Below are 57,671 nucleotides of genomic sequence, written 5' to 3'. Positions count from 1 at the left end.
TGTTCATCGTGCTGAGCATGCAGCAGATGAAGCTCAACTTCTCCGTAATTCCCATTACGCTGCAGACCTTCGCCGTTATATTGTCCGGCTTGTTTCTCAGGCCCCGGCTTGCGTTCGCCAGCATATTTGTCGTTATCATTCTCTCTGCTTTCGGGTTGCCGTTGTTCGGCGGCAAGGGTGGAATCCCGCATCTGATCGGGCCGACCGGCGGATTCATCATTGCCTTCCCATTTTGCGCCATGTTCGCCAGCATAGCGGTACATAAGCTGCTGACTTCGAAGCGCATGATTTCGAATAAGGTATACGCGCTCATCGGATTTTTTCTTATCTTTTTCATCCTTTGCTCCATGCTGTCTTACGTACCGGGACTTCTGTGGATGAAATATACAGCTCCCTATAGCTGGGCCAAGACATTCATCGTAGGCAGCTCCTTCCTGCCAGGCGACGCGATCAAAGCGTTTATTGGCTCTCTGGTAGCCGTATCGCTCGCTTCCTTTGTCTACCGATTCCGCAGCGCAGACGCAGTAGAAACGACTTCGGCCGCTCCTCGTGAAGCACAAGGCTAAGCTAAATGAAAAACCAAGAAAATAAGCCGCTCGCCTCTACGGCAATCAGCCGTAGCCGGCAAGCGGCTTTTGTTCATTTATTCATTAATCGCTGCAATCCTCGGGATCTGGCTCGCTCGCGTCCTCCACATTAATGCGGTCTGACACAGTGTCGCGGATAACCGTTACAACTAACTGAAGCAGATAGTTGATATCGGATTGGCTTTGCTGGAACTGCGATACGAGAGGAATGCCGTCCAGCTCGTCCTGAAGCGACTCCATCTCCGTCTCGATTTTTTTCACCATATCCGGATTTTTGAACGTTTTCTCGAACGCGACGACTTCCTTCTGCTTCTTCTTGATCTGGTTGATCAACACCTGTACGCGTTCATTGCTGTTGATCTGCTGCTCAGCGCGGCGGTATTGCTGAACTTCGTCGGAGTGGAATATGACCTCCGCAAGCTCCTTCGCTTTTGCCATAATGTCTTCCTTCACGATTAGATCGCGCGTATGGAACGACGGGATATCCGTCGTGCCGCCATGATGGCTGCAAGCTACGCCATGCTCATGTTGATGTTCTGCCATTCGTCATCTCTCCTATTATGGGCCGTCAGCTAACGGCTTCGTCTATAGCCGACAGGATCGGCTCAGCTTTGATATACCAGGTCTGTGTCTCCGTAACCTTCGCATGCACGAACGATCCGATCCACTCCTTGGGTCCTTCCATATGGACAAGCTTATTCGCCCGGGTGCGTCCCGAAAGAACATTGGCATTGTTTTTGCTTTCGCCTTCAATCAGCACTTCAATTACTTCGCCCAGCATATCATCGTTCTTCTCACGGCTAAGTGCGGCAAGAAGCTCGTTCAACCGCTGCAAACGGCGCTTCTTCGTCTCCATCGGCACATTGTCCTCCATGCCGGCTGCAGGCGTGCCCTCGCGCGGCGAGTAGATGAACGAGTAGGCAAAGTGGAATCCGACTTCCTGCACAAGGGACATCGTCTCCTCGAATTGCTCGTCCGTCTCCCCCGGGAAACCTACGATAATATCGGTGGTTAGCACGACTTCCGGTATAGCAGTCTTAATCCGTGACACCAGGTCCAGGAACATCTCGCGCGAATATTTGCGGCTCATCCGCTTCAACACTTCCGTGCTGCCCGACTGGACGGGAAGGTGGATATGCTCCACCAAATTGCCGCGGCTAGCCAGCACCTCGATCAGATGATCGTCAAAGTCTCGCGGATGGCTGGTCGTAAAGCGGATTCGCGGAATATCGATCTTGGACATATCGTGCATCAAGTCGCCGAACCGGTATTCAATATCCTCGAAGTCCTTTCCGTACGCATTGACGTTCTGCCCCAGCAGCGTCACTTCCTTATACCCTTGGCGAGCCAGCTCGCGCACCTCGGCAATAACGTCCTCCGGACGGCGGCTGCGTTCCTTGCCTCGGGTGTATGGCACAATGCAATAGGTACAGAACTTGTCGCAGCCGTACATGATGTTCACCCATGCACGCATGCCTTCGCGTTTCTTCGGCATGTTCTCGATAATGTCGCCTTCCTTCGACCACACCTCGACGACCAATTCCTTGCTGTAATACGCATTCTGAAGCAAATGCGGCAAGCGGTGAATATTGTGCGTACCAAATATCATATCGACAAAGGAGTGCTTCTGCAAGATACGTCCCACAACGGATTCCTCCTGGGACATGCAGCCGCATACGCCTAGCAGCAAATCAGGCTTCTCGGTCTTCAATACCTTCAGATGGCCCAGCTCGCCGAACACCTTGTCCTCCGCATTTTCCCGGATCGCGCATGTGTTGAGCAGGATGACATCCGCTTCGCTCCGGTCCTCTGTAGCGGTATAGCCCATCTCCTCGAACATGCCCTTCATCACTTCGGTATCATGCTCATTCATCTGGCAGCCGTAGGTTTGAATCAAATAATGCTTGCCTCTCCCCATCGTCCGCAATTCCTCCGGAATGGTGAAATCATAGTGTACCTGAATCTCTTCTTTGCCCCGTTTTTTCTCGTCTTTATAGGAAGGAGCGGAAGATAGCTGGATGTTGCGCCCTTTAATGCGTAGAGTCGTGACGCCATCTTCCTCGCTCAGGATTTTGGCATCGCTGAAGTCGAAATATTTGGAATAGTCCTTTTCGCCCTTGCCGCCTGCAGCGGCAGGCGCTTTCGGAGCCTCTTTCGTCATGTCCATTTTCACTTCCTTTATGCTAGATCCGTCATGCTACTGCGAATTCATTCCAACACAACAATACAAAATTATACCACATCGACCTTGTCTAATCCATTGGTGCGTCAGCTTTTGGAAGCGATTGCGATCTAAATTCTGGTAGATACCTCAAGACTTGAACAAGGGATCGATGTACAAGCTGCAAAACTGCTCGTAAATCCGCTCGTGGCTATATCCTTTCACACATACAAGGTGCCTGTATGTATGAGGAGACAATATTGCGATATACGAATGGGCGATAAAAGGCGCGTCAATCTCCATCGCACTGTCTTCATCCGGAAGCTCGGATATAAGTCCTGTCAGCATGTCGTGCATGAATAGGTAGGGCGGTGACTGATAGAAATCATCCTTATTGCTTTCGGTCATAAACTGTGCATGAATCACGCCGAGCATCTTAGACTTCTCGCCCAGAAAATCGAGCAGAATCCCAATGACCCCCCTAAGCCGCTCTTGAACTGGCCGCTCAGTTGTCTCACGGATATAGCCGTTGATGGTACACTGCATCTGATCGAAGGTATCCTGCATGAGGCCGATGCATAAATCGGCTTTATTCGCATACCTTCGGTACAGTGTGCCTTGCCCTACGCCGGCCGACTTGGCAATCTGATGCATACTGACTGATTCTACGCCATGTTCGCTGAATAATTGCGCAGCGGTATCCATAATGCATTTGCTCAGCTCTTCCTTGGACCGGGTGTTCTCAGTCGCCGACATCTCATTTCTCCCTCCTTCAATTTATCTATTCAATGCTCTATGAATATCATCCGTTTTCTCTTCCAAGAGAACCGTTATAACCAAAAAAATCGTTTGACTTTTAATGGAATCCTCTATATGATTCATAAGTGCGGACAATTGTCCGCACTCTGTCGTCCACCTTTATTTTAGCCTTGGTGCTGCGGCAGGTCAATGAAAGAAAGAGAACACCCTTTATGGGATAGGAGGAATACGCAATGGCTTCACCTTCAATACCAGCACCGCGTAACGGCGAACCGTCCATTCGCAGCATCATGCTTCCGCTGCTAGCGATCATCGTCGGCATGTTTATGGTCATTTTGGACGGAACGGCTATGAATGTCGCCTTGAACCAATTCATGGTGGAGTTCGAAAGCACGTTCACTCTTGTCCAGTGGACGGTAACCGGCTATGCGCTTGCACAAGCGGCCGTCATTCCACTGGCTGGATGGCTGTCAGACAAGTTCGGAGCCAAGAAGATCTTCTTGTTATCCGTCGTCATGTTCACGATCGGCTCGATCCTTTGCGGTCTTGCCGGAACCGTCGAGCAGTTAATTGTATTCCGCGTCATCCAAGGCCTGGGCGGCGGCATGGTTGCCCCTATCGCAATGGCTTTTACGTATCGGCTTAGCCCTCCGGGCAAGCAAGGCGCCGTTATGGGCATGATCGGCATTCCGATGCTGCTCGCTCCCGCTTCCGGCCCTGTCGTTGCCGGCTGGCTGGTTGAATACGCAACCTGGCATTGGATCTTCCTGATCAATGTGCCAATCGGTATCATTGCCGTTATTATCGGCCTTCGTACCCTGCCGAATCTGGAGCGTCAGACGGTGCCTTCGCTTGACTTGCTGGGCATGATCTTCGCTCCGCTAGCCTTCGCGGCGCTTGCATACGGCATTAGCTCGGCAGGCAGCGAGCATGGCGGCGGCAGCGGCTGGACCGCGCCAGAGACACTGATCGGCCTAATTGTCGGCGGTGTTGCACTTATCATCTTTATTGTCGCAGAACTGAGCCGCAAGAATCCTCTATTGGAGCTTCGCGTATTCAAGTCCGCCGACTTCACACGCGGTGTGGTACTGCAATGGATCGTGCAGATTGCTCTGTTCGGTACGCTCTTCCTCATTCCGCTGTTCCTGATTCAAGCGAAGGGCTATTCCGCCTTCGAGACCGGCTTGATCCTGCTTCCTCAGGCGCTTTCGGCTGGATTGTTCATGCCGATCGGCGGCAAGCTGTTCGATAAGCTGGGCGCACGGCCAGTCGTGATCTTCGGTCTGCTGCTTGTATCGGTCGGCGCTTACTTATTGTCCAACATTACGGTCGACACGACGATCCCGCAAATTATGGTGCCGCTGGTGCTTCTGGGCTCGGGGATGGGCTTCTCCATGATGCCGCTCAACACGCATATCATCCAATCCGCGCCTAGACATCTCGTCGGCCGGGTAACGTCTCTGACTGGCGCGGCTCAGCAGGTTATGAGCTCCTTCGCCATTGCGGGTCTGTCTACGCTTCTGGCAGATCGGGTCAAGCATTATTCGGCTCAGAATCCGGGACCGGACATTCCATATCTGTCGTTCGGCGATGCCTTCTTCGTCCTGTCTTGCATTGGGGTCTTCGGCATTCTCGTTGCCCTGCTGCTTCGCAAGCCGAAGCAACAGGATGACGGCGTAGCCGCAGCCGACAAACCGGATGTGTCCATGATGATGGGACACTGACTACCAACGAAAAAAGAGCAGCTTGCACCGGGTGCAAGCTGCTCTTTTTATAAGATGATCCTGTTATCCTGCCATATCCTTGCGAGTGAAAATGAACAGCGATAATCGAAATGAACCGTACAGAAGCAGCAAGCTGACAACGGGTATGCCTAACCCTGCAGCGAAGATGTCATCGGAGAACTTATCGGTTATATTGCTGATAAATCCAATCAATATCACCATTGCAAATATAGCGAGAAAAGCAATAAAGTTGGAGTTTTTAACACCCAGCCAAAACATGACGGGAAAATAAATCGCTGCGTAAACCATTGTTAATCCAAATGCCAGCAATACGTTAATTCCCGATACCATGAAAGACTGGCTCATCATGTATTCGTTCGCGTATTGGTTCGCGGCATGGACAACGGCCATCAATACTAGTCCCAATAAATAATAGAAAAAGACCGATACGTATTTAGCCGACACAATCTGCTTGCGGCTTACCGGCAATGTCCCGATAAACATCATACTCTTGTTGCGAGTTTCCATGCTGGCAGTGAACATGATCATCATTATGGCTGGCAGCATACTGATCATGAGAGGTGAGAATGAGGTTTGCAAGAACACCCCGAAAACAAGCGCATAAGCCGTAATAAAAAGAAAATACCACCTTAACACAATGATATCCTTCCGGATCAGATAATACAGGTTAGACATGCGCCGCAGCTCCTTTCGCGGTCAAAAACATGATGTCCTCCAAGGTCGGACGCTCAATTTGAGCATGGTCAGCCAGAAACGGCTCCACCGATTTTCTGTTATCCGTGAGCGCTTCAAACCCAACAGCCGTCTCTCGTATTCCGACGAATAGCTTGCGGATATCAGCGTCAAGAAGCTCTTTGTCCCCTTTCACCAGCCCGTATCGATCGAAGATTTGCTCCTTCGACTCGTTGAAGACCAGGTTTCCTTTATGAAGAAATGCGATGTAATCGGCTACGCGGTCCAGATCCGTTGTAATATGGGTTGAAAACAGGATCGACTTGCGCTCATCGAGCATGAGCTCGGCAAGCAGCTCCAGCAGCTCTCTGCGGAATACCGGGTCCAGACCTGCTGTCGGCTCATCCATAATGAGCAAATCGGCTTGATGGGATAATGCAAGCGCTAGAGAGAGCTTCATCTTCATCCCTTTGGACAGGCTTTGAATTTTGGCCTTTGGGGATAGCTCGAATCGGTCAAGGTAGCGCTTGAAAAGTCTGTCGTCCCACTTCTTATAAAAAGGAGCATAAATATTCTTCATCATGCCGATTGTCAATTGCTCATAGAAGTGACTGTCATCGGCTACGAAGCCAATTCTCTCCTTGAGCTCAGCCTCCTGCTGACGAATGCTGTGCCCGAAGACGCGAACCTCTCCTGCCGTCGGTACCGCCATGCCCATCGCTAAGCGGATCAATGTGCTCTTGCCTGCTCCATTGACTCCGATCAACCCGGTTATATATCCCTGCCGGATATCCAAGTTGATATCTTCTAGGGCAAACCTCTTGAAGCGTTTTGTTAAGTTACGCACTTCAATCACATGCTGTTCCATTCTCTACTCCTCCATCCCTTGATCGATAAGACGAATATGGTCGAAGAGCTCCTCCAGGGTCAGCTGCAGGGAACGGCTTTCTTCTACAATGTCTGTCAGCTTGCTCTCCAGCTGCTTCAGGCGCTGCTCTCTAATAAATTGCGGATTGGCTCCAGAGACGAAGGAGCCTTTGCCCACTACAGAATCGATAAGCCCTTCCTTCTCGAGCTCCTCGTACGCACGCTTCGTCGTAATGACGCTAATTCCCAATTCCTTCGCAAGCTGCCGGATGGAGGGCAAGCTTTGTCCCGCAGACAGCTCGCTATTCAAGATCAGATTGCGAATTTGTCGAACGATCTGTCCATAGATGGGCTCATCTGATGCATTCGATAAAATGATATTCATACCTACCACCGTCTATCATGTATTTAATGTATATATATAATATATACACTATGAACAATTTCGTCAATTCTGAAATGAGAAGCATCAAAAAAAAGGCTCCGTCGGGTTTATACCCGAAGAGCCTTCCTCACCGATCCTATTCAACTACTCGATAATGTCCGCCATATCTCCGTTTTTCACGCCTGCCGCATTTGCTTCGTCCGTATCGATATGCATATCAAGCGCAAAGTCAGCCGAGACGCGTGCGACAACATGCTCGAACACCACGCCGCGGTCACCGCCTACACGAACACGCAGTTTTTGCTTATCCGCAATGCCTAAGCGCTCCGCATCACTTGTATGGAGGTGAATATGGCGCGCTGCCACGATTACACCTTCCTCGATCACGACTTCGCCAGCTGGACCTTGAATTGTAATGCCTGCAGATCCTGCTATATCGCCGGATTCGCGGACGGGAGGGTTGACGCCCAGCGCGAACGCATCGGTGCGTGATACTTCAAGCTGCGTACGCTTGCGCACCGGACCCAGAATGCGCACTTTGCCGAAAGAACCCTTCGGTCCGGTGACGGCTACCGTCTCGTTCGCCGCATATTGTCCCGGCTGTGACAATGGCTTCATCTCCGTTAATTGATAACCCTTGCCGAACAATATATGTACATGTTCCTCCGATAGATGGATATGTCGTGCCGATACGCCTACTGGTACTTGTTTGCTCATGTTGTTGCACTCCTGTTCAATTGATGTAATGCTTAAAACCTATAAAAAAGCATACGGCTTGCAGAGCCGTATGCTTATCATAGCATTTATTTAAATTCGGCGACAAGCTGATCGAATTGCTCCTCGGAGATAGCAAGCTCTTGCTTCGCCAATCCCTCAGGCTTAAAGCCCGAGATCATGTCTTCATACGACTTGCGTGTTGTATTCTGATAGATCAGACCCGTCAGCATGCCGTTCGTCTCCATGATTTTGTTCATGGCCGCTACGCGATCGCCCGGATCATAGTCCGGAAATTGCTCAAGGCTGACGATATTTTCTTTGAACCAATCATAGGTATTGATTTTATTGAATGTTACGCACGGGCTGAATACGTTGATCAAGGAGAAGCCTTCATGCTTGATGCCTTGTTCAATCAGACTCGTCAGCCCTTTCAGATCACTGGAGAATGACTGGGCAACAAAGGTTGCGCCTGCAGACATCGCGATCTCAAGTGGAGAAAGCGTAGTTTCAATAGAGCCTTCCGGAGTCGACTTCGTCTTGAAGCCCTCTGCGCTGCGAGGCGACGTCTGTCCTTTCGTCAAGCCGTAGATCTGGTTATCCATGACGATATACGTAATATTCAGGTTACGGCGAATCGCATGTACCGTATGGCCCATGCCGATTGCAAAGCCGTCTCCGTCTCCGCCCGAAGCAATTACCGTCAACTCGCGGTTGGCGAGCTTGACGCCTTGTGCGATTGGGAGCGCTCGTCCGTGGATGCCATGGAGGCCGTATGCGTTAATGTAACCGGATATTCGGCCCGAACAGCCGATTCCGGAAATTACCGCCAGCTCCTCCGGTTCCAAACCTACATTCGCAGCGGCGCGCTGAATCGCGGCCTGAATCGAGAAGTCCCCGCAACCTGGACACCAGTTCGGCTTCACATTGTTACGAAATTCTTTGAACGTTGCCATCTTTAGCTCAGCTCCTTACTTGCTTTATAGACTTCAAGCGGAAGGAATGGATTGCCGTCGTACTTCAGCAGGCTCTCAATCTTATCGGAGAAGCCTGTGTACATTTTGATCTGGCCAGCCAGCTGAGCCGTAGCGTTGTTCTCGATCACGACGACTTTTTTGGCTTTCTCCAAGTAAAGCTTAAGCGCGTCTGTCGGGAATGGATGAATTTGCCGAACCGTAATATGGCCCGTTTTCACACCATCTTGCTCTAACAGAGCTCTAGCCGCATCGATCGTTCCGCCTGTCGATCCCATGCCGATCATCAATAAATCAGGCGTTTCATTCGGCGCATCGACGCGAATCGCATCGCGGATCGATAGATCATTCAGCTTCTTGAGACGCTTATCCATCATACGCTGACGGTTCACTGCATTCTCAGACGGACGGCCCACTTCGTCATGTTCTACGCCCGTCACGTGATGCAATCCGCCTTTCTCGCCCGGCAGAACACGCGGGGAGATGCCGTCATCTGTAAGCTCATAACGCTTGAACAGCTCCGGTCCTTCCAGTGCAGGAGCGTCCGTTACCAGTTTTCCGCGTGAAATCTGTACTTTACTATAATCAAGCGGCTCACAGGACTGCTTGCCTAGCGATAGCTGCAAGTCTGTCATAACAATGACGGGAACCTGGTATTGCTCCGACACGTTGAACGCTTCGATCATATCGTAGAAGCAATCCTCAATCGATGCTGGCGCAATGACCACTTTCGGTATCTCGCCATGCGTGCCGTATACCATCGCATTTAAGTCGGACTGCTCCTGCTTCGTTGGCAAGCCGGTCGATGGGCCGCCGCGCTGAGTATTGACTATAACTAGCGGAGTCTCTGTCATGCCTGCTAGACCGATAGCTTCCATCATAAGAGACAAGCCAGGGCCTGCGGATGCCGTCATCGTCCGAACGCCGGCATAGTTCGCCCCGATCGCCATCGTGACTGCCGCAATCTCGTCCTCCGTCTGAACAACGGTACCGCCGAATTTCGGCAGCTTCTTAATGAGATATTCCATAATTTCCGATGCTGGTGTAATCGGATACGCAGACATCAGCCTGCAGCCTGCCGCGATGCTGCCCAGTCCGATCGCTTCATTGCCGATCATGAACAGCTTCTGCTTGCCGTCCGCCTCATGCAGCTTGAATTCATCCAGCGGACCGCCCGCTTGCTCCAGCACAAATTCGGCGCCGCGTTTCACCGCTTCAATATTTTTCTCCACAATTGCCGGCCCTTTGCGGCCAAACTCCTCTTCCACCGCTTTGCCCAACACTTCGAGCGGCAAACCGAGCAAAGCCCAAGATGCGCCGGAGGCTACCATGTTCTTCATTAGCGATGTGCCAAGTTCCTCGGCCATCTTCGTAATCGGCACAGCAAATAAACGGGCGTCGATGCCTTCCGGTACGGTCGGATCGAATTTGGCGTCCGCTACGATAACTCCGCCTTGGCGCAATTCGCGAGCATTCAGATCAATACTCTCCTGATCGAAAGCTACCAAAATATCGAGATCATCCGAGATCGCCCGAATCGGCTTCGTGCTGATACGGATTTTATTATTTGTATGACCGCCTTTTATACGTGATGAAAAATGACGGTACCCATATAAGTAATAACCTAGCCGGTTAAGTGCTGTGGAAAAAATACGGTCGGTACTTTCTACGCCTTCACCTTGCTGTCCGCCAATCTTCCAAGATAATTGACTTATCAAAACGCCCATCTCCTCTGCTTCATGAAGGTGCATGAAAATTAGACAACATTAAGCATTATATAATAGAAACGATTATAGTCACAACAATTTTATGTTTGCATTCACGGTTTTGCAAGATGTAAACGCTTAGATAAAAGATAGTTTGTTTCGATCATTCCCATATCGCCGCGAGATCAAATCCGATTATTCCACGGGGAGTTGTCCCCTGAGGAACGAAAGAGCATTGCCGGACAAGATGCCTTGGACTTGCTCTGGGCTAAATCTCTTCAGCAGCGCCTCTTGCAGCGCGACAACTTGTCCAGGATGGGACAAGCCTTGCACATGGCGGTCGATCCCGTCAAAGTCCGATCCAAGCGCAAGATGCTTTTCCCCGCCGAGCGCGCATATATGCTCTACATGCCGCAGCACATCATCTATCGTCACGTCGCCTGCGGCACGGACAAATTGCGGCACATACGTGATGCCGATCAATCCGCCGCTATCTATGATAGCCCCGATCTGCAAGTCCGTCAGGTTGCGGGGATGATCGCATAGCTCGCGCACATTGGAGTGCGATGCGACAATCGGCTTGTACGACAGCGCAGCGACATCCCAAAAGGCCCTTTCTGACAAATGAGATACATCGACGATGATGTCCTGTTTATTACACTCCTGTACAAAAGCGGCACCCTGCTCCGTCAATCCGCCGGCTCTGGCTTCCATAACACCATCCGCCGCCCAATTCGCATCGTTCCATGTAAGTCCCGCTGCCCGCACGCCAAGCCGCTTCAGGAGCCGCAGCATCGATAGCCTGCCTCTCAGCCCCCCCACTCCTTCAAGCGACAGCAGAGCGCCAATCCTGCCCTCCTGGATGCATGCATCGAGATCTGACACGGTCCGTATGATCCGCATCTCCGGAAATCGCAATATTTTCTCATAAAATAAATCTATACTTTCCAAGATCGGGTCGATCTCATGATAATCGGAACGGCTTGGCGATATAAATACGGCAAACGTCTGCAAGATGACATGGCCAGCCTTGAGCCGGTCCAGCGTCACATCCAGCACGCCAGGCTTGTTCCCTTGAAAGGTCAATTCCCGATCCCTCAGCAGCTTGGACAATACGTCACAATGAAAATCCACAATAGCCATACTATTCATCCTCCCGGCTCATCTCAAAGCAAAAAACCTGTCTACGGGGTAAACAGGCTGATGTCGTGTCGTATGCATGCCGATCCGTTAGCGCGGCTCCACAATAAGCTTTATCGCAGTCCGATCTTCTCCGTCAATAACAATATCCGTAAACGCAGGGATGCAAATGAGATCCACACCGCTAGGGGCGACAAACCCGCGCGCAATGGCTACCGCCTTAATCGCTTGATTCAATGCACCAGCCCCAATAGCCTGAAGCTCGGCGCCGCCGCGTTCACGCAATACGCCAGCCAGCGCACCTGCAACGGAATTCGGATTGGACTTCGCTGATACTTTTAATACGTCCATGAAAAGTACCTCCCCTGGAATGTTGGATGGATTCCACTTCTAAAATACTATTCGAGAGAAGGCGAAAGATTCCTGCTTTTATCACGCTAACTTTACTAACAGTTCTGAATTGTCTGATTTTTGTAGACAAAAAAAAGACTGCTCACTCCGAGCAGCCTCCTCGCTACATAAGCAGCCATTCGTCTTCCGTCAGCCGAATCTTGTTTATCTTCGTCGCTTTGCCGGTCGCATCATCGATCTGTACCGACAACCCGTGCAGATGCCACTTGCCTTCGTCCACGACGAACCGGGATGGAAGCTGGGTCAGAAAACGGTGAAGCACTGCGCCCTTCTCCATGCCAAGCACGCCTTCCTTGGAGCCGACCATCCCGACATCCGTTATATAAGCCGTTCCTTCCGGCAATATCGTATCGTCGTTCGTCTGAACATGCGTGTGCGTACCAAGCACGATCGAAGCTCTTCCATCCAGATACCAGCCCATAGCAATTTTCTCCGATGTCGCCTCTGCATGAAAATCGACCAATATGGCCTTTGTCGTGTTCTGGGCTTCCTCAATCAGCATGTCAGCCGTCTGGAACGGACAATCGATCGGCGGCAGGAACGCCCGGCCTTGCAGATTAATAATAGCCAATTGCTTGCCGTTCGCCTTTATAATCGCCATGCCCTGTCCAGGCGCCTGCGGCGAGAAGTTGGCGGGACGCACAATTCTCGGTTCATCATCGATCCATTCGAAAATGTCCTTGTTGTCCCAAGTGTGATTCCCCATCGTAATTCCGTGAACGCCCCACTCAAAAAACTCGCGCGCGATGTTTTTGGTGATGCCCCGGCCTGCGGCGGCATTTTCGCCATTCACAATAATAATGTGCGGATTATATTTGTCGCGCAATGCAGGCAGCACCTGCTTGAGAGCGCTGCGTCCCACATTTCCTACAATGTCTCCAATAAATAATACGTTCATCCTGCTATCCATCCTTTATAAGCCTTCAATGCAGAAAAGTGGCTGACAAGCAGCCACTTCTCCGAATACATATGCCTATTACTTCGCGTATTCCACTGCTCTTGTCTCACGAATAACCGTAACTTTAATATGTCCCGGATAATCGAGTTCACTCTCGATCTTCTTCGTAATATCGCGAGCAAGACGGAACGCTTCCGTATCGTCAATCTTCTCAGGCTGTACCATTACGCGAACCTCGCGGCCCGCTTGAATCGCATACGACTTCTCAACGCCGTCGAACGATTCTGTAATAGCCTCCAGCTTCTCCAGACGTTTGATGTACGTCTCCAGCGTCTCACGGCGTGCTCCCGGACGTGCTGCGGACAAGGCGTCCGCCGCTCCGACCAGCATCGCGATGACGGAAGTAGCTTCCGTATCGCCATGGTGAGAAGCGATACTGTTAATAACGACCGGATGCTCCTTGTATTTCTTGGCCAGTTCAACGCCAATCTCGACATGGGAGCCTTCCACCTCATGATCAAGCGCTTTGCCGATATCATGCAGCAATCCTGCGCGCTTTGCCAGCGTAATATCCTCGCCAAGCTCCGCTGCCATCAGTCCTGTCAGATATGCGACCTCCATCGAATGCTTCAACACGTTCTGACCATAGCTAGTCCGATATTTAAGCCGTCCCAGTATTTTGATCAGATCAGGATGCAATCCGTGAACGCCAACCTCGAATGTCGCCTGTTCACCATATTCACGGACACGTTCGTCAATTTCCTTGCGGGATTTCTCAACCATCTCTTCAATTCTCGCAGGGTGAATACGACCGTCCGCCACCAGTTTCTCAAGGGAAGTTCGAGCAATTTCGCGGCGAATTGGGTCAAAGCCTGACAAAATGACCGCTTCCGGTGTATCGTCGATAATGAGATCGATACCGGTCAATGTTTCCAAAGCGCGGATATTACGGCCTTCACGACCAATGATACGGCCCTTCATCTCTTCATTAGGCAAAGTGACAACGGATACCGTTGTCTCCGCCACATGATCGGCCGCACAACGCTGAATCGCCAGCGATATAATGTCACGTGCTTTTTTGTCTGCTTCTTCCTTCGCTTGCTGTTCAATTTCCTTGATCATTTGCGCGGTCTCGTGACGTACTTCCTGCTCGACATTGGTCAAAATAATTGACTTAGCGTCCTCCATTGTCAAGCTGGAAATACGTTCAAGTTCGCTAAGCTGCTGCTTGTAAATGGAGTCAATCTGTTCTTGTGTTTCTTCGATTCTTTTCTCCTTGTTGGCTACAGATTCTTCTTTGCGTTCTAGCGCTTCTAATTTTCTATCCAGCGACTCTTCTTTCTGGAGCAGGCGTCGTTCCTGACGTTGCGCCTCATTGCGCCGCTCGCGGATGTCTTTCTCAGCTTCTGCACGTAGTTTGTGGACTTCGTCTTTCGCCTCGAGTACCGTTTCTTTCTTCTGTGCCTCTGCGTCTTTCTTCGCAGTTTCTACGATTTGGACCGCAGCTTGCTCAGCGCTTGAAATTTTCGCCTCGGCAATCGACTTTCGAGTAAAATAACCAATCCCAAAGAAAATTGCGCCAACAAGGATAAAGATCGGAATCAAGATCCAGATGCTTACATCTCCCATCTTGTTCACCTCCTTGCTGCATACACCAAGGCATTGCTTGGGATGTTATTAGGTTTTCAACCGGTTTCCATACCGTTTCATCATGTTCCATTTTGACGAAATAAATCGTTTCGAATCAACTTTTGGAAGAAAAATCGATTCAAAATTGTGAAGGAATACAACCTCATTTTATCTTTACATAAAATCAGTTGTCAAGCAAAACGCCATCATCTTCCTGCTCCTTGCTATCCTTGTCCTTCCACTCTATGCCGCGAATCGCTTCGCGTACGATATCTCCAGGAAATCCCCTGCGCAGCAGAAATGCCATTAGCTTGGCTTTGCGCTGCTTGGGGTCGCCTTTTACTGTCCGGCTTTTCTTCTCTGCTAATGTTTTGGCCGCATCCAGCTCGCTCTCGCGATCCAGCTCCGTCACCGCTTCTGCGGCGACTTGCTTCGGGACGCCACGCTGCTGCAGCTCCTGCCTGATCATCAGCCTGCCCTTTTGTCCGCTGCGCATCCGGCTTGTCGCAAATTGGCGCGCATATTGTTCATCATCCACAAGTTGTTCGGATTCTAAACGGTTCAGCGCATATTCAATATTGTCTTCCTGCAGCTCCCTGCGCGCCAAATATTGGGCAATCGCTTTTCTCGTTCGCGGCTTCGCGCCCAAATAGGCAATGGCGAGCGCGTATGCCTTGTACCTCTCGTCTTCATTGCGAATTTCCTCCAGCTGAGCTTTCGGAAGAAACTGCCCTTTGAGCAGCCTGAAGCGAATCATAATATCTTCATGTACAGATAGCAGCGGCTTCTCCGTCTCGGGATCGGAGAAAATCAGGTATTGCTTCTTCTCTGTGCGGTCCCGCTTGACCGTCCCGATGATCCAACCGTCTTCATTCTCTATTTGGTCCGTGTCCATGGTTACCAAACCCCCTATACAAAAACGTCGCCGCTCCCCATGGAGAGCGGCGAACGCGATATGCTTATTCTTCGTCGAAATCCAGATCGTCCTCGTCTTCGTCAGCGGAGAAGTTAGCTGGCGAAGCAGTTGCGGACAGATTGCTGGCTTCCCGAATTTGCTTTTCAATTTCGGCCGACAGTTCTTTATTGTCCTTCAAGAACTGCTTGGCATTCTCACGTCCTTGACCCAGACGCTCACCGTTATACGAGAACCAGGCGCCGCTCTTCTGAACAATATCCTGCTCTACGCCGATATCAATCAAGCTGCCTTCTCTGGAGATGCCTTCACCGTACATGATGTCAATCTCCGCTTGCTTGAACGGAGGAGCAACCTTATTCTTCACGACCTTGATGCGCGTACGGTTGCCGACCATGTCATTGCCTTGCTTCAGCGTCTCAATCCGGCGCACGTCCAGCCGCACGCTGGAGTAGAACTTAAGTGCGCGTCCGCCCGGTGTCGTCTCCGGATTGCCGAACATCACGCCGACCTTCTCACGCAACTGGTTGATAAAGATGGCGATGGTCTTCGACTTCGAGATAGCGCCGGACAGCTTCCGGAGCGCCTGCGACATCAGACGGGCTTGCAAGCCGACGTGAGAGTCGCCCATGTCGCCTTCGATCTCCGCCTTTGGCACAAGAGCCGCAACGGAGTCAACTACGACAATATCTACAGCGCCGCTTCGCACAAGCGCTTCCGCAATCTCAAGCGCCTGCTCGCCCGTATCTGGCTGCGAAAGCAGCAATTCGTCAATGTTGACGCCCAGCTTGCTGGCATAAAGGGGATCCAGCGCATGCTCCGCGTCGATGAACGCGGCTTGTCCGCCGATGCGTTGTACTTCCGCAATCGCATGAAGCGCAACGGTCGTCTTACCTGACGATTCCGGTCCGTATACTTCAATGACCCTGCCTCTCGGCAATCCGCCGATGCCGAGCGCGATATCTAGAGCAAGCGAGCCGCTAGGCACGGTCTCAACCTGCATGTGTGTTGATTCACCCAATTTCATAATGGAGCCTTTGCCAAATTGCTTCTCAATTTGACGTAGAGCGTTATCCAAAGCTGCGCGACGATCCGCCAACCCACTCACATCCTTCACTATTTATACTAGTATGATACCTTATTTCGGACTGGTTGCCAATAGTTTTTTCGAACACACATTCGTAATTTTTGTTCCCGCACCCTCCTCTCCACTCTCATTCAGCAGCGAAGAAGACATAAAAAAACCGCAGCAAAGTAATCTTCGCCACGGTTCTTCCGGTAACTAGTCCTAATTATATCGCCTGCTTCGACATTTGACAACAAAAATCTGACATTTTCTTAGGCTTGCAGAGCAAGCCAGAGCCGGTACATTGCTGCCTTCACGGCGCGCAGCCGGATCATGGAGCGTCCTCCGCTCAGCCTCGCAGTATAGACCACCGGATCCTTGCCCCGCTCCGCCACTGCAAAGTAGACCAGACCGACAGGCTTGCCTTCCGATTCCGCCGGTCCCGCTACGCCGGTGAGCGAGACGCCGAAGTCGGCATCGGACATTAACCGGACGTTCTCGGCCATCATGGCTGCCGTGGACTCGCTGATTGCTCCCGGCGCGTCCGGCCCTTCCAGTTGGGCCATCGGAATGCCGAGCAGCTTGTTCTTCATGACGTTGGTATAGGTGACAACGCCTCCTACGAACTCCCCGCTGCTGCCAGGCACGTTCGTGACGAGCTCGGCGAACAATCCTCCACTGCAGCTCTCGGCACTTGCCAGGCGGCGTCTGGAGCTTCTGAGAAGCCCTACTATCTCTTCTTCGATTGGAATATCCGATTGAGCGTAGAGATGCTCACCGATACGTTCCTTGATCGCTGCGACGGTCGCATCAATTTTTTCATCGGCTTCCGCGACGGTCCGCGCCTTCGTCGATACGCGCACCGACACCTCGCCTTCCTTTGCATACGGAGCGATGGTCGGGTCCTCCTGACCTTCGATCAAGTCCAGCAGCTTCGCTTCCAGGTTGGATTCGCCGATACCGGCGAACTTCAGCAGACGCGAGAACAACGGAATTTCCTCGCCCAGCATGGAACGGATCCAATCTTGAGCCGGTCCTTCCAGCATCGGCTTCATCTCTCTTGGCGGACCGGGCAGCAGGATGTACATGGTGCCGTCCTCCTCCAGTGCGTTACCAACTGCAAGCCCGGTCGAATTATGGAGCGGCACGCTTCCTTCGATCATATGCGCCTGCCTGCGGTTGCTCTCCACCATCGCCATCCCTCTGGACGAAAACATCTCTTCGATGACGGCCATCGAAGGCTCGTGAATAATCAGCTTGCGTCCCAGATATTGCGCCAATACGTCTTTTGTCAAATCGTCCTGGGTCGGTCCAAGCCCTCCCGTGAACAGAAGCAGATCGGCGCGTCCACGCCCGATCTCAATCGCTTGTCTTAACCGGCCAGCGTTATCGCCGACCACCGTCTGGAAATAAACATCAATGCCAAGCTCGGCGAGTTTCTGGGATATCGCTTGTGCATTCGTATTTACGATCTGTCCAAGGAGCAGCTCTGTTCCCACCGCAATAATCTCCGCCTTCATCGTTGCCTCCTTCTCCAGCCCGTATGGCTGATATGGATCATGATAGGAAGAGCACTCTCCCGGCTCATGGGAAAGTGCTCTTCTCGCATTCGATTGAACCCCGTCCGACAGCGGAACAGGTCTTGTTATTCAACCGGTATAAGATGCTTGTTCTTCACAAAATAATCAATACCGGAGTAGACCGTAATGATGGCAGCCGCCCAGCTTGCAATTAAATCGAACGGAAAGTCGATCAGCGCAAACGGGAAGTTATTAATCAGCAATGCAATAATCATCGTGATCTGAATGGCCGTCTTCCATTTGCCCCAGGTGCTCGCCGCCATGACGGAGCCTTCCAGCAATGCGATTTGGCGCAAGCCGGTCACAGCAAACTCACGGCTAATAATAATGATGGCAATCAGCGCGTTAAGCTTGTCCATCTCCACAAGCGAGATGAGCACAGCAGCAACCAGCAGCTTGTCGGCCAGCGGGTCAAGCAGCTTGCCCAGATTCGTAACGATCTTGTTCTTGCGGGCAATATAACCGTCCAGGCCGTCCGTACTCGCTGCAATAATAAAGATGAGCGCCGCAACGATCTGATTATATGTAATCTCAAAATCCGAGAAGCTGAGCGTGCCCAAGTCCAACTTCATAAGCAGGAAAAACATGATGACTGGGACAAGGAAAATTCTTGCCAGCGTTATCTTATTCGCTAAATTCACGCGATACCCTCCCCGGAAAGGTCAAACTCATACGCGTGCGTAACACGTACTTTTTGTATGGTTCCTATCTCTGCGCGGCAGTTCGAGATGAACACTTCGCCGTCAATCTCCGGCGCGTCATACATCGATCTCCCAATATAGATGTCGCTGCGGCCGTCGTAACGCTCCACCAGCACGTCAATTTCCTTGCCGATAAACTTGCTGCCGTTGTCGCGGGAGACGATGCGCTGAATTTCCATCAGCGTATTCACACGCCATTCCTTTACGTCATCCGGCACATGATTCGGCAGTCTGACCGCAGGCGTATCTTCTTCACTGGAATAAGCGAAGACGCCCAGCCGGTCGAACTTTATTTCTTTCACAAACTCGCATAACCTCTCGAAGTCCTCTTCCGTCTCGCCTGGAAAGCCGACGATCAGGCTGGTGCGAAGCGCAACGTCAGGAATAGCCGTGCGGATCTTCGCAACAAGCTCGCGCGTATCACGCTGTCTGCCAGGTCTGCGCATTCTCTTCAGAATAGTATCTTCGCTATGCTGAAGAGGCATATCGATATATTTGCATATTTTCGGATTCGACGCAATCGTCTCAATCAATTCGTCGGTGAAGAAGCCCGGATAAGCATAATGCAGCCTAACCCATTCTATCCCCTCCACCTGACTGACCTGGTTCAGCAGCTCAGGCAGCATGAAGCGGTCATAGAGATCTGTACCATAATTCGTAGAATCCTGCGCGATGAGGCTTACTTCCTTTACGCCTTGCGATGCGAGCCCTTTCACTTCAGCCAGAATGGATTCGATGGAACGGCTGCGGAAGCTGCCTCTCATCATCGGAATACTGCAGAATGTACAGGCATTATCACAACCCTCGGCAATCTTCACATAAGCCGTATAACGTGGCGTGGTGACCATGCGCGGAAGCTGCTGCTCATAATTAAAGACGGGATTGCCTACGCGGATCGGCTTTTTCCCTCTAAGCGCTTCGTCTACGATGTCGTTAATATTATGGAAATCGCCTGTTCCGACAATGCCGTCGATCTCCGGCATTTCTTCCATCAGCTGCTGCTTGTAGCGCTGAGTAAGACAGCCAGAGACGATTAGCGCCTTAAGGCGCCCTGTTTCCTTCAGATCGGCCATCTCCAGAATCGTATTGACCGACTCCTCCTTGGCCGCATCGATAAAACCGCAAGTATTGACAATAATAACGGTAGCTTCATCCAGTTCTTCTACAAGACGGAAGCCGCGTTCGTGGATTAAGCCTGACATGATTTCGGAGTCGACTAAGTTTTTCTCGCAACCAAGCGTGACAACTTTTACTCGTTCAGTCATTTGTCTATCGTCAAATCCCTTCTAAACGCATTAGCGGTAATTCGTAAATTGAAGCTCCACAGGCAAATCAGCACCTCTAAGCATGGCCATAACAGCTTGCAAATCGTCACGGCTTTTTCCCGTTACCCGAATTTGGTCGCCTTGAATCTGGCTCTTGACCTTCAGCTTGGAATCACGAATCAGAATATTGATTTTTTTGGAAATATCTTGTTCGATCCCTTGTCTCAGCTTAATCCGCTGCTTGACGGTTCCGCCGGATGCGCCTTCGATTTTGCCGTAATCCATATTTTTAATCGGCACGCCGCGCTTGATCATTTTGGATTGCAAGATGTCGATGACGCTTTTCAGCTTATATTCATCATCCGAGCCTACAACAAGCTCTTCTTTCTCCAGTGCAATGCTGCTCTTGCTGCCCTTGAAGTCGAAGCGCGTCTCGATCTCCCGCTCCGCTTGCGTAATGGCATTGGCCAGCTCCTGCATATCCACCTTTGAAACAATATCGAACGAGCTTTCTGAACTCATCATATTCTCCCCTTTTGCTATGTAATACGGTCCGGCCTATTCGCCGGTGATCGAATCCGGCACTTCACCGCCGCCTTCGGTATCTCCTCCGCTTGCTCCATCTTCGCCTTGGGCTCCCTCTTCCACAAGCGGATTGATAAGGAGCTGCTTGGAGCTTGAGCGGTCGCCGTCTGGTACAAGCACGCCATCGATCCAGATTTCCGTAAAGTCGGCACGCCCTACATTAATATATAGCCGTGTCGTCAAATCAAATGTCAAGACTTCTCCGTCCTCAACATTCGTAAAGTACAGCTTTTTACCTGACTTGCTGCCTTCCTGTACACCTACCCAGTTGCGTCCACCCTTAACTTTCAACTCAACCTTATGATTGACGCCCGCAGGACCGATATCATACATATCGACATTCCCTACTTTGCTGTTGAAGGTTACGGATGTCGGAGCTTTCGTAGGCGGCGGAGGTGTCGGCGATACAGGCGGCTCGCTTGTATTCGTTGTTGGCTCAGGCGGATTCGAGTTTTCTGTAATCGGTGTATCGTCTACTTTGCCCGGCGATTCATTATCCTTATTAAAAGCAAAGTACCAAATCACAACAACAATGAGAATAAGAAAACACCACATCACGACATTAAAGCCGATCTTCCCGAGACGCTCGGACGCGCCCGACTTCACCTTTCTTGGCTTGCGCACCGGAATCGGCTCTGTTGAAGGCTCGACAGCAGGGGCCGGCACTTCATGCTGATAAAGCCTGAGCACTTCATCCGGATCAAGACCAACAGCCTCCGAATAATTTTTAACGAAAGCGCGCACGTAAAAAGTGCCTGGCAATACACTGTGATCGCCGGATTCGATCGCTTCCAAATATCGCTTTCTAATTTTTGTAAGTTCTTGAATATCATCAAGCGACAAGCCTTTTTCATCTCTAGCCTTGCGCAGCAAAGCGCCTAATTCAGACATGGAAATGCCTCCTTCCGATTAGATTAGAAATCGTCCGAATAGTTGGCAGTGAATGATTCGTATGAAATCTCCTCATCCGGTGTATTGCGCAGTTCGATAATAATATCGAAATGGCTGTAATCGTAATGTGATTCCTTTACGAATATGTCCGGATGCTCGATTACTTTCGTCGACGGCATCGCCATAATCTCCTGCAGAAGAGAATGATGTCTCTCATTTGAGCGTATTGTGCTCACGATTCCGTCAATAATAAAGATATTGTTCGGCTGCATCTCCTCCTCGGACAGTTGGCTGCGGACCGTCTGCCGAAGCAAAGTGGATGATACGAAGGCCCAGCGTTTATTGGAGCAGACACTGCCTGCTATGATCGATTCCGTCTTGCCGACGCGCGGCATGCCGCGAAGACCGATCACTTGGTTGCCCTCTCGCTTGAATACCTCCCCAAGGAAGTCCACGAGCAAGCCAAGCTCATCCCTTACGAAACGAAAGGTCTTCCGGTCGTCGGAATCCCTTTCGATATAACGGCCATGGCGAACAGCTAAAATATCTACAATTGTAGGCGTTCTCAGCTTGTTCACCGTAATATTGTCAACCTTCTGCAGCATTTTGCCCAGAAGATCGATTTTCACATCGTCATTGGTTTGAAGAAGCATGCCGCGAGTACGGTCCTCTACGCCGTTAATCGTCATAATGTTAACTTCCAGCATACCGAGCAAAGAAGCGATATCTCCAAGCAAGCCAGGGCGGTTCTTATGTATCTTGTATTCCATGTACCATTGTTTCGTCTCCAACGATGTCACCGTCCTAAACCTGAATAATAAAGAGTATAAGGCCAAAAATCAAGTTTCTTCGCCATTCACATACCTTTAATCAATTATTCTACAATTTTCGTCATTATCCTGCAACGAAACAAAACATTGCAGAAAAGCCTCCGCTTCTGGAGGCTTTTCTGCTGACCGGTATAAGTGCTACGATTTCTCGACGAGCTTGACCATCAGCCTTGCGACTGTCTTGCGCTCTGTTTCGTCGCCTATATCCCAAAGCTGCTTCAAAATGCGTTCCTCGTCATTTTTCGGATCAACCTTCTCGTCAAGGAAGGAGCCAATCTCGAACGCCAGATTGGCGATCGTATCTTCCGTCAGCCCCATCTTTTTCGCTTGAGATACGCGATCGGCCAAAAAGTGCTTCCATGTCTCGAAGTTCGTCAGGACAGTTGACATGCCTCTTCGCCTCCTAAGGTTGGTGTGGAATAGAAAAGAATCATCAACAGTCTTTATTCTGCGCACTTCCGCAGCGACTTATTCAATTGAATGCCGAATATAGCGCAAATCAGGTATGCCATCCGCCATTCGGGCTTATAATCTGTCCAGTTATATAGGATGATTCCGGTAAGGATAGGAAATAAACAAGCGATGCGATTTCTTCGGCGGAGCCGAAGCGGCCTGCAGGAATCTCCTGCTGCAAAGCCGCTTTCTCCTCCTGATTAAAGCTGTTCATCATCAGCGTATCTACGACACCCGGAGCAACAGCGTTCACAGTAACCCCGGATGGAGCAAGCTCCTTGGCGAGCGCTTTGGTGAATGCATTCATACCGCCCTTTGTCGTGGAATAAAGCACTTCGCAGGAAGCGCCGGACATGCCCCATACAGAAGAAACATTGATAATGCGGCCGTATCGCTGAGCGATCATGGAAGGCATGAACAGCTGAGTGCAAAGGAACATGCCTTTCAGGTTAACTGCCATCACATCATCCCATTCCTGCTCTGTTACGTCAGCCAGCATGCCATAATGCGAGATGCCGCCGTTATTCACCAGAACATCCGGACGAATATCATGAGTCTCCAGCTTATCGCGCATTCTAGACAGTTGATCACGCGAACGAAGATCGGCAGAAATCGTCATGACATTGGCTCCAAGCGCCATACACATTCTCGCCGTCTCATTCGCGCTTTCATGCGACTCCAGATAATGGAGAACAATATTGACCCCTTCCGCGGCAAAGCGCTTTGCAATCGCAGCGCCAATGCCACGGCTCCCCCCGGTAATCAATACCGTTGTCTCCTGCAAATTTTTCATCATTTCGCTGCTGGTTTCTCTACGATGGAGACAGCCAACTGCTCGAAATCAAAATGCTCGCGAAGACGCTCATTCACTTCTTCTAGCGTGCAAGCCTCGTAGAAGCCAAGCACATCGAACATATCGGCATCACGGAACCGGTAACGGGTAAATTCGCCCGCAATGGATTCGGGGGAGTTCAGCATACGAAGATAACTTCCGATTTTCTTGCGCTTGGAACGCTCGAATGCGGATTTCTCGATGCCCTGACCAATCGCGGCAGTAATACCTGTACGCAAGGCCTCAATTAGTGCATCGGGATCAGGCGTATCTCCGCCAATAACCGAAAACGCATAATCGCTGCTGGAATTGTATTCATGACCGAATGAATCGGAAATTAAGTTTTGCTCATAAAGCGATTGGTACAGCTTCGAGCTCGGGCCAATTAAGGCTTCTAGCATCAGCTTCGTCGTCACTTCATTGCGAAGCAGCGCCTCGCCAGTCAAGCCGACCTTTTTCTCCTTGAATCCCAGCATGCACTTAGGCAGCGAAACCGACAATTGCGCCACTTTACGCGGAATCTTGACAGGTACGGGTTCTTGATCAAAGTAACGCTTGATTTGCCCTTGCGGCTCGAAGTTTTTTGCTTGCTGGTTCGCCTTCACCAGATCGAAGATTTCCTTCACGTCCACTCCTCCAACAACAAACAACAGCATATTGGACGGATGGTAGAACGTCTCGTAACAACGGTACAAGGTTTCCTTGTCAATCTGATAGATGGACTCTACGGTACCCGCGATATCGATATGTACCGGGTGGTTATGGTACAAAGCGTCAATAAGCCCGAAGTATACGCGCCAATCCGCATTGTCTTTATACATATTGATTTCTTGCTCGATGATGCCCTTTTCCTTATCCACATTGGTATCCGTGAAATAAGGCTTCTGCACAAAATTGATCAGCGTCTCCAGATTGGCATGGATTTGCTCCGTTGCCGAAAAGAGATAGACCGTCCGGTCGAACGTTGTGTAAGCATTCGCCGAAGCGCCTTGCGAAGCGAATACAGCAAAGATATCGCCCTCCGGTTCCTCGAACATTTTATGCTCCAGGAAATGCGCGATCCCGTCCGGCACCCGGACAGGCTCCTGATTGCCGACCGAGAAGCGGTTATCGACGGAACCGTATTTGGTCGAGAAGGTCGCATACGTTTTCTGGAAGCCTTCCTTCGGCAGGACGATGACCTCCAAGCCGTTATCCAGCACTTCGCGATACAGCTTCTCCTGTACGTTCGGATAATTCAGCGTCTCCATCGCTTATGCCTCCTTTCGATCGCGCAGGAAGTAGACCGTGTCGAGCTGAACCCGCTTCGCCACTTCTACAATATCGTCTGCGGTAACGCCCTGAACTTGCTCAAGCAGCTGTGCCGACGTTCTTTCGTTGCCAGTCAGCACACTGTTGAAATCATAAGAGAGCAACTCGTAGGCCGAATCCTGCAGCTCGCGCAGGTGGCCCGAAATCATCGCTTTAGTCTGGTTGATCTCAAGCTCGGACAGCTCGCCGCTTGCCATGCTCTCGAGCTGTTGCTTGATGATCGCAACCGCCTTCTCATAGTTGTTGAATTCAATGCCTGATTGGATCGTACAAATGCCTTTGTGCCCGTCGAGCCGGGATGCCGCATAATACGCCAAGCTTTCCTTTTCCCTCACATTAATGAACAGCTTCGAATGCGGGTACCCGCCCAAAATGCCATTGTACATAAGCGCAGCAGGATACAGCTTATCGTCGTAGCCGATTCCCGTTCGCAAGCCCATGTTGAGCTTGCCTTGGCTTACATCCAACTCATCCACGACATACTTGATGTCATGAACGTCATGCTTGACATCCGGACTGGCATAACGCGCTGGCGTGCCCGCCTTCAGCTTGAATGTCTTTGCGACCAACTGCGTCACTTCCTCCAGCGAGGTGTCGCCTACAACATACAAATCCAGCGCGGCGTTGTCCAGCCATTCCTCGTAATGGCGGAACAGCGTATCTGGCGCTATGCCGTCAATCTCCTCCAGCTTGCCCAGCGGATGAAGACGGTACGGCTCATTGGCACACATCTCCTCCAGACAGCGCTCCGCGGCATAACGGATCTTGTCGTTGACAATAGCCTCCAGCCTCTTCCTCAGAGTCGCTTTCTCTGCTTCCACGTATTTGGCGCGGAATCCGCCGCCTTCCTTGAGCGGATCGGTGAGGGCATCGCCAAGAAATTGCAGAGATGCCGCCAGCAATGACTGCTCTGAGCTTACGAACTGGTCATTGATGACATCCATACGGAATTGTACGATCTGTGAATCTCCTCTTTTATATACATCGAAACCAAAGCCTGCTCCGTACATATCGTCCAGCTTCTCGCGGAACGCGATTGTCTCCGGCGTTCTACCCGTACCCCGACGCAGAACGAAGGGAATAAGGGCAATCGGCGTCACCGTATCCTCACTTAACGGAATACCTGCAAACAAAGATATCGCAAACGTCTTGAATCGTTTCGTCGGCAGCACATGCAGTCTAACTCGCTGCAGCTGCCCCCTTTGAAATAAGGACACGCGGTTTGCTCCCTTCATAGATGCCGTTTTTTCCATTTTAACCTAATGGAAATGGAAGAAGCAACCGCCACTGCGCTCACGCAGAAGCGGCTGCTTCCCTTATCACAGGCCTATCTGACGGCATGTTACATACAGAATATATGTTTGCCAATCGTCTTCACCTGTGTCCTAGTCCATATCCAGGCCGATGTCGCTGTTACAGGATTGAAGTAGTAGAGACAGCCGCCTGAAGGATCCCAGCCGTTAATGGCATCCATAACTGCCTCTTTGGCCTTGGCATTCGGGGTCAGGTAGATCTGGCCATCGGCCACTGCTGTAAAGGCACGCGGCTGAAAGATGACACCGTATACCGTATCTGGGAAGCTTGGTGATTTCACGCGGTTCAATATAACAGCAGCCACTGCTACTTGACCCTCATAAGGCTCGCCTCTTGCTTCGCCATAGACGGCATTGGCCATAATTTGAATGTCATTCTCGGTCAGGCCAAGCTTGTTGGATGGCGCCAGATTGCTTCCGGAGCCAGCCCCTCCGCCGCTGCCTGTACCGCCGCCAGATGGCGTCTGTGCTGAACCGCCGCCTGTCTGGCCAGGCTTCCAAGCCTTCGTAGCGTTCACTAGCTTCTTCTTCGTATCCGCACCGACAATGCCGTCGGATTTCAGACCGAACTTCCATTGAAACCATGTAACCGCGCCTTTGGTCTTGGAGCCGAACACGCCGTCTATCTTCCCGTTGTAGTAGCCGAGAAACGTAAGGCGTCCTTGCAGCTCATACACATCCTGGCCTGTTGACCCAACCCTAAGTGTCGCATTGCTGAACGTTTCTGTCGACTCGCGACTATTCCCTTTGATTAAGGAAAAGGTACCGCATACGAGCAGAACGATGATCAAGGTCACCGCTAACAAACGATTTCTCATGTAGGGATCTGCCTTTCTCTTGCAAGTTAGTTCGCTTTAGGTAGCGTTACCTAACTCTAGTATGAGAAAGTTCCCCAGCTTCTATGCAGGCGATTATCGCATTTGGGCTAAGAGCTGACCCGGCTTGCTTGAATCTGCTCCAGCGACATCAGCACCTCGCGGGGCTTGCTGCCTTCATAAGGTCCGACGACACCTCTCGCCTCCATCTGATCAATCATTCTGGCTGCTCGCGTATATCCGACCCGCATTCTCCGCTGCAGGAGCGAGACGGAGGCTTGCTTCGCTTCCACGACGATTTGGACCGCTTGATCGAACAGCTCATCCAGCATCATATCCGGATTTTCCGTTTCTTCCTCGATCTCCGGCACCAAATCCTCTTTGTAGACCGCTTCGCCTTGATCTCGCGCGAACGCGACGAGCGCCTCGACCTCCTGATCGGAGAGGAACGCCCCTTGCACACGAATCGGCTTCGACATGCCTACCGGCAGGAACAACATATCGCCTCTGCCCAGCAGCTTCTCAGCTCCGGCCATATCCAGAATCGTGCGTGAATCAACCTGCGACGATACGCCAAACGCAATACGAGACGGGATGTTCGCTTTGATTACGCCGGTGATAACGTCGACTGATGGCCGCTGGGTGGCAATAATCAGATGAATCCCGGCTGCACGGGCCATCTGCGCCAGTCTTGCGATGGAATCCTCGACATCTCCCGCCGCTACCATCATTAGATCCGCAAGCTCGTCCACAATAACTACAATATAAGGAAGCACCGCCGACGGATTGTCAGCCATAAGGGTATTGTAGCCTTCAATATTTCGCGTGGACGACTTGGAGAACAGCTCATACCGTTTCTCCATCTCTACCACAATCTTTTTCAGCGCTAGCGATGCTCTGCGCGGATCGGTAACGACTGGCGCCAGCAAATGCGGGATGCCGTTATACACATTAAGCTCGACCATCTTAGGGTCGATCATCAGAAACTTCACTTCGTCAGGATGCGCTTTGTACAGAATGCTTGTAATAATGCCGTTGATACATACCGATTTCCCTGAGCCTGTCGCCCCTGCTACAAGCAGATGGGGCATCTTGGCCAGGTTGCCGACAATCGTCTGACCGGAAATATCTCTGCCAAATGCAATGGACAGCTTGGAGGAAGAGTTATGAAACGCAGGCGTCTCCATCACTTCTCTCATCGTGACAACCGATACTTCCATATTCGGAACCTCGATGCCGATAGCCGATTTCCCCGGAATTGGAGCCTCCATGCGGACATCCTTGGCTGCCAGCGCAAGCGCAATATCATCCGTCAAGCCCACAATGCGGCTAACCTTAACGCCAGTAGCCGGTTGTACCTCATAGCGGGTAACGGCAGGGCCCCGAACAACGTCCAGCACTTTGGCTCGCACACCGAAGCTTTCGAGCGTTGCTTCCAGCTTCCGTCTGGAGTCATACATATCCGTCGCGTCCGAACCTTTGGCCATTCCGCTCGGTTTATGCAGCAGCGTGAACGGAGGCAGCTTATACGGCTTTGCCGCTGGAGATTCCCCATCCATTGGCCTTCTCGGGACAGCACCCTCCGTATCGCCATCAGAGATAAGGGCTTCAGAATCAAGCAGCGGATTGGACTGCTGCTCTCCACTCTCGAAGATCTCCTCATCGTCTGAATCAGACGCTTCATCGCTAGAAGATACAACAGAGGCCAAAGATGCTTCTTGATCATCCGGTACTGCGTCGACGCGCGGCCACACCTGCTCTTCTTCCATAGCCGGTGCAGTTGACCCTCCGTCTGCATGCCATTCATTATGTATAACAGAACCCTGTTCTTGATCAGCCTCTGCCCAAGGGGGCTCACTGTCGTTCGTTACAGCTGCAGCAGTATCGGCATTGACCGGACGCTCTCCGGAAGGTTCCCAATCGCCAGCCAACTCGCTCTCCCATACCGGCTTCATGCCACTCTCGGCATGTTCATGCTGCGACAGCTGCCATTCGTCCTGCTGATCCTGCACCTTCGATTCCTGCTGCCCCTCCTGCTTCCACGCAAAAAACAGTGACTTGCGCTTCCGCGGCGGAGCAGGCTGGTAATCGTCCACATCCTCAATTGTCCCATCATGCTCGTTGTGCTGCCCCTGCGCGGCAACGACGGCAATCTTCGCCGCTTTCCGCTTGCGCATAGCGCTTCGTTTAGCCATTAGCAGCTTGAACATGCTGCCTGCCCGCTTGCGTATGACGCCCAGCAATTCGACGTATGATTTGCCTGTAATCAGCATAATGGAGATAGCGAACATCACGATATTAATGATTAAAGCACCATAGTAACCAAACAGCATAAATAACAAGGAGTATTGGATCGCGCCGATATAACCGCCGCTAATCGTCTTGTCACGTATGGATACATCATTCGCAGGCGACACCGAAATCAACTGATCCCTAAGATCGGTGCCTAGCGTACTCATAATAACTCCGCCCGACAGAGCATCCCGGTCCACTCCCTCAAAACGGAGATTCACCTCAGAGATAGAGCTGCTTAATGTAAAGGCGAGCACGAGAATGAGGAGGCCCGTCCTTCTGCTTGACCAGCTTTTAGGCCACGCCCGCTTCACCATTACGGTAAGTCCAACATATACGCCAATAAGGGCCAGCACAAAATAAAACTTGCCGAGGGCAAGACCGAACAGCTTGGACAATGCGCGGCCCACAGCCGCTTCGCCCGATAGGGCAATAATCGATATCGTAATAAGCAATATGCCGTAAACTTCGTATTTTAATTGAGCGCCAATGGATTTCTTTCGTCTCTTTTTCTTTGCCAATTCCGTCACCTCTGGTCTACCATTATAGCACAGATATTGGTTAACGGGCTACGAAAGAGAACGCCAATGGGAACACTTATTCTTCAATATCGTTGAAGGAGATCACAGCACCCGGCATGAAAGCCGGGTTCAAATAATCGTGAAGGCTGCAATCCAGCAAACGTACGATCCGCCCCATGCCTGGCGCAACAGGGATGACTTGCATTTTGATTCCCCTCACCGTGACCTCATGCATCGGTTTGTCCTGATCATCATGAATGCCTTGCAGCACCAATTCAAGCGGCATTACGGTATGAAGCGTCATTGCGGCACCCCTCCTGGCATCGGCATCGGCATCATAGCTCTGCGCATTTCAATCATGGCATTCAATTCCCGCAGCGCTTCGCCCAGACCGCCTACCGCATCGATCAATCCATGCCGAACAGCGTCCGTACCGATTACGGTTGTTCCGATATCCCGCGTCAGCTCGCCAGTCTTGAACATCAGATCCTTGAACGTATGCTCCATTACTCTGGAGTGGGAAGTAACGAAGCGAACGACCCTCTCCTGCATTTTATCCAAATATTCAAAGGTCTGAGGTACGCCAATGACCAATCCGTTCATCCGGATGGGATGAATAGTCATCGTAGCCGTCTCGGCAATAAACGATTTATTGCCGGCAACAGCAATCGGCACCCCAATAGAATGGCCGCCTCCCAGAACTAGCGTCACCGTAGGCTTGGATAAAGAGGAAATCATCTCCGCGATCGCAAGTCCCGCCTCCACATCGCCGCCTACCGTGTTCAATACAATGAGAACGCCTTCTATTTTATGGTTTTGCTCCGCTGCGACCAGTTGAGGAATAATATGCTCGTATTTGGTTGTCTTATTTTGCGGCGGCAAGATGAGATGCCCTTCCACCTGACCGATAATGGTCATGCAAAAAATATTCGATTCCGTCGGTGCAGGCGTTAATGCTGTGCCGAGCTGCTGAATATTCTCCACAACACTGCCCATCTTTTTCTTGTCATCCGGCATCGCCGGCTCCGGCTGCTCGCTTCTGTAAGCTGTTGGATCAAACGGATTTGTCATTTGGTCATGTCCCCTTTGATGGCAATGAATAGCTCGTCATAGTATGGAATGAAGACGCTATTTTATGCAGGGACCGTCAGAAAGAAGTAAGACTTATTGGCTGCCCTTCTAAAAACGAAAAACGCTCTTTCATCCTCATAGGATAAAAGAGCGTTTCATCGGTGATGGGTTCACGTCGCTTACACTTCCATAATAATCGGCAGTATCATTGGACGACGACGCGTTTGTTCATATAGGAATCTGCCGAGCGCATCCTTCACGTTCGTTTTAAGGGACGCCCACTCGTTCACTTTATCATTCATAAGCTTGTTCAGTGTCGATGTCACGATGCGGTTCGCTTCATCAAGAAGACCTTCCGATTCGCGTACATAGACAAAGCCACGGGAGATAATGTCCGGACCGGACATGATCGTACCGTCCTGCTTGCTGAGGGTAACGACGACAACAAGAATGCCGTCTTGGGATAGAAGCTTGCGGTCACGGAGTACGATGTTGCCTACGTCGCCAACGCCAAGGCCGTCAATCAGGACATTGCCTGCTTGTACCTTGGAGCCTTTGCGTGCGTTGCCGCCTTGGAATTCCACGGTATCGCCGTTATCGATAACGAAGATGTTCTCCCGCTCTATGCCTATGGATTCACCAAGTTTGGCGTGCTGGCGAAGCATACGGTATTCGCCGTGAATTGGGATAAAGTACTTCGGTTTGATCAGGTTGAGCATAAGCTTAAGCTCTTCTTGACTGCCGTGACCGGATACGTGTACGCCGGATACGGAGCCTGGACCGTAGATGACGTTCGCGCCAAGGCGGAACAGCTCGTCTACCGTACGTCCAACATAACGCTCGTTGCCCGGAATTGGCGTCGCGGCAATGATCACCGTATCCCCTGGCAAAATATCGACCTTGCGATGCGTGGAGCGGGCCATGCGTGTAAGCGCCGACATTGGCTCCCCTTGACTGCCTGTGCACAAGATAACTACCCGGTCTGCAGCAAGCTTGTTTACTTCCTCCGGCTCGATAATCATGCCTTCAGGAATGTTCAAATAGCCAAGTTCGGAAGCGATGCTAACTACGTTGACCATGCTGCGACCTACGACGGCAATCTTGCGGCGAGTTGCGATCGAGGCATTAATAATTTGCTGAATCCGGTGTACGTTCGATGCGAATGTCGCAACGACAACGCGCTGTGTCGACTTGCGGAAAATATCTTCCAGCTCTTCGCCGACATTGCTCTCGGACGGCGTGTAGCCTGGACGCTCCGCGTTCGTGCTGTCGGACAAGAGCGCCAGTACGCCGCGGCTGCCGATTTCGGCAATGCGCTGCAAGTCAGCGAATTGATCGTTGACCGGTGTGTGATCGAATTTAAAGTCGCCTGTATGAACGACGATGCCTTCCGGCGTATCCAGGCTGACGCCCACGGAGTCCGGGATACTGTGGTTGGTCTTGAAGAAGGTCGCGCGAATAGAGCCCATTTGAACTTCGGAATCGGCGTTGATAAGGATACGCTTGGTCTCTCCAAGCAAGCCCGCTTCCTTCAGTTTTCCTTCAATAAGTCCAAGCGTTAGCTTTGTGCCGTAAACCGGCACATTCAGATGCCTGAGAACATAAGGCAGACCGCCAATATGATCCTCGTGGCCATGCGTAATGAGAATACCGCGAACCTTGTCGCGATTCTCCGTCAAATAAGAGATGTCCGGAATGACAATATCAATGCCGAGCATGTCCTCTTCTGGGAATTTCAGGCCGGAGTCAACAACGACGATATCGTTGTTATACTGAATAACGTACATATTTTTACCAATTTCGCCTACTCCGCCTAATGCAAATATAAGCAGCTTATCCTGGTTGTTCTTTTTAGACAAGTGGATCTATACCTCCTACGGTAAATGTAATGTGGAAAAAACAAATAAACTTGCAATCTATGCGTATTACAATAAACGTCAGATGCCGCTCTGACGATCATTTCTTCATGTTCAATTTTGCCGCACCCATTCACTTGATTTCATTATACATGATGAAAAAGCTGGAACACAAGTCATACCAGTCAATCGTCATAAACTTATTGCCGAGCGTCTCTAGCAAATAATAAAGCCGATGCTGTATGCACCGGCTCAAGCATAAATATTTTTATATCCTACAAGACCAGATCGCGCAAAAACTTCGCTTCTGCTTCGTTCGCGTCCACGAGCGGCAATCGAACCGAACCGACTGGCAGCCCTTTCAGCCCTAGCGCATATTTCACAGCAACAGGATTCGGCACCGGATGCGGACAGTAGAATAATCCTTTGAAAATCGGGAATAGCTCGCCGTTCAGACGTGCCGCCTCTGCAACATTGCCGCTAACGTACGCATCGATCATTTGCTTCATTTTGGTGCCTACGATATGACCCGCTACGCTAATAATGCCGAATGCGCCAACAGACAAGGCTGGAAGCGTCGCGCTGTCATCCCCGCTGTATACAAGGAAGCCTTCCGGCGCGCCGCTGACGATTTGCGTCAGCTGTTCAAGAGATGCGCAATCTTTGGTCGCTACTACATTGTCCAGTTGAGCAAGTCTAAGTGTCGTATCGACGGAGATGTTCACACCTGTGCGTCCCTCTACATTATAAAGGATAATCGGCAGCTTGGTTGCTCCCGCGATTGCTTTGAAATGCTGATACAAACCCTCTTGTGAAGGCTTGTTGTAGTATGGAGCGACAAGCAAGATTCCGTCTACGCCACAGGCTTCCGCCTCTTGCGTCAGGTGAATGGAATGCGCTGTATTATTGCTTCCGGTGCCTGCAATAACCTTGCATCGGCCGGCGGCTTGCTTCACCACAAATCGGAACAGCTCCAGCTTCTCTCCGTCCGAGAGTGTTGGAGATTCGCCTGTTGTGCCGGCGACTACCAGGCTGTCGCTCTGCTGCTCCTCTATCAAGTATTCGACTAGCTTCCCAGCTGTGTGCCAATCAATTTGTCCATGTGCGTCGAACGGTGTTACCATTGCCGTGATCAATCTTCCGAATTCCATCTGGGAACCTCCTAAAAAGTTTGCGAAGCAAACTTGCTTCGTAAGCATTCGCCTAAAGTTTGTAAAACAAACTTACTTCGTAAGCCTTCACTTAAAGTTTGCGAAGCAAACTTGCTTCGTAAGCATTCGCCTAAAGTTTGTGAAACAAATGACTTCGTATGATAAAGTTTGAAAAAACTTATCTCATTAGCACTGTATCGTATTATAGCATGATTTTCATTCAACGCTCTATAAACCTACCGGTGAAGGTCGAATTTGGCATGAAGGGCGCGAAGCGCATTGGCCATATCCGCTTCTTGCACGAGCACCCATATCGTCGTATTGGAGTCGGCGGACTGCATGATGGTAATGCCCTGCTCCGTTAAAGCCTCAACGATGCGAGCCATCACGCCGGGCTGGCCGTTCATCCCCCCGCCTATGACTGATATTTTAGCACAGCCGTGTACCGCTTGGGGGATGAATCCCCCTGCTGACAGCAGCTCTAAGGCAGGCCGGGCATCAAGATCGAATACGGTGAATACAGCTCCGCTTGGCGTTACATTGATAAAATCGACGCTGATATGATGTTTGGCCATGGTCTGAAATACTTGAAGCTGCATGTCTGTCCGGCCCTCTATCGCCTTTACCGATATTTGCGTAACACCCGCCACATGTGCGATGCCCGTCACCGGCCTATCCTTGAAGGCCTGTTCGACTTTGGCCGCTGACTTGTCTGTTACAAGCGTACCTGTCCCATCAGAGAAGGTTGAACGGACACGCACTGGAATATGGGCTTGCTGCGCAATCTCCACTGCACGCGGATGAATAACTTTAGCGCCTTGCCTTGCCATATTGCCGATCTCCGCATACCCTACCACATCAAGCGGCCTCGCTTCGCTGACAATTCGGGGATCTGCTGTCAATATCCCGTCAACGTCGGTATAAATATCAATCATCTCCGCCCGCAGCGCAGCGCCAAGCGCCGTTGCGGATGTATCGCTGCCGCCGCGTCCAAGCGTCGTCATATCGCCACTTGCCGTCACGCCTTGAAATCCGGTGACAATGACAACCTTCCCGTCATCCAGCAGCTTAAGAAGTCGTTCCGTCTGGATGGACTTGATTCGCGCGGAACCGAATTGCTCGTCGGTCAGAATGCCGGCTCCTCCGCCGGTTAAAGCGGCAGCCGGGATTCCATGGGACTGGAGCATGCTGCATAAAGCCGCTGCGGAGATGATTTCTCCGCAGCCAAGCAGCATATCCAGCTCGCGTGCCGGCAATGAATTGCCGTTGTCACGAATAAGCGAGAGCAGCGTATCCGTCGCATATGGCTCGCCTCTGCGGCCCATGGCCGAGACAACGACCACGACGGCGTATCCGCTCTCTCGCTCTCTAGTAATATGATAAATAACGCGTTCTCTTGCAAAATCGGTAGATAGCGAGGTTCCTCCGAATTTCTGAACCAAAATTCGCATACCGTCAGCCTCCATCATCGACCGGAGACGAGAGCAGCGTTATACCCGTGTCTATCCAATAACCCTTTGCGATGCATTCGGCGATCTGAACGGTATTCTTTGCTGCGCTTCATAGATGGTTGCCGGAGACGATCCGCAATCAAGACCGCGCTTCTATCGAGATCGCGTCACAAGCGGTCGACCGATACGTCAGGTATCCCTGCCATATCCGCCGCAAGCGGGTACTGCTGATTGGCAGGATGGTCAGGCGAACGTAATGGCCCGCACATCCGCCAGCCGCTGCTTGGCATCTTCCAGTTCATAGTTGTCCTTCAGTTCAGCCTGGACCTAATGCCGCTCGATCAGAAGAGGCTGAAGCTGCTTGCCTTGCAAAGCTGCCTCGCACGCCTCCATGACCAAATCCATTCTGGCAACCAGGGAGTTCGGCTTCTGAGTCGGATTGTCTTGCCCATACGGCACAAAATAGATATGTTTAGCCACTAGCAGCTTCGCTATGTTAGCGGCATTCAACCCAAGACCGTCATTCGTCGATATGGCTAATACAACGGGACGGCTGTTGCGCATTTGCGCCTTTGCCGCCATAAGCACCGCACTGTCGGTAATCGCATTCGCCAGTCTGCTTGTCGTATTGCCCGTACAAGGAGCAATGACAAGGACATCCAACAGCTTCGATGGACCAAGCGGCTCCGCTTGCACAATCGTCGAAATAATCTCATTGCCTGTAATGCCGGTTAGCTGCTCCTGCCATTCCTTCGCCGTACCGAATCTTGTATCCGTCGTAATCAGCGTATTTGACACGATAGGCACAACGTTCGCACCCGCATCGACAAACCGCTTGATCTCCGGCATCACTTCGGCAAATGTGCAATGGGAACCCGAGAGGGCATAGCCGACCGTAATTCCATTCCAATTCATATCCCATTCCCCCGCTTAATCGTATCGTCCATAATCAACTGACTCAAGCAATCCGCTATGATACGTCCAGCTGTCTTAGGCGCGACGATACCGGGAAGTCCGGGTGCAAGCATCGCTTTAATACCACGTTTCTCCGCGAAGCGAAAATCCGTTCCGCCAGGCTTTGACGCAAGGTCGATAATGACCGCCCGGGATGGTAAATTTGCGATAATTTGCGCTGTGACTATCATAGTCGGAATTGTATTAAAAAGCAAGTCGATATTGCCTACATTTTGCAGCAAACTGCCCATGTAGAAAGGCTCGAAGCCCATCTCGGATGCCCGCGCAAAATGCTCGGAACGTCTGACGCCGACCTTCACCTTGGCCCCTAATCCTTGGAGCGTTCTTGCCATGGTGAATCCTGTCCTTCCGAAGCCAAGTACCATGGAACTTGACCCGTGTATCGTAATATCGGTATGCTGGATCGCCATCATCAAAGCGCCTTCCGCCGTTGGAATCGAATTGTAGATCGCTACATCGTCACGATCGAACAGCTCTACCAGCGTAAGTCCGCGCGTCTCGCATAGCTGCCGCAAATAAGGCTTTGCCATTCCTGTATAAACGGTGCAATGCTGCGGCAGTTTCGCGAAATGCGCATCTGTCAATTTCATCTCGCGATCGCTGAATACAGCATGGATTAGCCCATGGTCATCTGTCCCGACCGCAGGCAGCAGCAAAGTGTCTGCCCCTTCGAACAGCGTCTCATCGAACTCTGCGTGTACGGCGCCGTCGAGCGATGAATGCAATCCGTCAAATCCGCAAACTGTCACGGAAGCATCCAGCTCGCTCAGCTTACGGATCACTTCAAGCTGTCTCGCGTCGCCGCCAAGCAGCAGCACTCGAACGCCAGTTAACATCGGGCTTCACTCCCTTCTGGCAAATAGATATAGACTATCGTATGCTTGCGCCCAAAAGGGGGTGAAAAAACAATAAAAAAAGATCGAAGCGCCTAGCGCCCCGATCTTTAAGCTTTGTTATGAGTTATTTTACGCCGGTATGTCCAAATCCGCCTGCTCCGCGTACCGTGTCCGGCAATTCCGCCGCCTCTTCGATGACGACAGCCGGCACCTCCTGGAATACCATCTGCGCAATCCGCTCGCCGCGTACAATAGTGAACGGCTCTTGGCCCAAATTGACCAGCAGCACCTTCACCTCTCCGCGATAGTCCGCGTCAATCGTTCCCGGCGAATTCAGGCATGTAATGCCGTGCTTGTAAGCAAGGCCGCTTCTCGGACGGATCTGCGCCTCGAGCTCCTTCGGCATCGCCATCGCGAATCCTGTTGGCACCAGCATTCGCTCACCGGGTGCCAGAACAAGCGGCTCGCTTACGGCCGCCTGCAGGTCAAAGCCCGCCGCCCACTCCGACATTTTTCGCGGGATCGCGATATCGTCATTGCCTTCCAATCGTTTAAACAGCACCTGGTACATATTGGTCCCTCCTAAGCTTCGACGCTTCCTTATCGCTCGATCCGACCATAGCGACGGCGAAAGGCACAGCAAGCATCTTCCTCGTGACGTCTTGTATATCTTCCATCGTAACATTATCAATTCGCTTCAATAATTCGTCAAGCGTATAATGATGTCCAAGCATAAGCTCGTTTTTGCCGATCCGGTTCATCCGGCTGCTAGTGCTCTCCAAACTTAGAATGAGCGAGCCCTTCAGCTGCTCCTTCCCGCGATGAAGCTCATCCTCGGCCAATCCTTTCACAGACAGCTCGTTGATTTGCTCCAGCGTTAGATCAAGCACTTCTTTTGTCTGCTTCGGAGCCGTCCCTGCATATACGGTGAACAAGCCGGAATCGGCATAGCCCATATGATAGGAATACACGGAGTAAGCCAGTCCCCGCTTCTCCCTGATCTCTTGGAACAATCGCGAGCTCATGCCTCCGCCCAGCGCATTATTAAGCAAGATCATGGCATACAGCTGCTTATCCTTATTCGACAAGCCGGGAAAGGTCATGCAGATATGGTTCTGTTCGGTTTTCTTCTTATAAAAGATATACTCTCCCTGGAACGCCGGCGTCTCTGGAACTGACGGCTCTGCATGGTTGGAGAAGCCTCCGAATTGAGACTCCAGCAGCTCCAGCAGCTTAGTCTCTTCTACATTGCCAGCCACACTGACCACTGTATTCTCAATCGTATAGCGCTCTTTCATAAATCCTTTGAGCGTATCCGGACCCATCTCTTCCAGACGCTCCTTGATGCCCAAGATAGAATAAGCGAGCGGATGCTGGCCATAAGATGCGCGGGATGCTTCGTCATGCACTTTGTCATCCGGCGTATCTTCGTACATGGATATTTCCTCTAAAATGACGTTTTTCTCCTTCGCCAGTTCTCCTTCATCGAATTGAGAATTAAAGAACATGTCCGATAGGGCATCCACTGCCAGCGGAAGATGCTCATCAAGCACTTTCGCAAAGTAACAGGTATATTCCTTGGCCGTAAAAGCATTCACATTGCCGCCAATGCCGTCGAACAGATCGGCGATATCTTTCGCAGTGCGTTTCTCCGTGCCTTTGAACAGCATGTGCTCAATAAAATGAGAAATGCCGTTGTTGTCCTTCGTCTCATTGCGCGAACCGGTTTTCACCCAAATGCCGAATGAGACCGAACGCACAGTCGGTATGTATTCCACGACAACGCGCAGTCCGTTGCTAAGCGTATATTTGTTCAACTGTTGCCCTCCTAAAAAGTTTTACAAAGTAAAAACTTACTTCGTAAGCATAAGCTTAAAAGTTTTACGAAGAAAGAAAACGACTTCGTAAGCTTCAAACATGAATGATACCACTATATCAAAATACGTGAGCTCCCTCAACACGAGGCATCACCCGATCGGATGACAGCGTCTCGCTGACCGTCCCGATGGAGTAGCCTTTCGCAAATGCACTGTCGATCATGCCGGCAAGCGCATCGCGGGTTGTAGCCGTCGGATGCATCAGAATAAGCGATCCCGGCTCCAGCTTCGACGATATTTTCCGAATGACTGCATCAGCCGGCGGCTTCCGCCAATCCACCGTATCAATTGTCCATAGAACGGTGCCGAGCCCCTGATCTCTGGCGATCTGAACCGTTGCCGAGTTGTACGAGCCTGAAGGTGGCGCGAACCACTTATTGTCAACTTGGAGCAAATCCTTCAACAGTTGTTCGGTCTTACCGATCTGATTGTATTGCTCCGTTCTGCTTAAATTTTTCATATCAGGATGGGAGTACGCATGATTGGATAGCTCATGACCGGCCTCCTGAATCTTTTTGGCCACATCCACATTTTTTTTCAGCCAGCTTCCATCCAGGAAAAACGTCGCCTTAACCCCTTTGTCCTGAAGCGTCTGAAGAATCGGATCGATATATTCATTCCCCCATGCCACATTAATCATAAGAGAAATCATAGGTTTGTCCGGGTTGCCCCGATAGATCGGCTGAGGGCCTAGCTGAGAAAGCTGGATCTTAGGCGCAATCTCCTTATATTGATAAGGAATCGGACTATTGCGCGGCGCCTTTAGCGCAGCCTCATAGGTCTTGTCGATATCGATGGAGAGCCCATTGTAGCCGGGAATCGCGTACCATACCCGATCCAGACGAGCATCGATGGGCGCAACCGCCTTCGTCTCAGCCTCCGCTACGATCGCTTGATAGAGCTCGCGCTTCTCTTCCTCCGAATAGATGGGCTGACCAATCGCCTGCACGGCATCCCCCGCCTTGACCGTGGCGAAGAAGGACGCAATATCCCCGTTCATTTTTACGAAAACGAGTATCATCAGCATACACGCCGCAATGGCGGCGGCTTTCTTCAGCTGCATATCCCCCACTCCATTTCCATCAGTCGCGCGAGAGACAGGCTGCCTATGCGCTCATGAACCAATGTATGAGCAGGAGGACAAGATTATGCTCGTCTCCATAAAAACAAAAAAGAGACAGATGGCTCTGACTCTTTGGCTTATGCTATAGGCTTTGCCGGGGAATTGCCCGCTCGTCTTAAGACTGAGCAGGCTCCTCTGCCGTAAGAATCGCTTTGCGCGACAGATTGATTCTGCCTTGCTGATCGATCTCCGTAACCTTCACTGTAATTTGATCGCCAATTTTCACAACATCCTCACATTTCGCTACGCGATCAGTGGACAGCTGCGAGATATGGACAAGTCCGTCTTTGTTAGGCAGAATCTCAACGAATACACCGAATTTCTCGATGCGCTTCACCGTTCCGAGGTAAATCTCGCCTATTACGACTTCCTTTACGATTCCTTCGATAATCGCTTTGGCCTTTTGGTTCATCTCTTCATTCGAAGAAGCAATGAATACCATGCCGTCTTGCTCGATATCGATTTTCACGCCGGTTTCTTCAATGATTTTGTTGATGATTTTGCCGCCTGCGCCAATCACGTCACGGATTTTGTCCGGGTTAATACGAAGGGTCAAGATTTTAGGCGCATACTTGGACAAATTCGTGCGCGGCGCGGACATCACTTCAAGCATTTTGCCCAAAATGTGCATCCGTCCTTGACGTGCTTGCTCAAGCGCTTGCTCCAAAATGCTGCGGTCGATGCCATCGATTTTGATGTCCATCTGAATGGCTGTTACGCCTTCAGCAGTACCCGCAACCTTAAAGTCCATATCACCGAGATGATCTTCCATGCCTTGAATATCAGACAGGATCGAGAAGTGGTCTCCGTCTTTGATCATACCCATTGCGATACCCGCTACAGGAGCTTTAATCGGAACACCGGCATCCATCATTGCAAGCGTGCTTGCACAGATACTGGCTTGGGAAGTAGAACCGTTCGATTCCAGAACCTCAGACACAAGACGGATTGTGTACGGGAAATCCGCTTCCGACGGAATAACCTTCGACAATGCACGTTCGCCAAGTGCGCCGTGGCCGATTTCCCTGCGGCCTGGAGGACGCAATGGACGAGCCTCGCCTACGCTGAACGGCGGGAAGTTGTAATGATGCATGAAGCGCTTCGTTTCCTCTGGCGAGATGCCGTCGAGGATTTGCACGTCGCCCATTGCTCCGAGCGTACAAATGCTAAGCGCTTGCGTCTGACCGCGTGTGAACAGGCCGGAGCCGTGTGTACGAGGCAGCAGTGCAACGTCGCATTCAATTGGACGGATTTCGTCGAGTCCGCGGCCGTCTGGACGCACTTTATCATGCGTGATCAAGCGGCGTACTTCTTCCTTGACGATATCGTACAGTACTTCCTTCACATCGGACAACAGCTCAGGCGTATCCGCATATTGCGCTTCGAAATGAGCGACAGTATCGGCGTTAACCGCATCGATCGCTTCTTGACGCGCGTGCTTCTCCGCAATTTTGATCGCATCCACAAGACGTGCGGAAGCAAAGGCGCGAACATCACTGTTAACAGTAGCATTTACCGTATGTAGCTTAACAGCCATCTTCTCTTTGCCGGACAGTGCCTGCAGTTCTTCAATCTTCGAGACGATGGATTTAATCTCGTTATGTCCGAACATGATCGCTTCCAGTATGACAGCTTCCGAAACCTCACTAGCTTCAGCTTCAACCATCATAATCGCTTCTCTAGTACCTGCGACAACGACATAAATATCTGTCTCCAACTCTTGAGCTACCGTTGGATTAATAACGAATTGTCCGTTCACGCGACCCACAACAACGCCGCCAATGGGGCCATTAAATGGTACATCGGAGATCGAAAGCGCAGCGGAAGTGCCGATCATTGCCGCGATTTCTGGCGAGTGGTCTTGATCCACGCTCATTACGATATTCGCAACTTGTATGTCATTGCGGAATCCATCCGGGAATAGCGGACGAATCGTACGATCTGTCAAACGGCTGGACAGAATCGCTTTTTCGCTCGGTCTTCCTTCACGCTTAATGAATCCGCCTGGGATTTTGCCGACAGCATACAGTCGCTCCTCATAGTTGACGGTCAGCGGGAAGAAATCCAAGTCCTTTGGTTCTGAAGAAGCGGTAACGGTACATAAGATAACCGTCTCTCCATAACGAACCGTAACTGCCGCATTGGCTTGTTTGGCCAGTCGTCCTGTCTCCAGAACCAGTGGTCTGCCGCCAAGCGTCATTTCAATACGTTGAAGCATCATAGTCCCTCCTTTTTCCTATTACAAAAAGCAACCCGAACCCCTGTTCCAGTGAACTGGAGGCCGGGATGAATCAGGTTGCTTTTCGTCACGCATGTTTTAACGGCGAAGACCGAGTTTTTCGATCAATGCGCTGTAACGTCTTACGTCTTTGTTCTTCAAGTAAGCCAACAACTTACGGCGTTGACCAACCATCTTCAGCAAGCCGCGACGGGAATGATGATCCTTCTTGTGCTCGCGCAAGTGTTGAGTCAAGTTCACGATGTTTTCCGTAAGGATAGCGACTTGAACTTCAGGAGAACCCGTGTCGCTCGCGTGAGTTTTGTGAGTCTCAATCAGTTCATTTTTGCGTTCTTGAGTGATTGCCATCCTTGTTCACCTCCTTCTTCGTAATCGCCATTAGCCTCGCCGCCGACGGTGAGATCGGGCAACCAAGCTAAGGTTCAGTATGCGGCTGGCTGCTCGTCCATAGAATGAACCCTATGCCAGTCACAACGTTCTCAAGTATAGCATAACTGCTCCCTATTTGTCGAGGAAGGCACGCTTAAAGTTCGGTGAGCAGCGATCTTGCCCGATCAGAATCCGCAGCAATCTGCGCAATCAGCTCGGAGACGGAACCAAACTTCTGCTCCGGTCTAATAAAGTACTGGAACTGAACGGTCATCTCCATGCCATAGATATCCTGGTCGAAGTCGAACAGATGCGCTTCCATCACCGGTACAATCTCCGACTTGTTGAAGGTCGGCTTCATACCGTGATTCAACACGCCGCCGTACGACTTGCCGTCCACCCATGCCGTAATGGCATATACGCCGAGGCTTGGCGAGACATATGGGGCCAACAATTCCAGATTCGCAGTCGGGAAGCCAATCGTTCGCCCTCTTCCGTCACCATGGACGACCGTGCCGACAACCTCGTATGGGCGGCCCAGCAACGTATGGGCCATCGTCAAGTCACCATTCTCCAGCGATTCTCTCGTATAGGTGCTGCTTACTTTCTTGCCGTTCTCGAAGAGCGGCTCCACAATATCGATCGTAAAATCGGTCCCGCCCAGCTCGCGGAGCATCTCCGCATTGCCCGAGCCCCGATTGCCGAACGTAAAGTCAAAGCCGACGACGGCATGCTTGACGCCTAGCGGGATCAGCACATCCGCTACGAACTGCCCCGGCGTCAAAGCCGCTAACGTATGATCGAACTTCATTACGAACACAACGTCAACGCCTAGTTCTTCGAATAATCTCATCTTGCTCTGTATCGGCGTCAGGCAGCGGTAATACTGGTCGCCGTGACCCAATACTTCTTTGGGATGCGGGGAGAAGGTCAGGACGGCTGACAGCATATCCGACTTGCGGGCATGCGCTACAGCTTGCCTTACAACATTCTGGTGGCCGCGGTGCACACCATCGAAATGGCCCATCGCAATTGCCATTTGTTTGCCGATGAACCCGTCTCCCGCTTGGCTCAAAGGATATGATAAAGGAATAATCTCCATCGATGACACCTGCATTTCTACATGAACTTTAATGGTGCTTCTGCGAATGACCCATCGCCCTTCGCGGAAGTCCAGCTAACGTTTTGCGGTGAATCCCGGGCTCAATGGTCGTGATGTTAGGGTTGGCTGGAATCCGAAAATACTTTGACTGGTCTCACCTGCGAGGTGTCGACATCGACTTGGAATATGCCTAGAAATGCTCCGCTCGCGGAAGATTCGTACAAACGGACAAGCATATCCTGCTTCCACTCACCTGATGCCAGAGCCGCTTGCGACAGCTGCAGCTTCTGGCCCCGCAGCGCTTGCTGTGCGGAACTCGGTGATACCGTCGCATACGGGATATGCGCGATCGCCCGGTCCGCCGGAATGAGATGCTTCTCAAGCTCACCGGCCTGTGCAAGCTCACCGATCTGCTCCAGCGTAAGGCATCCCTCCGCCGTTATACCGCCTGACATCGTTCTAGTCAGCTTCGCCATCGTAGCAGGTAGCCCTAGCGCTCTCCCAATATCGACGCATAACGTGCGAATGTACGTGCCTTTGGAGCAAACAACCGAAAACGTAATTTCAGGCTGATCGCCCTCCAGCTCTGCCTTCAGCAAGGAGATCGCATGAATGGTGACCTGCCTGGACTTGCGCTCAACCGTCTTCCCTTCCCTCGCCAATTCATAGAGGCGCTTCCCGTCTACTTTGACAGCCGAGAACATGGGAGGCACTTGATCGATCGTCCCGAGAAACCGCTGCAGCACTTCCCCGACCTGAGCTTCACTAAGCGTACCGACGGGCTGTCGGTCGATGACCTCGCCCGTCAGATCCTCCGTATCGGTAGCTATGCCCAGTCTGAGCACCGCTTCATAAGCTTTAGGCCTCTCCTGCACATATTCAACGACCCTAGTGGACCGGCCCAGGCATAAGGGCAATACACCCGTAACCATGGGGTCCAACGTGCCGGTATGTCCAACTCGTTTCAGCTTAAGCAGCCGTCTGACTTTGGCAACAACATCATGCGATGTCCAGCCCTCCGGCTTCCAAACGGCCAAAATGCCATCCATCGGTTATACCAACGCCTTTCTAACTGCTTCTACCAAACCGCTCATCGCGCCCTCAAGCGGCCCTTCCAATCTACAGCCGGATGCGCGGACATGTCCGCCCCCGCCAAAGGATTGGGCAATCGCCGCCACATCCGCCTTGCCTGCTGAACGCATGCTGGCTTTGACAGCACCATCGCTCGTCTCCTTGAAAAGGATGCCGACTTCTACGCCATCTACGTTAAGCGCATAATTCACGATGCCTTCCAGATCCTCGGAAACGGCGCCGCATTCAGCCAAATCTTCCTTGCCGATGTAAAGCCAGCCGATCTTCAAATCTTCGCTGAAGGTCAATCTCGCAAGCGCGGTTTGAAGCAGCTTCAGCTTGGCAATCGTCATTTTCTCCAGCAGATGATCAGCAAGTTCGCTTCCGGACACGCCCAGACCCAGCAAGCTGGCGGCAATCTCCATGACGCGAGGGGTTGTATTGGAATAGCGGAATCCGCCCGTATCAGTTAGCAGGCCTGTATAGATAGCCTTTGCGCATTCCAGATCCGGCGTTAATCCCGCATGAATGATCAGATCATATAATATTTCAACCGTCGCCGCAGCTTCGGGACGAATGACATTAACGGTACCAAAGCCGTTATTCGTCGGATGATGATCGATGTTGAGCAGGCGGCAGTTCTCCGGAAACATGGAGACTACTTCCCCCATACGGCGATAATCAGCGCAATCGACCGCGATTACCGCGTCGAAGGAAACTTCTGGCCGCTCATGCTTTAATGATCGGATATCGTCAAAGCCGCGCAAATATTGCAAACGGGCAGGCAGCTCGCTCTCATTGATCATGACGGCCTTTTTGCCCATTCGTTCAAGCAGCCAGCTGACGACCAGCGTCGAGCTGATGGCGTCTCCATCCGGCTGAACATGCGACACGACAAGGAAGGAAGCATTGGCCTTAATAAAGGCCAATGCTTCATCCAACTGCTGTACCATTTGGTTGCCGCTCATCAATTCGATTCGTTCCCGCGATTAATATCGTCAAGCAGCGATTCAATGCGGCTGCCATATTCGATGCTGCTGTCGAACTTGAACAGCAGCTCCGGCGTATGGCGCAGCTTCATGCGCTTGCCCAGCTCGGAACGCAGATAGCCTGTTGCACTTGCCAACGCTTTAAGCGTTGCTTCCTTTTGTTCGTCACTGCCGAGCACGCTCAGATAGATGCGGGCTTGAGACAAATCGCTGGTTGTCTCAACACCAGTTACCGTAATGAACCCGATACGAGGATCCTTGAGCTCCATCTGGATAATTTGGCTCAGCTCTTTCTTAATCTGCTCGCTGACCCGTCCTACGCGTATTTTTGCCATGCTTAATTCACCTCTCTACCGTTTCCATGACAAACGCTTCAATCATATCTCCCTCTTTAATATCGCTAAAGCGTTCAAGCGTTATACCGCACTCATAGCCTTGGGCCACTTCTTTGGCATCATCCTTGAACCGTTTGAGGGAGTCGATTTTGCCTGTATAGACGACGATTCCGTCGCGAATGACTCTTGCTTCCGCAGCGCGCGTGATCTTGCCGTCCACAATCATCGAACCGGCAATCGCGCCGACTTTCGTTACTTTGAATACGTTGCGCACTTCGGCATGGCCGATTACAACTTCTTTGTAGATCGGATCCAGCATGCCCTTCATGGCTTGCTCGATCTCGTCAATTACGTTGTAGATGACGCGGTGCATGCGCACGTCAACTTTCTCTTGAGCGATTGTAGCTTCCGCTTGCGGATCAGGACGGACGTTGAAACCGATGACAATCGCGTTCGAAGCGGATGCCAGGATGATATCCGATTCCGTAATGGCGCCTACGCCATTATGAATGATTTTAACGCGTACGCCTTCGATATCGATCTTCGCCAGGGAGCCTTTGAGCGCCTCAGCGGAGCCTTGAACATCTGCTTTGATAATGACGTTAAGATCCTTGATCTCTCCGTCTTTAATATGCGTATACAGATCATCCAGCGTAACGCGCGTATTGGCGCCCATTTCGGATTGGCGATGCTTGATCGCACGGCGCTCTGCGATTGCACGTGCTTTGCGCTCGTCTTCGAACACCATAAACGGATCGCCCGCTTGCGGCACTTCTGTCAAGCCAGTAATCTCGATCGGAGTCGACGGGCCTGCTTCCTTCAGTCTGCGTCCACGATCGTTCACCATCGCTCTGACACGGCCGAAGCAGTTGCCCGCTACGAATGCGTCACCGATCTTGAGCGTGCCGTGCTGCACGAGAATACGTGCGACAGGGCCTTTGCCTTTATCCAGCTCAGCTTCGATAACCGTCGCTCTGGCGCGCTTGTTCGGATTCGCCTTGAACTCGTTCACTTCTGCAACGAGCAGGATCATCTCAAGCAAGCCTTCCAGATTAATGCGCTGCTTAGCGGACACTTCAACAAAGATTGTATCGCCGCCCCACTCTTCAGGCACAAGTTCATATTCCGTCATTTCTTGCTTGATTTTATCCGCGTTCGCTTCCGGCTTATCGATCTTGTTCACTGCAACAATAATCGGTACGCCAGCCGCTTTGGCATGGTTAATCGCTTCTACGGTTTGCGGCATGATGCCGTCATCCGCAGCTACGACAATAATGGTAATATCAGTCACCTGTGCGCCGCGTGCGCGCATGAGCGTGAACGCTTCATGGCCTGGCGTATCCAGGAACGTAATCTTTTTGCCGTTGATTTCGACTTGGTATGCGCCGATATGCTGGGTAATGCCGCCGGCTTCTGCCCCTGTCACGTTCGTTTTGCGAATCGAATCCAGGAGTGTTGTTTTACCGTGGTCGACGTGGCCCATGATGGTCACAACCGGTGGACGGCCAATCAATACCTCTTCATCATCGTTCTCTTCCACATTCTCGAAGTCGTCTTCCTCAACCGGAATCTTCACTTCAACTTCTACGCCGTATTCGCCAGCGATCAGAAGAATCGCATCCATATCGATTTCTTGGTTGATCGTCGCCATTACGCCAAGGAACAGAAGCTTTTTGATGACTTCGGAAGCGTCCTTATGCAGCAGCTTCGCCAGATCGCCGACAGTCAGCGTGCCGCGGACAATAATTTTCTTCGGCGTATTGTCGATTTTCTCACGTGGAGGCTGTTGCGGGCCTCTGTTGTTCCGGCCTTTGCCTCCGCGGTTGTTGCCGCGGTTGCCGCCGTAGCCCGGACGACCGTCCTCGAAGCGCTTCTGATTGCCGCCATTGCGGTTGTTCTTGTTGCCGCCACGATCATCGCTGCCGGTGCGGGGCTGCGATCTGCCTGCATTAGAATCAAAGCTGCGGCTTTGTCCTTGCGGAGCTTGCGCCGGACGATTGCCAGATGGCGCTCCGGAGCCGCCTTGACCGAAGGAGCGATTGCCGCCTCCGCCTTGGCCCTGACCGGATGGACGGTTGCCTTGATAGCCGCCTTGGCCGCCAGACGGACGATTGCCGCCTTGACCTTGCCCTTGACCAGCTGGACGGTTGCCGCCTTGGCCTTGACCGGATGGACGATTGCCTTGATAGCCTTGACCGCCGGATGGACGGTTGCCGCCGCCCTGGCCTTGACCGGACGGACGATTGCCTTGATAGCCGCCTTGTCCGCCGGACGGACGATTGCCGCCTTGCTGGCCTTGACCTGCTGGACGGTTGCCGCCTTGGCCTTGTTGGCCTTGGCCGGCAGGACGACTGCCTTGACTGTTTTGCTGTGGTCTTTGTTCACGTTGCTGCTCTGAAGGTTGTGTTTTCGTATTAATAGAGTTCATTGTCCCCTGTCTGTCTTGTGATGTTGTATTCGCGGTCTGTTGCCCGCCTTGAGAAGATTGCCCGCGATTGGCAGGCACTGGAGCCGCGGATACGGCTGCGCCGCTCGATTCCTGGGCGCGCTTAGCCGCAGCGTTCGCTTTAATATCCCGGAAGAATCCTTCCACTTTATGCACCATTTCATTCTCCATGACACTCATGTGGTTGTTCACGGGCAAATTCAAGCGTTTTAGGATCGTAATAATTTCTTTACTGCTCATATTAAGCGACTTTGCGTATTCGTACACGCGCAGCTTGTCTTTATTGTCCTTGCTGTCCTGTTTGTTGCTCAATAGGATCCACCTCCGTATTTTGGCTCAGATGACTTCCAATCATTTTTCCGAATTGCATATCGGTAACCGCCAGCACGACGCGTTCAGATTTGCCTATCGCCCTTCCCAGCTGCTCTCGATCGAATGCCTCGGCGAGTTGTATTCCGTAGGTGCCGCATTTATCTCGAAATTTTTTCTTCGTGTTGTCGGACGCGTCTCCTGCGAGAATGACGAGATGGGCTTTGCCTGCTCTTACAGCTTTGAGCACAATTTCATCACCAGTGATGAGCTTTCCCGCTCTCATCGCCATTCCGAGCTGCGACAGCGCCTTATTCGTCTTCATCATCCGGCGTCTGCTCCTTTGTTGCGATGAATTGCTCTTCCACCGCAATAAAATCTTGTTCCAGCTGATCGTATATATGCTCGCCTACAGGCTGCTTCAATGCCCGGTCCAGCGCTTTCGATTTCTTCGCAAGTTTGAAGCAAGCGACTTTCCCGCACAAATAGGCTCCGCGGCCGGCTTTTTTGCCAGTCAAATCGATGCCGACCTCTCCATCCGGTGTGCGCACGACCCGAATGAGCTCCTTCTTCGGCATCATATTCTGGCAAGCGACGCACTTGCGAAGCGGTACTTTCCTCGGTTTCACCGTACACCCTCCTTTGTCAGCGTAATGGCCGCAAACGGGACGAATTAATCGATGGAAACAGAATCCTGATGCATCGTTCCAGTAGCCGATTTCGGACGTCCATACTCCTGCTCCGCCTGCGTCTCGCTCTTAATATCAATCTTCCATCCTGTAAGCTTGGCTGCAAGTCTTGCATTCTGGCCTTTGATGCCGATCGCCAGCGACAGCTGGTAGTCCGGCACAATGACTCTCGCCATCTTCTCTTGCTCGAATACGATAACTTCAAGCACCTTGGAAGGGCTCAGAGCGTTAGCAACATATTCCTCCACATTTTCCGACCAGCGCACGATATCGATCTTCTCGCCCTTTAGCTCGCCTACAATGGTCTGTACGCGCATGCCTTTTTGGCCAACGCAGGAGCCGACCGGATCGACTTCGTCATTGCGGGAATGAACCGCGATTTTGGAACGGAATCCTGCTTCGCGCGCAACGGAACGGATTTCAACGACGCCGTCATAGATTTCGGGCACTTCAAGCTCGAACAACCGTTTAAGAAGTCCTGGATGCGTGCGGGATAAAATGATTTGAGGACCTTTAGTCGTATTCTCTACCTTCGTAATAAACGATTTCACGCGGTCGCCATGCTTGAACTTGTCCGTCGGCATAAGCTCGGTCAGCGGCAGCACAGCCTCCACTTTGCCCAGATCGACGAACAGGTTGCGCACATCCTGACGCTGCACGATGCCATTTACGATATCCTCTTCTTTGTCGATAAAAGCATTGTAGATCAATCCGCGCTCCGCTTCGCGAATGCGCTGCGTCACAACTTGCTTCGCTGTCTGTGCGGCGATGCGCCCGAAATCGCGAGGCGTTACTTCAATCTCCGCGACATCGTCCATCTGGTAATGCGGGTTGATCTCCCGGGATGCTTCCACCGTAATTTCCAACCGAGGGTCAAGCACCTCGTCAACAACGGTTTTGCGCGCGTATACCTTGATGACGCCAGTATGCCGGTTAATATCGACTCTTACGTTTTGCGCCGTGTTGAAATTGCGTTTGTAGCTGGATATCAGAGCGGCTTCGATCGCTTCAAGCAGCACATCCTTGGCGATACCTTTATCTCTCTCAATCTCCTGCAACGCTTCAATAAAATCCATACTCATTGGAACGAAGTTCCCCCTTTCATAATAGAAGCAAATTTAAAATTGGATGGCCAAGCGGGCGCTGGCGACTTTGCCGTAAGGAATGTTATGCTCTTTTTTGCCAACACGAACGACGGCAGTTTCACCGTCGAACGACAGGAGCGTGCCTTCGAACTCCTTGGAACCGTCTAATGGCTCGTAAGTGGTGACGTAGACATACTTTCCGATCGCCTTGCGCACATCTTCGGGCTTCTTCAGCGGTCTTTCCGCTCCTGGTGAGGATACTTCAAGGAAATAGGCTCCGGAGATAGGATCGTTACTGTCAAGCTGCTCGCTGACGTATTCGCTGATACGTCTGCATTCGTCGATGTCAATTCCGCCTTCCTTGTCTACGAAAATGCGCAAAAACCAATTGCTGCCTTCCTTGATATATTCAATGTCGACCAGTTCAAAGCCATTGTCATTGAGATACGGGAGAACCATAGTCTCAATGGCGGATTTGATAGTGGATGTGCTCAAATTGGGTTAACCTCCTGTATAGGTTGCAATGTGATTTTGCCGAATACAAAACGTAAAGAGTGGGTTTCCCCACTCTTCTGCATCAAGAATCTATCCTCATCATTGCCACAAAAATTATATCATAACCGCATAATCGTGACAAGAAATGATTTCTAGTCATCCCGTTTGATAACAATCGCATGAAATCGCAATTAGAACAGGGATAGCTGGTTAGACTCCGGCAAACCTCTGAAGCAGCCCATTCCACTGAGCACCTCGATAATCGTCTTCGTTGCCTTCGATTTCATCTGGAAATCTTCAATGGAAAGGAACTCGCCATCGTTGCGCGCTGCCGCAATATTGCGAGCCGCATTATCGCCGATCCCCGCAATCGCCGCAAATGGCGGGATTAGCGATTCACCGTCCACTTGGAACTTAATGGCGTCCGAACGGTACAGATCGATCGGCTTGAACGAAAAGCCCCTTGCGGTCATTTCCAGCGACATCTCCAGCTGCGATACCATATTCTTCTCCTTCGGCGCCGCATTGAAGCCCTTCGCCTCAATCTCGATCAGCTTGCGGAGAATGGCGTCATATCCCTGGCACAGAAGTTCCAGATCAAAATCGTCAGCGCGAACCGTAAAGTATGTCGCATAATATTGAATCGGATAATAAAGCTTGAAGAAGGCCGTCCGCACCGCTGATATAACATAAGCAGCCGCGTGCGCCTTCGGGAACATGTATTCAATGCGAAGGCAGGAATCGATATACCACTGCGGCACCTTGCAGCGCTTCATCTCATCGATCCACTCCTGCGTAAGGCCCTTGCCCTTACGCACGCTCTCCGTAATTTTGAACGCCAGTCCCGCATCCATTCCTGCCTTGTAGATCAAGTAGAGCATAATATCGTCGCGGCAACCGATAACGGTTTTGATGTTGCAGGTGCCGTTTTTGATCAGCTCTTGCGCATTGCCCAGCCATACACCCGTTCCATGGGACAATCCGGAAATTTGCAGCAAATCCGCAAAGGACGACGGCTGCGTCTCCTGGAGCATCTGTCTTACAAACTTCGTTCCCATCTCCGGCACGCCATAGGTAGCGACAGAGGACCTGATCTGCTCCGGCGAGACGCCAAGCGCTTCGGTCGAGTTGAACATGCTCATCACCTTAGGATCATTCATCGGAATCGTCGTCGGATCGACACCGGTCAAGTCCTGCAGCATTCTCATCATCGTCGGATCATCGTGTCCCAGTATATCAAGCTTAAGCAAGTTTTCGTCAAACGCGTGATAATCGAAGTGCGTCGTTTTCCACTCCGCGCTCGTATCGTCAGCCGGGAATTGCACCGGCGTTACATCCTCGACCTCGATATAATCGGGAACAACGACGATGCCGCCAGGATGCTGTCCCGTGCTCCGCTTGACCCCGGTACAGCCGCTTGCCAGTCTCGCAAGCTCCGCTCCGCGCCACTTCTTTTGATGCTCTTCTTCGTATTTCTTGGCAAATCCATAAGCCGTCTTCTCCGCGACCGTACCGATCGTTCCCGCACGGAACACGCTTTTTTCCCCGAACAGCACTTTAGTATAATTATGCGCAATCGGCTGATATTCCCCGGAGAAGTTCAAGTCGATATCGGGAACCTTGTCTCCCTTGAAGCCAAGGAATGTCTCGAACGGGATATCCTGACCTTCACCTTTCATCGGCTTGCCGCAATGCGGACAAGCCTTGACCGGCAAGTCGAAGCCGCTTGGCACGCTGCCGTCGAGGAACCACTCGCTGTGCTTGCATTCCGAATTCAGGCACAAGTAATGCGCCGGCAGCGGATTAACCTCGGAGATACCAAGAAACGTCGCTACGACCGAAGAGCCTACGGAACCCCGGGAGCCGACCAAATATCCGTCACGGTTGGACTTCTTCACCAGTTTTTCGGATATCAGATAGTTGGCGGAGAACTTGTACTTAATAATCGGGACAAGCTCCTTCTCCAGCCGGTCGATCACGACCTGCGGGAGCTCGTCGCCATACATGGACTTCGCGGTCTCGTAGCAAGTATTGCGAATCTCTTCATCCGCGCCATCGATATTCGGTGTGAACAGCTCCTTCGGAAACATGTCGTACGTCTCGAAGCGATCGGCAAGCTCCGATGTATTCGTCACGACAACCTGTTTCGCTCTGGCTTCGCCCAAGAAGGAGAATTCCTTCAGCATCTCCTCCGTCGTACGGAAGTGGGCATCCGGCTTGCGCTGTCCTTTAAGCGGACTGAAGCCGGTAATGCCATGAATCGTAATATCCCGGTACATCTTATCTCTAGGATTCAAATAATGCACATTGCCCGTCGCAATGACCGGCTTTCCAAGCTCGTCCGCAATCTCGCAGATTCGGCGCATCGCACCTTCGATCTCAGCGCGGCTGCCTACCAGCCCTTTCTCAACCAGATGCATGTAGAAGTCGATCGGCTGAATCTCAAGCACATCGTAGAATTCTGCAACTTCCTTTGCTTCCTCCTGCGACTTATTAAGCACCGATTCGAAAAACTCGCCCTTCTCGCAACCGGATATAACAAGCAGCCCTTCCCGCAGCGCCACTAGCTTGGTTCTCGGAATAGTGGCAACCCGTTTGAAATGTTCGGTATGAGATAATGAGATTAGTTTGAATAAGTTCTTTTTGCCTACTGCGTTAAGCGCGTAGATATTGCAATGGAACGGCCGAGCGTTGGACAAATCCAGCCCGACGTAATCGTTCAGCTGATGCAAATCTTTGATGTTGCGCTCCGCTGCGTCTCCAATCAGTCCAAACAACACACCGCCGAGCGCTACGGAATCGTCAACAGCGCGGTGATGATTCTCAAGACTGATCTTGTATTTGTCAGACAGCGTATTCAGACGATGATTCTTCATGGTTGGATAGAGGAACCTGGCCAGCTCCAGCGTATCCAGTACGGGATTCGTGACCTCCGGCAAGCCTAGTGATTTGCAATTGGCCTGGATGAAGCCGATATCGAATCTGGCGTTGTGCGCGACCAGAATGTCGTCCCCGATAAACGAAATAAACTCGCGCAGCTTCGGCTCAAGCTCCGGCGCGTCCTTGACCATATCGTCATTAATATTCGTCAACTGCTGAATATGATAAGGAATCTTCTCATGCGGGTTAATGAAGGTGGAGAAACGGTCGATTTCCTTGCCGTCCTGCATCCTCACGCCCGCGAGCTCGATAATTTTGTTGTTCACGACAGACAGGCCCGTCGTCTCAATATCGAATACGATGTACGTGGATGTTGCCAAAGGGGCTGGACGCGAGTTCAAGACCATCGGCACAGCATCGTTGACGACGTTCGCTTCCAGTCCGAACAGCACCTTCATCTCATGCTTTTTGGCGGCCTTTACGGCATCCGGGTAGCATTGGATATTGCTGTGATCCGTTACGGCAATCGCCTTATGCCCCCACTTCGCCGCCATCTTCACATATTCGCCGATCGGCGTTACGGCATCCATCGTGCTCATCGTCGTATGAAGATGGAACTCGACGCGCTTTTCTTCAGCCTTGTCCATCCGCTCCGGAGGAGACTTGATCTCATGAAGATCATTTGGCATCATAACAAGCTCAGGCTCCTGCATAAAGCGGTCGTATTCGATTCTGCCCCTCGCCTTGATCCATTTGCCATTCGCAAGCTGGGAGAGAACTTTCACATCATCCTTCGTTTTGGCGAACATCTTCATCGCGATAGAATCGGAGAAGTCGGTCACATTGAAGGTGAACAAAGTGCTCCCGTTGCGAAGCTCCTTCATATCGAGTCCGAAGACCGCGCCTTGCACCGTAATCTTTTTCTCTTCATCTTGAATGTTCATGAGCGGCACAGCTTCTTCGCGAATATCGTAGCCGACCGCAAGGCGGACAACCTCTTCGCCATTATCCTCGCCCGCCGCCGACTCCACCAACGCATCAGCCATCAATTGCTGAACGGCATCGCGCTCTTCCTGCACGATTTTTTGCTGGAACTCTTCATACACCTCTTGTCTCGGCTCGCCTGCGACCAGCTTGACTTGGCAATCGCGATCAAAGTAGGTTTTGTAGAAGGCAGCGACCGCATCGTCCACCTTCTTCTTTCTCGCTAGTTCCAGTCCCGTCGAGTCGAGCAGCGAAAGCGTAATGACGCTCCCCTGGGCTTCAATGGACGCCCTCTGCAGCCAGCCGTTCACGGATGCAATCTCACGCTGAGCCCACTCGGTGAAGAGCGGCCAATATTGCATGACGATATTCTCCGTCTCCACAACAGAATCATATTGGAACACAAAGGTTACCGCTGCAATATGCTCGAATTTCATCCTTACCGCCTGGCATAATCCATTATAGGCTTGTAAAGGAACCATGGACGTCTTGCGGATGCAAAACGTCCATTCGCGGTTGCTGTTGCTGACAACAACCTGATCTATATAACCATCTTGAAAAAACGTATGAATAAGTTCTTGCGGCAGCCCCGCTTGCTGCAATAGCAGCTCAAAGCGCTGTCGCTTGTTACCGGTTAGGCTCATCACATTCAGCTCCTGTCGATCCGAACCGAAACCCTATTCAGTTCTTAATAAGCGCGGGCAAAGACGACCGTATGCTTCGCTTCGTCACCACATACGAGGCACGATGTCTTGTGAACGGAAGGCTCGAACGGAATATTGCGGCTCGTCGCGCCAGTCTCTTCCTTCACTTGCTTCTCGCATGCTGCAGAACCGCACCATCCGGCTTCGACGAAGCCGCGCTGCTCTTCCAGGAACGCCTTCATCTCATCCAGCGTATCGACTGTACGCGAATTCTCTTCGCGGAATGCCTTGGCCCGGTTGAACATCTCCTGATGGGTCTCCTCCAGCATGGCTTCCACTTCCGCTACCAGGTTGTCCTGCTTCACGATTCGCTTCTCGCCCGTGATGCGGGATACGAGTACAACTACGCCATTCTCCATATCGCGAGGTCCAAGCTCCAGTCTGATCGGTACGCCGCGCATCTCGTATTCGTTGAACTTCCAGCCAGGGCTTACATCGGAGCGGTCGTCCACACGTACGCGCACGCCGGCTTTTTTCAGCTCTGCAAACAGCTCGTCTACGCGTCCTACAACCTGCTCACGTGTCTTGGCTGGTCCGATCGGAATCATAATAACCTGAGTTGGCGCTACCTTCGGAGGCAGAGCCAAGCCGCGGTCGTCGCCATGAACCATTATCAACGCGCCGATTAAGCGCGTGCTTACGCCCCACGATGTGGTATGAGCAAATTGAAGCGTATTCTCGCGGTCCAAATATTTGATATCGAATGCGATAGCAAATTTATTGCCTAGATAATGCGAAGTTCCGGCTTGTACGGCTTTTCCGTCTTTCATCATCGCTTCGATTGAATAGGTGTCTACAGCCCCGGCGAACCGCTCCGAAGGCGTCTTCTCGCCCTTGATGACTGGAATAGCAAGGAAATCCTCAACGAAGCTTGTATACACCTCAAGCATCTGCATCGTTTCCTGGCGCGCTTCTTCCTCTGTCTCATGAGCGGTATGGCCTTCCTGCCACAGGAATTCGCTTGTGCGAAGGAACGGCAGCGTACGCTTCTCCCAGCGGACTACATTCGCCCATTGGTTGATGAGCACGGGCAGATCGCGATAGGATTGAATCCATTTCGCATACATGTGGCCAATCATCGTCTCGGAGGTCGGGCGAATCGCCAGACGCTCCTCCAGCTTCTCGCCCGCAGCTTCCGTTACCCACGGAAGCTCCGGATTAAAGCCCTCGACATGCTCCTTCTCCTTCTGGAAGAAGCTCTCGGGAATGAATAGAGGGAAATAGGCGTTGCGATGTCCTGTTTCCTTGAAACGGCGGTCCAGATCGCGCTGAATGTTCTCCCACAGCTCGTAGCCTTCGGGACGGAAGACGATACAGCCGCGTACCGGCGAATAATCCATAAGCTCCGCTTTTTTAATTACATCGATATACCATCTTGAGAAATCTTCGCTTTGCGGCGTAATTTCCGTTACAAATCCTTTATCCTTTGACATGAGCGACAGACTACTCCCCTCGAACTAATCGTAAAATATCATTATAGGTGACAACAAGCATTAGCAGCATCAGCATCGCAAAGCCGACGAAATGCACCATGCTCTCTTTGTTCGGATCAATCGGCTTTCTTCTTACAGCCTCCAGGCCAAGGAAGATCAGTCTGCTTCCATCTAGCGCCGGAACA

The 57,671-nt window shown here is 51.5% G+C and carries 54 protein-coding genes (2 of these 54 only partly in view); 2 read left to right on the top strand and 52 right to left on the bottom strand.

All coding sequences use genetic code 11. The annotated features are described in order from the left end of the window. Positions 1-566, top strand: the 3' portion of a protein-coding gene (locus D3P07_RS16755; RefSeq protein WP_119801399.1) for a biotin transporter BioY. 52 nt of this gene lie to the left of the window's left edge; 566 of the gene's 618 nt are visible here — the last part of the coding sequence; its start codon lies off the left edge, out of view; its stop codon occupies positions 564-566. 84 nt (positions 567-650) lie between these two features. Here the strand turns inward: D3P07_RS16755 and D3P07_RS16750 are convergent, their stop codons facing one another. The 3 genes from D3P07_RS16750 to D3P07_RS16740 all read right to left on the bottom strand — a co-directional run bounded on the left by D3P07_RS16750 (position 651) and on the right by D3P07_RS16740 (position 3,504). Then, positions 651-1,130 (bottom strand): YlbF/YmcA family competence regulator, encoded by a 480-nt coding sequence (locus D3P07_RS16750; RefSeq protein WP_119801398.1) that lies wholly within the window; start codon positions 1,128-1,130, stop codon positions 651-653. A gap of 25 nt (positions 1,131-1,155) precedes the next feature. Next, entirely contained in the window at positions 1,156-2,754 is a 1,599-nt protein-coding gene (miaB, locus tag D3P07_RS16745) for a tRNA (N6-isopentenyl adenosine(37)-C2)-methylthiotransferase MiaB (protein ID WP_119801397.1), read from the bottom strand. A gap of 144 nt (positions 2,755-2,898) precedes the next feature. Next, a complete protein-coding gene (locus tag D3P07_RS16740) occupies positions 2,899-3,504 on the bottom strand; it encodes a TetR/AcrR family transcriptional regulator (protein WP_119801396.1) in 606 nt (201 codons plus the stop codon). A 236-nt stretch (positions 3,505-3,740) separates the two neighbouring features. Between D3P07_RS16740 and D3P07_RS16735 the strand changes: the two genes are divergently transcribed. Further along, positions 3,741-5,231, top strand: coding sequence for a DHA2 family efflux MFS transporter permease subunit (locus tag D3P07_RS16735; protein WP_119801395.1), 1,491 nt, complete (start codon positions 3,741-3,743; stop codon positions 5,229-5,231). A 63-nt stretch (positions 5,232-5,294) separates the two neighbouring features. Here the strand turns inward: D3P07_RS16735 and D3P07_RS16730 are convergent, their stop codons facing one another. The 49 genes from D3P07_RS16730 to rseP all read right to left on the bottom strand — a co-directional run. Continuing rightward, a complete protein-coding gene (locus tag D3P07_RS16730) occupies positions 5,295-5,927 on the bottom strand; it encodes an ABC-2 transporter permease (RefSeq protein ID WP_119801394.1) in 633 nt (210 codons plus the stop codon). After that, complete coding sequence (locus tag D3P07_RS16725; RefSeq protein ID WP_119801393.1) at positions 5,920-6,792, bottom strand: ABC transporter ATP-binding protein; 873 nt, start codon at positions 6,790-6,792, stop codon at positions 5,920-5,922. Before D3P07_RS16725 ends, D3P07_RS16730 begins: the two co-directional genes overlap by 8 nt. Before the next feature lie 3 nt (positions 6,793-6,795). Next, on the bottom strand, positions 6,796-7,176 hold the full coding sequence (locus D3P07_RS16720; protein ID WP_119801392.1) for a GntR family transcriptional regulator: 381 nt from the start codon (positions 7,174-7,176) through the stop codon (positions 6,796-6,798). Between the two features lie 144 nt (positions 7,177-7,320). Next, on the bottom strand, positions 7,321-7,893 hold the full coding sequence (pduL, locus tag D3P07_RS16715) for a phosphate propanoyltransferase (RefSeq protein WP_119801391.1): 573 nt from the start codon (positions 7,891-7,893) through the stop codon (positions 7,321-7,323). Positions 7,894-7,979: 86 nt separating this feature from the next. Then, a complete protein-coding gene (locus tag D3P07_RS16710; RefSeq protein ID WP_119801390.1) occupies positions 7,980-8,846 on the bottom strand; it encodes a 2-oxoacid:ferredoxin oxidoreductase subunit beta in 867 nt (288 codons plus the stop codon). A gap of 2 nt (positions 8,847-8,848) precedes the next feature. Then, positions 8,849-10,582: a 2-oxoacid:acceptor oxidoreductase subunit alpha gene (locus D3P07_RS16705; protein ID WP_119801389.1), complete on the bottom strand. Its 1,734-nt coding sequence runs from the start codon at positions 10,580-10,582 to the stop codon at positions 8,849-8,851. Between the two features lie 183 nt (positions 10,583-10,765). Then, positions 10,766-11,713 (bottom strand): dipeptidase, encoded by a 948-nt coding sequence (locus D3P07_RS16700; protein ID WP_310732558.1) that lies wholly within the window; start codon positions 11,711-11,713, stop codon positions 10,766-10,768. Positions 11,714-11,800: 87 nt separating this feature from the next. Further along, the gene (locus D3P07_RS16695) at positions 11,801-12,061 is read right to left on the bottom strand and encodes a stage V sporulation protein S (protein ID WP_006036664.1); all 261 of its coding nucleotides are present in this window, start codon (positions 12,059-12,061) and stop codon (positions 11,801-11,803) included. Between the two features lie 163 nt (positions 12,062-12,224). Next, on the bottom strand, positions 12,225-13,019 hold the full coding sequence (locus D3P07_RS16690; protein ID WP_119801387.1) for a TIGR00282 family metallophosphoesterase: 795 nt from the start codon (positions 13,017-13,019) through the stop codon (positions 12,225-12,227). Positions 13,020-13,097: 78 nt separating this feature from the next. After that, complete coding sequence (rny, locus tag D3P07_RS16685; protein WP_119801386.1) at positions 13,098-14,648, bottom strand: ribonuclease Y; 1,551 nt, start codon at positions 14,646-14,648, stop codon at positions 13,098-13,100. Between the two features lie 184 nt (positions 14,649-14,832). Continuing rightward, positions 14,833-15,543 (bottom strand): regulatory protein RecX, encoded by a 711-nt coding sequence (locus D3P07_RS16680; RefSeq protein WP_119801385.1) that lies wholly within the window; start codon positions 15,541-15,543, stop codon positions 14,833-14,835. Between the two features lie 64 nt (positions 15,544-15,607). Further along, positions 15,608-16,660, bottom strand: coding sequence for a recombinase RecA (gene recA / locus D3P07_RS16675; protein WP_119801384.1), 1,053 nt, complete (start codon positions 16,658-16,660; stop codon positions 15,608-15,610). A 239-nt stretch (positions 16,661-16,899) separates the two neighbouring features. After that, positions 16,900-18,147: a competence/damage-inducible protein A gene (locus D3P07_RS16670; RefSeq protein WP_119801383.1), complete on the bottom strand. Its 1,248-nt coding sequence runs from the start codon at positions 18,145-18,147 to the stop codon at positions 16,900-16,902. 125 nt (positions 18,148-18,272) lie between these two features. Next, positions 18,273-18,848 (bottom strand): CDP-diacylglycerol--glycerol-3-phosphate 3-phosphatidyltransferase, encoded by a 576-nt coding sequence (pgsA, locus tag D3P07_RS16665; protein ID WP_119801382.1) that lies wholly within the window; start codon positions 18,846-18,848, stop codon positions 18,273-18,275. Beyond that, positions 18,845-20,173 carry a 30S ribosomal protein S12 methylthiotransferase RimO gene (gene rimO / locus D3P07_RS16660; protein ID WP_119801381.1) on the bottom strand — a complete coding sequence of 443 codons (1,329 nt, stop codon included), beginning with the start codon at positions 20,171-20,173 and terminating at the stop codon, positions 18,845-18,847. Before rimO ends, pgsA begins: the two co-directional genes overlap by 4 nt. A gap of 30 nt (positions 20,174-20,203) precedes the next feature. Further along, a complete protein-coding gene (locus tag D3P07_RS16655; RefSeq protein ID WP_119801380.1) occupies positions 20,204-20,695 on the bottom strand; it encodes a YajQ family cyclic di-GMP-binding protein in 492 nt (163 codons plus the stop codon). Between the two features lie 36 nt (positions 20,696-20,731). Beyond that, entirely contained in the window at positions 20,732-21,649 is a 918-nt protein-coding gene (locus D3P07_RS16650; protein ID WP_119801379.1) for a helix-turn-helix domain-containing protein, read from the bottom strand. A gap of 23 nt (positions 21,650-21,672) precedes the next feature. Continuing rightward, complete coding sequence (locus tag D3P07_RS16645) at positions 21,673-22,440, bottom strand: DUF3388 domain-containing protein (RefSeq protein WP_119801378.1); 768 nt, start codon at positions 22,438-22,440, stop codon at positions 21,673-21,675. Positions 22,441-22,617: 177 nt separating this feature from the next. After that, the gene (locus D3P07_RS16640; RefSeq protein WP_119801377.1) at positions 22,618-22,869 is read right to left on the bottom strand and encodes a DUF3243 domain-containing protein; all 252 of its coding nucleotides are present in this window, start codon (positions 22,867-22,869) and stop codon (positions 22,618-22,620) included. Between the two features lie 109 nt (positions 22,870-22,978). Continuing rightward, positions 22,979-23,725 carry an elongation factor P 5-aminopentanone reductase gene (gene ymfI, locus D3P07_RS16635; RefSeq protein ID WP_119801634.1) on the bottom strand — a complete coding sequence of 249 codons (747 nt, stop codon included), beginning with the start codon at positions 23,723-23,725 and terminating at the stop codon, positions 22,979-22,981. Continuing rightward, entirely contained in the window at positions 23,725-25,014 is a 1,290-nt protein-coding gene (gene yfmH, locus D3P07_RS16630; RefSeq protein ID WP_119801376.1) for an EF-P 5-aminopentanol modification-associated protein YfmH, read from the bottom strand. The genes ymfI and yfmH overlap by 1 nt, the downstream gene beginning before the upstream one ends. A 3-nt stretch (positions 25,015-25,017) precedes the next feature. Next, positions 25,018-26,310: an EF-P 5-aminopentanol modification-associated protein YfmF gene (yfmF, locus tag D3P07_RS16625; protein ID WP_119801633.1), complete on the bottom strand. Its 1,293-nt coding sequence runs from the start codon at positions 26,308-26,310 to the stop codon at positions 25,018-25,020. Between the two features lie 107 nt (positions 26,311-26,417). Then, the gene (gene sleB / locus D3P07_RS16620; protein ID WP_119801375.1) at positions 26,418-27,206 is read right to left on the bottom strand and encodes a spore cortex-lytic enzyme; all 789 of its coding nucleotides are present in this window, start codon (positions 27,204-27,206) and stop codon (positions 26,418-26,420) included. 107 nt (positions 27,207-27,313) lie between these two features. Then, positions 27,314-30,016: an FtsK/SpoIIIE family DNA translocase gene (locus D3P07_RS16615; RefSeq protein ID WP_119801374.1), complete on the bottom strand. Its 2,703-nt coding sequence runs from the start codon at positions 30,014-30,016 to the stop codon at positions 27,314-27,316. A 76-nt stretch (positions 30,017-30,092) separates the two neighbouring features. Beyond that, positions 30,093-30,320, bottom strand: a complete 228-nt coding sequence (locus D3P07_RS16610) for a YlzJ-like family protein (RefSeq protein ID WP_119801373.1) — start codon at positions 30,318-30,320, stop codon at positions 30,093-30,095. Then, positions 30,317-31,033, bottom strand: coding sequence for a ClpP family protease (locus D3P07_RS16605; RefSeq protein WP_259391569.1), 717 nt, complete (start codon positions 31,031-31,033; stop codon positions 30,317-30,319). Before D3P07_RS16605 ends, D3P07_RS16610 begins: the two co-directional genes overlap by 4 nt. 233 nt (positions 31,034-31,266) lie before the next feature. Continuing rightward, positions 31,267-32,946, bottom strand: coding sequence for a ribonuclease J (locus D3P07_RS16600; RefSeq protein ID WP_119801371.1), 1,680 nt, complete (start codon positions 32,944-32,946; stop codon positions 31,267-31,269). 272 nt (positions 32,947-33,218) lie between these two features. Then, positions 33,219-34,094, bottom strand: coding sequence for a 4-hydroxy-tetrahydrodipicolinate synthase (gene dapA, locus D3P07_RS16595; RefSeq protein ID WP_119801370.1), 876 nt, complete (start codon positions 34,092-34,094; stop codon positions 33,219-33,221). 236 nt (positions 34,095-34,330) lie between these two features. After that, on the bottom strand, positions 34,331-35,545 hold the full coding sequence (dapG, locus tag D3P07_RS16590) for an aspartate kinase (protein ID WP_119801369.1): 1,215 nt from the start codon (positions 35,543-35,545) through the stop codon (positions 34,331-34,333). 167 nt (positions 35,546-35,712) lie between these two features. Then, entirely contained in the window at positions 35,713-35,847 is a 135-nt protein-coding gene (locus D3P07_RS27615) for a hypothetical protein (RefSeq protein ID WP_259391544.1), read from the bottom strand. Positions 35,848-35,872: 25 nt separating this feature from the next. Next, positions 35,873-36,460, bottom strand: coding sequence for a dipicolinate synthase subunit B (locus tag D3P07_RS16585; RefSeq protein ID WP_119801368.1), 588 nt, complete (start codon positions 36,458-36,460; stop codon positions 35,873-35,875). Continuing rightward, positions 36,457-37,356 (bottom strand): dipicolinate synthase subunit DpsA, encoded by a 900-nt coding sequence (gene dpsA, locus D3P07_RS16580; protein ID WP_119801367.1) that lies wholly within the window; start codon positions 37,354-37,356, stop codon positions 36,457-36,459. Before dpsA ends, D3P07_RS16585 begins: the two co-directional genes overlap by 4 nt. 124 nt (positions 37,357-37,480) lie before the next feature. Next, complete coding sequence (dut, locus tag D3P07_RS16575; protein WP_119801366.1) at positions 37,481-37,927, bottom strand: dUTP diphosphatase; 447 nt, start codon at positions 37,925-37,927, stop codon at positions 37,481-37,483. After that, positions 37,908-39,173 carry a M16 family metallopeptidase gene (locus D3P07_RS16570; protein WP_119801365.1) on the bottom strand — a complete coding sequence of 422 codons (1,266 nt, stop codon included), beginning with the start codon at positions 39,171-39,173 and terminating at the stop codon, positions 37,908-37,910. Before D3P07_RS16570 ends, dut begins: the two co-directional genes overlap by 20 nt. Before the next feature lie 118 nt (positions 39,174-39,291). Next, entirely contained in the window at positions 39,292-40,296 is a 1,005-nt protein-coding gene (locus D3P07_RS16565) for a polysaccharide deacetylase family protein (RefSeq protein ID WP_119801364.1), read from the bottom strand. A 175-nt stretch (positions 40,297-40,471) separates the two neighbouring features. Then, positions 40,472-42,574, bottom strand: a complete 2,103-nt coding sequence (pnp, locus tag D3P07_RS16560) for a polyribonucleotide nucleotidyltransferase (protein WP_119801363.1) — start codon at positions 42,572-42,574, stop codon at positions 40,472-40,474. 99 nt (positions 42,575-42,673) lie between these two features. Continuing rightward, positions 42,674-42,943: a 30S ribosomal protein S15 gene (gene rpsO, locus D3P07_RS16555; RefSeq protein ID WP_119801362.1), complete on the bottom strand. Its 270-nt coding sequence runs from the start codon at positions 42,941-42,943 to the stop codon at positions 42,674-42,676. 175 nt (positions 42,944-43,118) lie between these two features. Continuing rightward, the gene (locus D3P07_RS16550) at positions 43,119-44,066 is read right to left on the bottom strand and encodes a bifunctional riboflavin kinase/FAD synthetase (protein ID WP_119801361.1); all 948 of its coding nucleotides are present in this window, start codon (positions 44,064-44,066) and stop codon (positions 43,119-43,121) included. A gap of 116 nt (positions 44,067-44,182) precedes the next feature. Further along, a complete protein-coding gene (gene truB, locus D3P07_RS16545) occupies positions 44,183-45,115 on the bottom strand; it encodes a tRNA pseudouridine(55) synthase TruB (RefSeq protein ID WP_119801360.1) in 933 nt (310 codons plus the stop codon). Positions 45,116-45,118: 3 nt separating this feature from the next. After that, positions 45,119-46,105 (bottom strand): DHH family phosphoesterase, encoded by a 987-nt coding sequence (locus tag D3P07_RS16540; RefSeq protein WP_119801359.1) that lies wholly within the window; start codon positions 46,103-46,105, stop codon positions 45,119-45,121. After that, entirely contained in the window at positions 46,105-46,461 is a 357-nt protein-coding gene (rbfA, locus tag D3P07_RS16535; protein ID WP_119801358.1) for a 30S ribosome-binding factor RbfA, read from the bottom strand. Before rbfA ends, D3P07_RS16540 begins: the two co-directional genes overlap by 1 nt. Positions 46,462-46,468: 7 nt before the next feature. Next, positions 46,469-49,219: a translation initiation factor IF-2 gene (infB, locus tag D3P07_RS16530; protein WP_119801357.1), complete on the bottom strand. Its 2,751-nt coding sequence runs from the start codon at positions 49,217-49,219 to the stop codon at positions 46,469-46,471. Next, positions 49,188-49,541, bottom strand: coding sequence for a L7Ae/L30e/S12e/Gadd45 family ribosomal protein (locus tag D3P07_RS16525; RefSeq protein WP_119801632.1), 354 nt, complete (start codon positions 49,539-49,541; stop codon positions 49,188-49,190). Before D3P07_RS16525 ends, infB begins: the two co-directional genes overlap by 32 nt. Continuing rightward, positions 49,528-49,845 carry an RNase P modulator RnpM gene (gene rnpM, locus D3P07_RS16520; protein WP_119801356.1) on the bottom strand — a complete coding sequence of 106 codons (318 nt, stop codon included), beginning with the start codon at positions 49,843-49,845 and terminating at the stop codon, positions 49,528-49,530. The genes D3P07_RS16525 and rnpM overlap by 14 nt, the downstream gene beginning before the upstream one ends. 44 nt (positions 49,846-49,889) lie before the next feature. Next, complete coding sequence (gene nusA, locus D3P07_RS16515; protein WP_119801355.1) at positions 49,890-50,987, bottom strand: transcription termination factor NusA; 1,098 nt, start codon at positions 50,985-50,987, stop codon at positions 49,890-49,892. A gap of 36 nt (positions 50,988-51,023) precedes the next feature. Beyond that, positions 51,024-51,485 (bottom strand): ribosome maturation factor RimP, encoded by a 462-nt coding sequence (gene rimP, locus D3P07_RS16510; protein WP_119801354.1) that lies wholly within the window; start codon positions 51,483-51,485, stop codon positions 51,024-51,026. Between the two features lie 191 nt (positions 51,486-51,676). Continuing rightward, positions 51,677-55,993, bottom strand: a complete 4,317-nt coding sequence (locus D3P07_RS16505; protein ID WP_119801353.1) for a PolC-type DNA polymerase III — start codon at positions 55,991-55,993, stop codon at positions 51,677-51,679. Between the two features lie 44 nt (positions 55,994-56,037). Beyond that, the gene (proS, locus tag D3P07_RS16500) at positions 56,038-57,486 is read right to left on the bottom strand and encodes a proline--tRNA ligase (protein WP_119801352.1); all 1,449 of its coding nucleotides are present in this window, start codon (positions 57,484-57,486) and stop codon (positions 56,038-56,040) included. Positions 57,487-57,496: 10 nt separating this feature from the next. Next, positions 57,497-57,671: the end of an RIP metalloprotease RseP gene (gene rseP, locus D3P07_RS16495; RefSeq protein WP_119801351.1), read on the bottom strand. The gene runs 1,100 nt beyond the window's last position; only the last 175 of its 1,275 coding nucleotides appear in the window; its start codon lies off the right edge, out of view; its stop codon occupies positions 57,497-57,499.

The sequence above is a fragment of the Paenibacillus sp. 1011MAR3C5 genome (assembly GCF_003591485.1).
GTDB lineage: Bacteria > Bacillota > Bacilli > Paenibacillales > Paenibacillaceae > Pristimantibacillus.
This window is presented reverse-complemented; position numbering and strand designations above follow the sequence as displayed.

What these genes read in the sequence shown, in the direction of transcription:
- D3P07_RS16750 (WP_119801398.1), bottom strand. Translation starts at nt 1,130, where the DNA reads ATGGCAGAACATCAACATGAGCATGGCGTAGCTTGCAGCCATCATGGC.
- miaB (WP_119801397.1), bottom strand. Translation starts at nt 2,754, where the DNA reads ATGGACATGACGAAAGAGGCTCCGAAAGCGCCTGCCGCTGCAGGCGGC.
- D3P07_RS16740 (WP_119801396.1), bottom strand. Translation starts at nt 3,504, where the DNA reads ATGTCGGCGACTGAGAACACCCGGTCCAAGGAAGAGCTGAGCAAATGC.
- D3P07_RS16735 (WP_119801395.1), top strand. Translation starts at nt 3,741, where the DNA reads ATGGCTTCACCTTCAATACCAGCACCGCGTAACGGCGAACCGTCCATT.
- D3P07_RS16730 (WP_119801394.1), bottom strand. Translation starts at nt 5,927, where the DNA reads ATGTCTAACCTGTATTATCTGATCCGGAAGGATATCATTGTGTTAAGG.
- D3P07_RS16725 (WP_119801393.1), bottom strand. Translation starts at nt 6,792, where the DNA reads ATGGAACAGCATGTGATTGAAGTGCGTAACTTAACAAAACGCTTCAAG.
- D3P07_RS16720 (WP_119801392.1), bottom strand. Translation starts at nt 7,176, where the DNA reads ATGAATATCATTTTATCGAATGCATCAGATGAGCCCATCTATGGACAG.
- pduL (WP_119801391.1), bottom strand. Translation starts at nt 7,893, where the DNA reads ATGAGCAAACAAGTACCAGTAGGCGTATCGGCACGACATATCCATCTA.
- D3P07_RS16710 (WP_119801390.1), bottom strand. Translation starts at nt 8,846, where the DNA reads ATGGCAACGTTCAAAGAATTTCGTAACAATGTGAAGCCGAACTGGTGT.
- D3P07_RS16700 (WP_310732558.1), bottom strand. Translation starts at nt 11,713, where the DNA reads ATGGCTATTGTGGATTTTCATTGTGACGTATTGTCCAAGCTGCTGAGG.
- D3P07_RS16695 (WP_006036664.1), bottom strand. Translation starts at nt 12,061, where the DNA reads ATGGACGTATTAAAAGTATCAGCGAAGTCCAATCCGAATTCCGTTGCA.
- D3P07_RS16690 (WP_119801387.1), bottom strand. Translation starts at nt 13,019, where the DNA reads ATGAACGTATTATTTATTGGAGACATTGTAGGAAATGTGGGACGCAGC.
- rny (WP_119801386.1), bottom strand. Translation starts at nt 14,648, where the DNA reads ATGGGAGATGTAAGCATCTGGATCTTGATTCCGATCTTTATCCTTGTT.
- D3P07_RS16680 (WP_119801385.1), bottom strand. Translation starts at nt 15,543, where the DNA reads ATGGACACGGACCAAATAGAGAATGAAGACGGTTGGATCATCGGGACG.
- D3P07_RS16670 (WP_119801383.1), bottom strand. Translation starts at nt 18,147, where the DNA reads ATGAAGGCGGAGATTATTGCGGTGGGAACAGAGCTGCTCCTTGGACAG.
- rimO (WP_119801381.1), bottom strand. Translation starts at nt 20,173, where the DNA reads ATGACTGAACGAGTAAAAGTTGTCACGCTTGGTTGCGAGAAAAACTTA.
- D3P07_RS16655 (WP_119801380.1), bottom strand. Translation starts at nt 20,695, where the DNA reads ATGAGTTCAGAAAGCTCGTTCGATATTGTTTCAAAGGTGGATATGCAG.
- D3P07_RS16650 (WP_119801379.1), bottom strand. Translation starts at nt 21,649, where the DNA reads ATGTCTGAATTAGGCGCTTTGCTGCGCAAGGCTAGAGATGAAAAAGGC.
- D3P07_RS16640 (WP_119801377.1), bottom strand. Translation starts at nt 22,869, where the DNA reads ATGTCAACTGTCCTGACGAACTTCGAGACATGGAAGCACTTTTTGGCC.
- ymfI (WP_119801634.1), bottom strand. Translation starts at nt 23,725, where the DNA reads ATGAAAAATTTGCAGGAGACAACGGTATTGATTACCGGGGGGAGCCGT.
- yfmH (WP_119801376.1), bottom strand. Translation starts at nt 25,014, where the DNA reads ATGGAGACGCTGAATTATCCGAACGTACAGGAGAAGCTGTATCGCGAA.
- yfmF (WP_119801633.1), bottom strand. Translation starts at nt 26,310, where the DNA reads ATGAAGGGAGCAAACCGCGTGTCCTTATTTCAAAGGGGGCAGCTGCAG.
- sleB (WP_119801375.1), bottom strand. Translation starts at nt 27,206, where the DNA reads ATGAGAAATCGTTTGTTAGCGGTGACCTTGATCATCGTTCTGCTCGTA.
- D3P07_RS16610 (WP_119801373.1), bottom strand. Translation starts at nt 30,320, where the DNA reads ATGACGCTTCATACCGTAATGCCGCTTGAATTGGTGCTGCAAGGCATT.
- D3P07_RS16605 (WP_259391569.1), bottom strand. Translation starts at nt 31,033, where the DNA reads ATGCCGGATGACAAGAAAAAGATGGGCAGTGTTGTGGAGAATATTCAG.
- dapA (WP_119801370.1), bottom strand. Translation starts at nt 34,094, where the DNA reads ATGGAATTCGGAAGATTGATCACGGCAATGGTAACACCGTTCGACGCA.
- dapG (WP_119801369.1), bottom strand. Translation starts at nt 35,545, where the DNA reads ATGCGAATTTTGGTTCAGAAATTCGGAGGAACCTCGCTATCTACCGAT.
- D3P07_RS27615 (WP_259391544.1), bottom strand. Translation starts at nt 35,847, where the DNA reads ATGAACTGGAAGATGCCAAGCAGCGGCTGGCGGATGTGCGGGCCATTA.
- D3P07_RS16585 (WP_119801368.1), bottom strand. Translation starts at nt 36,460, where the DNA reads ATGAATTGGAATGGAATTACGGTCGGCTATGCCCTCTCGGGTTCCCAT.
- dpsA (WP_119801367.1), bottom strand. Translation starts at nt 37,356, where the DNA reads ATGTTAACTGGCGTTCGAGTGCTGCTGCTTGGCGGCGACGCGAGACAG.
- dut (WP_119801366.1), bottom strand. Translation starts at nt 37,927, where the DNA reads ATGTACCAGGTGCTGTTTAAACGATTGGAAGGCAATGACGATATCGCG.
- D3P07_RS16565 (WP_119801364.1), bottom strand. Translation starts at nt 40,296, where the DNA reads ATGCAGCTGAAGAAAGCCGCCGCCATTGCGGCGTGTATGCTGATGATA.
- pnp (WP_119801363.1), bottom strand. Translation starts at nt 42,574, where the DNA reads ATGCTTCAACGTATTGAAATGACGCTTGGCGGCAGACCACTGGTTCTG.
- rpsO (WP_119801362.1), bottom strand. Translation starts at nt 42,943, where the DNA reads ATGGCAATCACTCAAGAACGCAAAAATGAACTGATTGAGACTCACAAA.
- D3P07_RS16550 (WP_119801361.1), bottom strand. Translation starts at nt 44,066, where the DNA reads ATGGAGATTATTCCTTTATCATATCCTTTGAGCCAAGCGGGAGACGGG.
- truB (WP_119801360.1), bottom strand. Translation starts at nt 45,115, where the DNA reads ATGGATGGCATTTTGGCCGTTTGGAAGCCGGAGGGCTGGACATCGCAT.
- D3P07_RS16540 (WP_119801359.1), bottom strand. Translation starts at nt 46,105, where the DNA reads ATGAGCGGCAACCAAATGGTACAGCAGTTGGATGAAGCATTGGCCTTT.
- rbfA (WP_119801358.1), bottom strand. Translation starts at nt 46,461, where the DNA reads ATGGCAAAAATACGCGTAGGACGGGTCAGCGAGCAGATTAAGAAAGAG.
- D3P07_RS16525 (WP_119801632.1), bottom strand. Translation starts at nt 49,541, where the DNA reads ATGAAGACGAATAAGGCGCTGTCGCAGCTCGGAATGGCGATGAGAGCG.
- nusA (WP_119801355.1), bottom strand. Translation starts at nt 50,987, where the DNA reads ATGAGTATGGATTTTATTGAAGCGTTGCAGGAGATTGAGAGAGATAAA.
- D3P07_RS16505 (WP_119801353.1), bottom strand. Translation starts at nt 55,993, where the DNA reads ATGAGCCTAACCGGTAACAAGCGACAGCGCTTTGAGCTGCTATTGCAG.
- proS (WP_119801352.1), bottom strand. Translation starts at nt 57,486, where the DNA reads ATGTCAAAGGATAAAGGATTTGTAACGGAAATTACGCCGCAAAGCGAA.